Annotated in this window: 49 protein-coding genes (1 of these 49 running past the window's edge); 17 read left to right on the forward strand and 32 right to left on the reverse strand. The window is 65.1% G+C overall.

The window, feature by feature from the left end; translation table 11 throughout:
* The coding region (locus tag VE092_RS00310) for a ketopantoate reductase family protein (RefSeq protein ID WP_324872666.1) at window positions 1-934 on the forward strand (934 nt) is incomplete at its 5' end.
* Window positions 935-945: 11 nt separating this feature from the next.
* On the opposite strand, the gene VE092_RS00315 is transcribed toward VE092_RS00310, so the two are convergent.
* From VE092_RS00315 to VE092_RS00380, 14 genes are all read right to left on the reverse strand, one after another.
* The gene (locus tag VE092_RS00315) at window positions 946-2337 is read right to left on the reverse strand and encodes a serine protease (protein ID WP_324872668.1); all 1392 of its coding nucleotides are present in this window, start codon (window positions 2335-2337) and stop codon (window positions 946-948) included.
* 189 nt (window positions 2338-2526) lie between these two features.
* The gene (locus VE092_RS00320) at window positions 2527-3819 is read right to left on the reverse strand and encodes an MFS transporter (RefSeq protein ID WP_324872670.1); all 1293 of its coding nucleotides are present in this window, start codon (window positions 3817-3819) and stop codon (window positions 2527-2529) included.
* Window positions 3820-3909: 90 nt separating this feature from the next.
* Window positions 3910-4347 carry a MarR family winged helix-turn-helix transcriptional regulator gene (locus VE092_RS00325; protein WP_324872672.1) on the reverse strand — a complete coding sequence of 146 codons (438 nt, stop codon included), beginning with the start codon at window positions 4345-4347 and terminating at the stop codon, window positions 3910-3912.
* A 397-nt stretch (window positions 4348-4744) separates the two neighbouring features.
* Window positions 4745-6127: an amidase gene (locus VE092_RS00330; RefSeq protein ID WP_324872674.1), complete on the reverse strand. Its 1383-nt coding sequence runs from the start codon at window positions 6125-6127 to the stop codon at window positions 4745-4747.
* Between the two features lie 248 nt (window positions 6128-6375).
* Entirely contained in the window at window positions 6376-7383 is a 1008-nt protein-coding gene (locus VE092_RS00335; protein ID WP_237022561.1) for an ABC transporter substrate-binding protein, read from the reverse strand.
* 286 nt (window positions 7384-7669) lie between these two features.
* Complete coding sequence (locus VE092_RS00340; RefSeq protein ID WP_324872678.1) at window positions 7670-9019, reverse strand: MmgE/PrpD family protein; 1350 nt, start codon at window positions 9017-9019, stop codon at window positions 7670-7672.
* 129 nt (window positions 9020-9148) lie between these two features.
* A complete protein-coding gene (locus VE092_RS00345) occupies window positions 9149-9514 on the reverse strand; it encodes a RidA family protein (RefSeq protein ID WP_324872680.1) in 366 nt (121 codons plus the stop codon).
* Complete coding sequence (locus tag VE092_RS00350; RefSeq protein WP_324872682.1) at window positions 9504-10913, reverse strand: FAD-dependent oxidoreductase; 1410 nt, start codon at window positions 10911-10913, stop codon at window positions 9504-9506. The genes VE092_RS00345 and VE092_RS00350 overlap by 11 nt, the downstream gene beginning before the upstream one ends.
* Window positions 10910-11221 carry a (2Fe-2S)-binding protein gene (locus VE092_RS00355; RefSeq protein WP_324872684.1) on the reverse strand — a complete coding sequence of 104 codons (312 nt, stop codon included), beginning with the start codon at window positions 11219-11221 and terminating at the stop codon, window positions 10910-10912. Before VE092_RS00355 ends, VE092_RS00350 begins: the two co-directional genes overlap by 4 nt.
* On the reverse strand, window positions 11214-12323 hold the full coding sequence (locus VE092_RS00360; RefSeq protein ID WP_324872686.1) for an FAD-dependent oxidoreductase: 1110 nt from the start codon (window positions 12321-12323) through the stop codon (window positions 11214-11216). The genes VE092_RS00355 and VE092_RS00360 overlap by 8 nt, the downstream gene beginning before the upstream one ends.
* Window positions 12320-13114 carry an ABC transporter permease gene (locus VE092_RS00365; RefSeq protein WP_324872688.1) on the reverse strand — a complete coding sequence of 265 codons (795 nt, stop codon included), beginning with the start codon at window positions 13112-13114 and terminating at the stop codon, window positions 12320-12322. Before VE092_RS00365 ends, VE092_RS00360 begins: the two co-directional genes overlap by 4 nt.
* On the reverse strand, window positions 13111-13971 hold the full coding sequence (locus VE092_RS00370; RefSeq protein WP_182994068.1) for an ABC transporter permease: 861 nt from the start codon (window positions 13969-13971) through the stop codon (window positions 13111-13113). The genes VE092_RS00365 and VE092_RS00370 overlap by 4 nt, the downstream gene beginning before the upstream one ends.
* Window positions 13968-15020, reverse strand: coding sequence for an ABC transporter ATP-binding protein (locus VE092_RS00375; RefSeq protein WP_324872692.1), 1053 nt, complete (start codon window positions 15018-15020; stop codon window positions 13968-13970). Before VE092_RS00375 ends, VE092_RS00370 begins: the two co-directional genes overlap by 4 nt.
* A gap of 645 nt (window positions 15021-15665) precedes the next feature.
* A complete protein-coding gene (locus VE092_RS00380; RefSeq protein ID WP_324872694.1) occupies window positions 15666-17300 on the reverse strand; it encodes a methyl-accepting chemotaxis protein in 1635 nt (544 codons plus the stop codon).
* Window positions 17301-17630: 330 nt separating this feature from the next.
* Here VE092_RS00380 and VE092_RS00385 point away from each other — a divergent pair, with 330 nt between their 5' ends.
* The gene (locus tag VE092_RS00385) at window positions 17631-18518 is read left to right on the forward strand and encodes a LysR substrate-binding domain-containing protein (RefSeq protein WP_234295700.1); all 888 of its coding nucleotides are present in this window, start codon (window positions 17631-17633) and stop codon (window positions 18516-18518) included.
* 301 nt (window positions 18519-18819) lie between these two features.
* Here the strand turns inward: VE092_RS00385 and VE092_RS00395 are convergent, their stop codons facing one another.
* Window positions 18820-19122, reverse strand: a complete 303-nt coding sequence (locus VE092_RS00395) for a hypothetical protein (protein WP_324872699.1) — start codon at window positions 19120-19122, stop codon at window positions 18820-18822.
* A 48-nt stretch (window positions 19123-19170) separates the two neighbouring features.
* Window positions 19171-19980 (reverse strand): oxidoreductase, encoded by an 810-nt coding sequence (locus VE092_RS00400; RefSeq protein ID WP_324872701.1) that lies wholly within the window; start codon window positions 19978-19980, stop codon window positions 19171-19173.
* A gap of 203 nt (window positions 19981-20183) precedes the next feature.
* On the opposite strand from VE092_RS00400, the gene VE092_RS00405 reads away from it, so the two are divergent.
* From VE092_RS00405 to VE092_RS00420, 4 genes are all read left to right on the forward strand, one after another.
* On the forward strand, window positions 20184-20780 hold the full coding sequence (locus VE092_RS00405) for a TetR/AcrR family transcriptional regulator (RefSeq protein WP_324872703.1): 597 nt from the start codon (window positions 20184-20186) through the stop codon (window positions 20778-20780).
* Between the two features lie 158 nt (window positions 20781-20938).
* Window positions 20939-22036, forward strand: coding sequence for an efflux RND transporter periplasmic adaptor subunit (locus VE092_RS00410; protein ID WP_324872704.1), 1098 nt, complete (start codon window positions 20939-20941; stop codon window positions 22034-22036).
* Window positions 22033-25131 (forward strand): efflux RND transporter permease subunit, encoded by a 3099-nt coding sequence (locus VE092_RS00415; RefSeq protein WP_324872706.1) that lies wholly within the window; start codon window positions 22033-22035, stop codon window positions 25129-25131. Before VE092_RS00410 ends, VE092_RS00415 begins: the two co-directional genes overlap by 4 nt.
* Window positions 25128-26600 (forward strand): efflux transporter outer membrane subunit, encoded by a 1473-nt coding sequence (locus VE092_RS00420; protein WP_324872708.1) that lies wholly within the window; start codon window positions 25128-25130, stop codon window positions 26598-26600. The genes VE092_RS00415 and VE092_RS00420 overlap by 4 nt, the downstream gene beginning before the upstream one ends.
* A 79-nt stretch (window positions 26601-26679) precedes the next feature.
* On the opposite strand, the gene VE092_RS00425 is transcribed toward VE092_RS00420, so the two are convergent.
* The 4 genes from VE092_RS00425 to VE092_RS00440 all read right to left on the reverse strand — a co-directional run bounded on the left by VE092_RS00425 (window position 26680) and on the right by VE092_RS00440 (window position 29939).
* Complete coding sequence (locus tag VE092_RS00425; RefSeq protein WP_324872710.1) at window positions 26680-27297, reverse strand: TetR/AcrR family transcriptional regulator; 618 nt, start codon at window positions 27295-27297, stop codon at window positions 26680-26682.
* 107 nt (window positions 27298-27404) lie between these two features.
* On the reverse strand, window positions 27405-28109 hold the full coding sequence (locus tag VE092_RS00430) for an SDR family oxidoreductase (protein WP_324872712.1): 705 nt from the start codon (window positions 28107-28109) through the stop codon (window positions 27405-27407).
* 178 nt (window positions 28110-28287) lie between these two features.
* Complete coding sequence (locus VE092_RS00435) at window positions 28288-28869, reverse strand: TetR/AcrR family transcriptional regulator (protein ID WP_324872715.1); 582 nt, start codon at window positions 28867-28869, stop codon at window positions 28288-28290.
* Window positions 28870-28970: 101 nt separating this feature from the next.
* Window positions 28971-29939 carry a GlxA family transcriptional regulator gene (locus tag VE092_RS00440; RefSeq protein WP_324872717.1) on the reverse strand — a complete coding sequence of 323 codons (969 nt, stop codon included), beginning with the start codon at window positions 29937-29939 and terminating at the stop codon, window positions 28971-28973.
* Between the two features lie 273 nt (window positions 29940-30212).
* Between VE092_RS00440 and VE092_RS00445 the strand changes: the two genes are divergently transcribed.
* Window positions 30213-30911 (forward strand): M24 family metallopeptidase, encoded by a 699-nt coding sequence (locus tag VE092_RS00445; protein WP_324872719.1) that lies wholly within the window; start codon window positions 30213-30215, stop codon window positions 30909-30911.
* Between the two features lie 115 nt (window positions 30912-31026).
* Here the strand turns inward: VE092_RS00445 and VE092_RS00450 are convergent, their stop codons facing one another.
* A complete protein-coding gene (locus VE092_RS00450; protein ID WP_324872814.1) occupies window positions 31027-31803 on the reverse strand; it encodes a DUF2076 domain-containing protein in 777 nt (258 codons plus the stop codon).
* Window positions 31804-32252: 449 nt separating this feature from the next.
* Between VE092_RS00450 and VE092_RS00455 the strand changes: the two genes are divergently transcribed.
* Entirely contained in the window at window positions 32253-34529 is a 2277-nt protein-coding gene (locus VE092_RS00455; protein WP_324872720.1) for an NADP-dependent malic enzyme, read from the forward strand.
* Window positions 34530-34980: 451 nt separating this feature from the next.
* Entirely contained in the window at window positions 34981-36528 is a 1548-nt protein-coding gene (locus VE092_RS00460; protein WP_324872723.1) for a methyl-accepting chemotaxis protein, read from the forward strand.
* A gap of 10 nt (window positions 36529-36538) precedes the next feature.
* On the opposite strand, the gene VE092_RS00465 is transcribed toward VE092_RS00460, so the two are convergent.
* Window positions 36539-36739, reverse strand: coding sequence for a hypothetical protein (locus tag VE092_RS00465; RefSeq protein ID WP_324872725.1), 201 nt, complete (start codon window positions 36737-36739; stop codon window positions 36539-36541).
* A 90-nt stretch (window positions 36740-36829) separates the two neighbouring features.
* Between VE092_RS00465 and VE092_RS00470 the strand changes: the two genes are divergently transcribed.
* The gene (locus VE092_RS00470; RefSeq protein ID WP_006463781.1) at window positions 36830-37726 is read left to right on the forward strand and encodes a LysR family transcriptional regulator; all 897 of its coding nucleotides are present in this window, start codon (window positions 36830-36832) and stop codon (window positions 37724-37726) included.
* Window positions 37727-37876: 150 nt separating this feature from the next.
* The gene (locus tag VE092_RS00475) at window positions 37877-39007 is read left to right on the forward strand and encodes a DSD1 family PLP-dependent enzyme (protein ID WP_324872728.1); all 1131 of its coding nucleotides are present in this window, start codon (window positions 37877-37879) and stop codon (window positions 39005-39007) included.
* Here the strand turns inward: VE092_RS00475 and VE092_RS00480 are convergent.
* From VE092_RS00480 to VE092_RS00490, 3 genes are read right to left on the reverse strand one after another with little or no spacing between them, the layout of a single operon-like run.
* On the reverse strand, window positions 38994-40205 hold the full coding sequence (locus VE092_RS00480) for a M20 aminoacylase family protein (RefSeq protein WP_324872730.1): 1212 nt from the start codon (window positions 40203-40205) through the stop codon (window positions 38994-38996). The genes VE092_RS00475 and VE092_RS00480 overlap by 14 nt on opposite strands.
* A 33-nt stretch (window positions 40206-40238) precedes the next feature.
* Window positions 40239-41714, reverse strand: a complete 1476-nt coding sequence (locus tag VE092_RS00485) for an aldehyde dehydrogenase family protein (protein WP_324872733.1) — start codon at window positions 41712-41714, stop codon at window positions 40239-40241.
* A 49-nt stretch (window positions 41715-41763) separates the two neighbouring features.
* Window positions 41764-42168 carry a RidA family protein gene (locus tag VE092_RS00490; protein ID WP_324872735.1) on the reverse strand — a complete coding sequence of 135 codons (405 nt, stop codon included), beginning with the start codon at window positions 42166-42168 and terminating at the stop codon, window positions 41764-41766.
* A gap of 134 nt (window positions 42169-42302) precedes the next feature.
* Here VE092_RS00490 and VE092_RS00495 point away from each other — a divergent pair, with 134 nt between their 5' ends.
* The gene (locus VE092_RS00495) at window positions 42303-43241 is read left to right on the forward strand and encodes a LysR family transcriptional regulator (RefSeq protein WP_324872737.1); all 939 of its coding nucleotides are present in this window, start codon (window positions 42303-42305) and stop codon (window positions 43239-43241) included.
* 12 nt (window positions 43242-43253) lie between these two features.
* Here VE092_RS00495 and VE092_RS00500 read toward each other — a convergent pair whose 3' ends face one another.
* The 7 genes from VE092_RS00500 to VE092_RS00530 all read right to left on the reverse strand — a co-directional run bounded on the left by VE092_RS00500 (window position 43254) and on the right by VE092_RS00530 (window position 51748).
* Window positions 43254-44579, reverse strand: a complete 1326-nt coding sequence (locus VE092_RS00500; protein WP_324872739.1) for an FAD-binding oxidoreductase — start codon at window positions 44577-44579, stop codon at window positions 43254-43256.
* A gap of 1 nt (window position 44580) precedes the next feature.
* Window positions 44581-45315, reverse strand: coding sequence for a cupin domain-containing protein (locus VE092_RS00505; RefSeq protein ID WP_324872741.1), 735 nt, complete (start codon window positions 45313-45315; stop codon window positions 44581-44583).
* Window positions 45316-45373: 58 nt separating this feature from the next.
* Window positions 45374-47296 carry an ABC transporter ATP-binding protein gene (locus VE092_RS00510; RefSeq protein ID WP_324872743.1) on the reverse strand — a complete coding sequence of 641 codons (1923 nt, stop codon included), beginning with the start codon at window positions 47294-47296 and terminating at the stop codon, window positions 45374-45376.
* Between the two features lie 4 nt (window positions 47297-47300).
* Window positions 47301-48176 (reverse strand): ABC transporter permease, encoded by an 876-nt coding sequence (locus VE092_RS00515; RefSeq protein WP_324872745.1) that lies wholly within the window; start codon window positions 48174-48176, stop codon window positions 47301-47303.
* A complete protein-coding gene (locus VE092_RS00520) occupies window positions 48173-49129 on the reverse strand; it encodes an ABC transporter permease (RefSeq protein ID WP_324872747.1) in 957 nt (318 codons plus the stop codon). Before VE092_RS00520 ends, VE092_RS00515 begins: the two co-directional genes overlap by 4 nt.
* Before the next feature lie 101 nt (window positions 49130-49230).
* Window positions 49231-50862, reverse strand: coding sequence for an ABC transporter substrate-binding protein (locus tag VE092_RS00525; protein WP_324872749.1), 1632 nt, complete (start codon window positions 50860-50862; stop codon window positions 49231-49233).
* A gap of 217 nt (window positions 50863-51079) precedes the next feature.
* Window positions 51080-51748, reverse strand: a complete 669-nt coding sequence (locus VE092_RS00530; RefSeq protein ID WP_324872751.1) for a haloacid dehalogenase type II — start codon at window positions 51746-51748, stop codon at window positions 51080-51082.
* A 567-nt stretch (window positions 51749-52315) separates the two neighbouring features.
* Here VE092_RS00530 and VE092_RS00535 point away from each other — a divergent pair.
* The 5 genes from VE092_RS00535 to VE092_RS00555 form a co-directional block, all read left to right on the forward strand.
* Window positions 52316-53203: a GNAT family N-acetyltransferase gene (locus VE092_RS00535; RefSeq protein WP_324872753.1), complete on the forward strand. Its 888-nt coding sequence runs from the start codon at window positions 52316-52318 to the stop codon at window positions 53201-53203.
* 19 nt (window positions 53204-53222) lie between these two features.
* Window positions 53223-54149, forward strand: a complete 927-nt coding sequence (locus VE092_RS00540) for a glyoxylate/hydroxypyruvate reductase A (protein WP_324872755.1) — start codon at window positions 53223-53225, stop codon at window positions 54147-54149.
* A gap of 185 nt (window positions 54150-54334) precedes the next feature.
* Entirely contained in the window at window positions 54335-55627 is a 1293-nt protein-coding gene (locus VE092_RS00545; protein WP_324872816.1) for an FAD-binding oxidoreductase, read from the forward strand.
* A gap of 41 nt (window positions 55628-55668) precedes the next feature.
* On the forward strand, window positions 55669-57150 hold the full coding sequence (locus VE092_RS00550) for an NAD-dependent succinate-semialdehyde dehydrogenase (RefSeq protein WP_324872757.1): 1482 nt from the start codon (window positions 55669-55671) through the stop codon (window positions 57148-57150).
* Between the two features lie 33 nt (window positions 57151-57183).
* Window positions 57184-57671, forward strand: partial view of a GNAT family N-acetyltransferase gene (locus VE092_RS00555; RefSeq protein ID WP_324872758.1) — the 5' portion only. It continues 415 nt past the right edge of the window; only the first 488 of its 903 coding nucleotides appear in the window; it begins with the start codon at window positions 57184-57186; the stop codon falls past the right edge of the window.

Consider the following 57671-nt stretch of genomic DNA (forward strand, 5'->3'; position numbering starts at 1 on the left):
GAACATGAAGATACTGGTTCTCGGCGCTGGCGCCATGGGAGGATATTACGGTGCGCGTCTGATTGAAGCGGGCCAGGACGTCAGTTTCCTGGTGCGTGAGCGGCGTGCCCGGCAATTGCAACAGGAGGGACTGGTCATCGACAGCGCGCTGGGCAACTTCGCCGGCCCGGTCAAGACGCTGGCCGCCGGTACCGCCATCGCGGCGGGGTTCGACCTCATTCTGCTGGCCTGCAAAAGCTACGACCTGGACGGTGCCATCGAGACCTTGAAGCCACTGACGGGGCAGAACACGGTCATCCTGCCCATTCTCAATGGACTGTCCACCTACGACAGCCTGGACGCCACGTTCGGTCGGGATCGCATCCTCGGTGGGGTGTCCTATATCGCGACCACGCTGGAGAAGAACGGCCACATCCAGCACCAGGGCAGCAACGACAGCCTGAGCGTAGGCGCCCGTGCCAGCAGCAGCGAGAACATCGCCAGAGCATTCCACGCCGCCATCGCACGCACGCCTGGCCTGCGACAGTTCTCCGACAACATCGATCAGGCGCTGTGGAACAAGTGGGCCATGATCGCGGCCGGCGCCGCCGTGACCTGCCTGATGCGCGGCAACATCGGGCAGATCCTGGCGACGGCCGAGGGTGAGTCACTGGTGCGCCAGGCCATCACGGAGACCACCTCGGTGGCCGCCGCCAGCGGCTATCCCCTGTCCCAGGCGGCGCTGGACCAGATGCACAAGCTGCTGCTGTCACCCGCTTCCACCTGGGAAGCCTCGATGGCGCGCGACATTGCCGCCGGCATGGCGCGGCTGGAAGCCGACGCCATCATTGGCGACATGCTGACCCGGGCCCAGCGGTTAGGCATCGACCTGCCCCTGATGCGGGCGGCCTATTGCCACCTGCAGGTCTATGAACAGCGGCAAGCCCGCAACTGAGCGGCAGGTCGCTAGGGATTGCGACGCCAGGGAGTGGATTGCGGCGCCTGGGAGGATGGGCGCTCCAGCAGCTGCAGGTTGAGCCGCTGCAGCGCGCTGCCCACCGGAATGAAGAAATTCATGCCCGCCAGGCCCTTGGCACCCAGGCCGGCGACGGTGATGCCGATCACCTGCCCCGACCTGTCCAGCAGGGGGCCGCCGCTGCTGCCGGGCAGGATGGCGACGTCACTCTGCAGGAAGTCCAGATCGCGCACGGAGCGCACCCCGCTCAGGATGCCGCGGGTGAGCGTGGTATTGAAGGCATCGCCCAGAGGCGAGCCGAGCGCGTAGACGTCTTCGCCGATACCCGGCTGGCCCATGCGCAGGGGCAGTGGACGTACGCCCGGCGGCTCGGTCTTGAGCAGGGCGATGTCGCGCGCGGCATCGAGCCGCACCACCTCCGCCACCAGTTCGCGCCCGCCGGGCAGGCGCACGCGCACCAGCCCCGCGTCACCGATGACGTGATGATTGGTCAGCAGCCAGCCGGAACTACCGATGTAGAAGCCGGTTCCCGAACCGCGCTCGCTGAGCACCGTGACCACCGCCGTGCGCAGCTCGCCGATCACCTGGGACATCTCGGCGGCCGGCTGATCCGGCAGGCGATTGTCGATCTCCACCGGGGCACCGGCCGCCGGCGGCGTCCCCTGCGGCGGCGCGGCGCTACGCTGGTAGGGCGTCTGCAGCGCCAGTGCAAAGGCAGGATCGCCCAGCAGGTTGCGCAATGCCACCACGAACGCCTCCACCGGAATCTGCGGCAACGCGCCGTTGAAGCTCGTGCCGCCCGAGTGGAACACGCCTTCGGTGCTGCCGCGATAGACCACCTTGCGCTGCTCGGGCGCGAACAGCTGCCATTCGAGCCGGATGTAGGCGTCGCCGCTCCAGAGATGGCCGTCCTTCACGCAGAGATTGGTCAGCAACTGCGCCACCACCACGCCGACCTGCAGATTGGCATCGCTGCTGCGCGCCGCCTCGTTCTGCGCGATGTCCTCTGCCCGCTCGGGGAACAGGATCTCGGTGCGCGCCGCCGGCACCGGATAGCCATGCTGCTCCAGCTCCCGGCGCAGGCGCGCCGACAGCACCTGGGTGGGCAGCAGTACGTCGGCACTCTTGGTATTCCAGACGATATCGTCCTTGCGCGAACAGAAGGCCCCGCCCTGCAGTTCGCCGATGACCTGGCGGCCCTGCTCGAAGCGGCGCAACGCGCGCGCCAGGAAAGCCGGCCGGGCGTGGGCTTCGGGCGGCAGCTGCAGGGCTGCCCGGTTCTGCACCTGGGGGATCATGACCGGTTCGGCACGGGCCGGAGCGACCGGGCAGAGTGTGAGCGCCAGGGCGATCCCCAGGAAGAGGCCGGCACGGGACCACATGGAAGAGTTGCGGTTCTTGTTCATCATCGGGCAAAGGAATGGCCGGCCAGGGCTGCCAGGCCGGCACTGAAGGCAGCTGCAATTCTCGCACGGCGGTCCGCCCCGACACGATTGCCCGATGTGCCCTAAATGAAAAAAAGCCACCCTCCTGCCAGGAAGATGGCTTCGCGCGCAAGTGCCCCGACGGACTCAGGCGGCCGCGGGCATCGGCTGTCCCTGCTTGCCCTTGATGCGCAGTACCAGCACCGCACCGATCAGGCAGGCCACACCCATCATGATGGACGACAGGGTGTAGTTGCCCAGCGTGGCCCGCATGTAGCCGGCGACCGTGGTGGCGGTGGCGGCACCCAGTTGGTGGCCGGCGACGATCCAGCCGAAGACGATGGGCGCGGCCAGGCGACCGAAGACGTCATTGGCCAGGCGCACGGTGGGCGGCACGGTGGCGATCCAGTCCAGGCCATAGAAGATGGCGAAGATGGTCAGGCCGTAATACTGCAGGCCGAAGGCATAGGGCAGGAAGATCAGCGCCAGGCCGCGCAGGCCGTAGTACCAGAACAGCAGCACGCGCGGATTGTAGCGATCCGACAGCCAGCCCGAGAGCGTGGTGCCGACCAGGTCCAGCATGCCCATGGCGGCCAGGATGGAGGCGCCGCTGACTTCGTTGATGCCGTAGTCGTTACACATGGCGATGAACTGCGTACCGATATAGCCATTGGTGGACAGGCCGCAGACGAAGAAGCTCATGAAGAGCAGCCAGAAGTCCGGCATGCGCACCGAGGTGCGCAAGGCGTCCAGGGCGATGGCCAGCGGATTGCGACGCGACAGGCCTTCGTCCTTGATGTCCTCGACCTGGCCGACCATCTTCTGGCCGATGGCCGCCGGGCTCTCCGGCAGCAGCAACCACACCAGCGGGATGGCCAGCAGCGCCACCGCCGACACCAGGAAGGCCACCGAACGCCAGCCATAGCTGCCGACCATGGCCGCCATCAATGGCAGGAACACCATCTGTCCGGTCGCCGCACTGGCGGTCAGCAGGCCCATGGCCAGCCCGCGCCGGGTCTCAAACCAGCGGCTGACGATGGTGGCACCCAGGGTATTGGCGGCCACGCCGGTACCGGCACCCACCAGCAGGCCCCAGGACAGCAGCATGTGCCAGGGCATGTGCATCAGGGTCGACAGTGCCGTGCCGGTAGCCAGCAGCACCAGGGCTGCCAGCACCACCCGGCGGATGCCGAAGCGCTGCATGGCGGCAGCCGAGAACGGGCCGATCAGGCCGTAGAGTGCGATGTTGACCGAGATCACCACCGAGATGGTGGAGCGGTTCCAGCCGAACTCCTGCTCCAGCGGCAGGATCATCACCGAGGGCGTGGCACGGATGCCGGCCGAGCACAGCAGGACCAGGAAGATCACGCCCACCACCACCCAGGCGTAGTGAAAGCGTGGCGTGACGGCGTTGGCGAGCGATTGTGTGAGCTTGTTCATTGCGGTCCTGTGGAGAAAGAGACGCGTAAGGGATTGAAGTTGTGGTGATGGATGAAGCAAAAGCAAAAGCAAAAACGAAAACGGACGCGATCAGGCCTCCTGCAGGCGTGCATAGGCGTCTTCGATGATGTCGTTGAATTCACGTGCCAGGTTGGGGCCGAGGCGACGGTCGATCTCGTCCTGGGCGCGGCGCCAGCGGGGGCGCGCTTCTTCCAGCTTGGCCTGGCCGGTGCGGCTCAGTTGCAGCGCGAAGGAACGCTTGTCCAGCAAGGCTTCCTCCGGCAGGTCCACGGTCTCGACCCAGCCGGCCGCCATCAGCGGCTTGAGGGCGCGACTGAGGGTGCTGCGGTCCATGCCCATGTCCTGCGCCAGCGTGATGTTGGCGATCGGGCCCTTGCGGCCGATGCGGCTGATCAGCGAATACTGGGTGATGCTCAGGTCGCTGTCCTGCAGGTGGTGGTCATAGATGATGGTGATCCTGCGCGTGAGGCGGCGCAGGGGCGCGCAGGTACAAATATCCTTGCTCATGGGCATCCCGGTCGTCAGTAGATACAAACCCGACAACCGGGATGGCCGGCCGTCTGATCGCTACAACTATGCATATGCATCGATGTATGCGCATCATATGGACGGCGCCGCAGTAAGTCAAGCGCCCTGGAATGGGTAGGCTTCCATCTTTGGTATATACATCTGTGAAGTTATGGCGTTGTGTAGCGCCATCAGTACTGCTTTCGTTTTATCTAAAACTGTGGGACCCGAATTTTGTATCGTACAGAATTCAGTCCTTTTGATCCGCTCTTGAGTCGATGACAGTTGCCTATGCCCTTGTCGATTTTCCCAAAAAGCACGATGCCATACGCGGTGCCGTACAGTCGCTTGCCACAATTTGAGATAGGGATTTGCCGCGAAATCGATCGGAAGATCCTCACGTAAGGCCGGCCACGATAGCCGGACGATGATCCCGCAATGCGGCGCTGCGCTCAAACGCCTCGGCAACCTGAAACAGCAAGGATTCTTGGTGCGGCCGAGCGGCAATCTGTACCGCCACAGGCAGGCCACCCTCGCCATAGCCGCTGCACACGCTGATGGCGGGCCATCCAGTCAGATTGAAGGGGTGGTAGAAGCCGGGCCGTTTTAGATCCCCCCACTCAGGAACTTCTTCCATCCTCGGCGCTTCGGAGGCGGCGCCGGCCGTCACCAGCACATCCACCTCGGTCATGGCCTGCAGCGTCTGGAGCTGCAATTGCTCACGCAGTCGCCGCGCCAGCATCAGATCATCCGGCGGCAACAAGGCGCCCAGCGCCAGCCGGCTGCGTAGCAATCGGCCGTACTCGTTGAAGCGCGTGCGCAGATCCGGGGCATGTTGGGCGAATGCCTCGCTGGCCATCATGAGGACGCTGGCCGCCTGATAGTCATGCAGCGAAGGCAGTTCCACTGGCATCACCTGCGCCCCCTGGCTGCGCCATATGTCCAGCGCCAGCTGGATGCCGCCGTGTACCGCAGGCGTGACTTCGTGTTCTTTCTCATGCCAGCGCGAGGCAACCCCTATGCGCAGGCCACGGATGCTCTTGCCGAGCCCCACGCTGTAATCCGGCAAGGGATGGGCAGCGGTATCGGCGTTGACCATGGCCCGTAGCAGCAAGGCACAATCGGCAACACTCCAGGCCATTGGCCCGACGTGGTCCAAAGAAGGCGCCAGCGGCAGGACGCCGCGCTTGCTGCACAGCCCATAGGTCGGCTTGATGCCGGTAATGCCGCACAGCGCCGAGGGCGCGCGGATGGAACCGGCGGTGTCGGTACCGGTGCCGCCCAGCACCAACCCAGCTGCGATGGCCACGGCCGTGCCACTGGAAGAGCCGGAGCTGAAGCGCGCGGTATCCCAGGGGTTGCGCGCCGGGGGCCAGGGTAGATCGAGTGGTGGTCCGCCCCAGGCGAATTCATGGGTGGCCAGCTTGCCGAGCATCGCCGTGCCTGCCTGATCCAACAGGTCCACCACTTCAGCGTCACTGTCCGGGACCCAGTCCTTCAGCAGCCGTGAATGAGCCGTAGTCCGGATGCCGCGCGTAGCAATGACATCCTTGTGGGCGATCGGAATGCCGTCCAGCTTGCCGCGCAAACTGCCTGACATCATGCGTTGCTCAGCTGCACGGGCGTCACTCAATGCGCGCTCGGGCGTGACAGTGATGAAACTGTGCAATGCCCCGTCCAGGCGGGTAATGCGATCCAGGCATTGCTGCACCAGTTCGACAGGAGACAAGCGGCGTGCCGCGATCAGCGCCGCCGCCTGCACAATGGTCGGGATCTGCATCAGCGTTCCATCTCCTGGTCATCCAAGCCCGCCGCACTTGCCCGTAGTCGCGCCAGCATCGGCTGCAGCAATGCCCACCCCTGCCGGATCTGCTCACATTGCTGCGCAGACACAGGCAGTCGAGCCTGCCGCAGGGCGATGGCCACGGCGTCATCGGGTTGCTCGACAGGGCTGGGTGGGGTGGGAAGGCTCATTTCTCTTTACACCGAAGGCGGTAGCCGCCTCGCGGCGGCACAGGGATGCTGGGTTCAGCGCTCTACTTCACGATTCCAGCGCGCCGTCCAGGCGGCGCGGTTCGCATTGATGACCTTGGTATCGGTCTTCACCAGCCGCGCCACGTTGTCCGGTCCGTAGACCACATCGGCCGCCAGGGCCGGTGCCAGCTTGGTTTCCTTGTTGACAGGGCCCAGGCCGGTGGCTTCGGTGAAGATCGCCTGCATCTCCGGGCTCAGCAGATGCTGGATGAAGGCCTGCGCCTGCTGCGGCTGCGGGGCGCCCTTGACCGGACAGACCTCGCTGAGGATCACCAGAGCCCCCTCCTTGGGATAGACGAACTTCACCGGTGCACCTTGGGCTACCAGCGTGCGAACCCGGCCATTGCCCCAGACGCCTACTGCGGCTTCGCCGGTCTGCAGCATTTCAGCCATCTTGCCCGGCGACGGCTCCCAGGACAAGACGCCCGGGGCGATGCGCTTCATGACCGCGAACCCGGGGTCGATATTGTTTTCGCTGCCACCGTTCAGGCGAGCCTCCATGATCAGGGCCAGCAAGCCGAAGCCATTGCTGATGGGCGGGATCACCATCTTGCCGGCATAACGCTTGTCTTCCAGGTCTTTCCAGGAGGTCGGCGGCGCCCAACCATTCTTGGCAAAGACCTGGGTGTTATAGACCAGTCCGGTGGCACCGTAGCCCAGCCCGATAGCCTGCCCACCCGGACGCCGCGCGCTGGGATAGACGTTCTTGGAGTTGCTGCCCTCTTCCAGCTTTTCGCAAAGTCCGGCATCCACCGCCACGCTCATGGGCGCATCATCGATGATGGCCACCGAGATCTCTTGCTTGCCCTTCTGTGCCTGCAGTTTGGCCAAGGTATCGGTGGAATTGCCCGGGACATAGACCACCTTGATTCCAGCCTTGGCTTCGAACGCCGGAATGATCTTGTCGCGGAAGGCAGCTTCCACGGAACCACCGAAGCCGGCAACGTACATGGTATCGGCCGCGTGGGCGGTGATCGAGGCGAGCATCGCCAGAGAGCTCATGACAACAACATGTTTGCGCATCTGCATTCCCCATTTTGAGATTCGTGTAAAGGTGCCCTGGCAACGCTGCATTGGAGCCCGGACTGAAAAAAGTATAGGGACAGTGCCAGACCAGGAATATTCAAATTTTCTGGGCACCTTATGCTGCAATGTTATATGCGAACGGAAATCGTGCAAACCACCACTGTGCGCACTCACCAGGTGCGCAGCGTAGCACCATCCAGAGGCATGAATGCAAAAACCCGGCATGCGCGAGCATGCCGGGTTATGCAAGACGACGTGGTGCTCAGTCCAGCCTGGCCGCCCTGCCCAGGGCCTCTCGCAAGGGCTGCAGATGTCCCTCGCGCAAGGCTTCGACGCCAGTGATGACCGCCAGCTGGTGCTGGTGGTCCAGGGTTGCCGCGCTGGCGGTCAGGAACTTCTCGCGCAGCTGCGCCCAGTCAAGCGGGTCGGCGGGATCTCCGCGCGGATCGGTCAGCGGTGAGCACAGTGGTTCCCCTTGTCTGAGCCGCACCCTCACCCAGGACGGCGACCGTTGCGGGAAGAGCGGCTCGATGCTGGCATCGTGATGCACGCTCACGCGCTGGGCCATGGCGTGGACGGCTGCATCGGCCAGGTGCTGCCGATGCAAAGGCAGCAGCGCGGTGCTGCCGTGACATGCCAGCACGGCCAGGCAATGCGGCACGCTGTATTGCGCGTCCACCAGATCATTGGGCCGGGCGCGATTGGCCAGATTGAAGGTGGCGCGATAGGTGTGGACCTCGATGACGTCGATATCCTCGGGTCTCAAGGCATGTTCCCGCTGCAGAAGCGCGAAGGCATCGAGTGCGCCATGGATATGGCGGCAGCAGCCGTAAGGCTTGAAATACGTACCTTCGATGAGCGGTCTGTCGCCCAGGCCGTCGACGATACGGGCGCCAGCAAACAGCGCGGGGTCGTCCAGTACCGGCGCCGGCCCGGTAAATCCTGCAGCCGCCAACTGCAAGGCAGTGTAGCCTGCCACGACACCCGCCGCGATCCCCTCCTTGACGTCCGACCCCGCCATCCCGGCCAGGGCCGGTAAAGCGGGGGCGGTCTGGGCGGCAATGCCGAAGGCCTGCGCCATCGCATGCGCATCGCAAGATTGCAGGCGCCCTATCGTGGCGATCACTGCATAGGGCGACCATGCACCGGAAGGCGCATAGGCATGGCGCCCCATGCTCATGCGCACACCTGCTTCGTAACCGGCGACAATGGCCAGCATCAGCTGCTCGGCCGTCACGCCAGGCCACGACAACATCGCCAGTGCCGCCGGGATGACAGCCGCTCCCGGATGCCCGCGGGCAGGGCGATAGCCATCGTCGAGGTCCAGCGCCGCAGCGGCATTGCTATTGGCCAGCAAGGCGGCGCAGGTATTTGCCGTGGTACCGCTGAACCAGATCGGGCAATCGCCTGCGCCATACAACGACGGAGCGACGGCGCGCGCGGCGGCGACGCCCGGGTGCCGCAAGGCTGCTGCCGCCGCTCCAAGCAGGTCAAGCAGGCAGCACAGCACGATGTCGCGCGTATGGGGCGACAGATCAGTGGATTCGAGGTGCAACACGTGTTCGGCCAGCAGATTGGCCACACCGGTGGAAGCAGAAATTTTCGATACCATGGACAGCTCTGGAGAAGGACGGCCCATCCGTCAACACGACGATAGCAGAGGCCCGACCAGGAAGATGGAAGAACTCGCGCCCGGATGCGCCTGGCGTCACGCCAGCCGTTACCCGGGCACGCGCGGGAATCAAGCCAGTGCCGCGATCACCGTGAACTCCACCCGCAGGCCGGGAGAGGCCAAGGCGGCCGCGACCGTGGTGCGGGCCGGGGCGGTACCCGGTTGCAGCCAGGATTCCCACACCGAGTTCATGGCGGCAAAGTCGCTTATGTCGCGCAGGTGCACGATTGCCGAGAGGATGCGCGAGCGCTCAGAGCCGGCTTCGGCCAGCAAGGCGTCGACCCGGCTGAGCGCCTCCTTGGTCTGCGCGGTTACGTCTGCGCTGGCGCTGGCACTGCCTACCGCGGTCTGGCCACACAGATAGACCAGCCCATTGTGCCGTACGATCTTGCTCATCCGTGCATTGGTATGTTGCCGCTCGATGTCAGTGCCCATGGTTTGCTTCCTCTTCGTCGTAGTTGGCCAGTGTCGCCAGCGAACCCAGCGGCACCGGTTTGAGGGGGGACCGGATGTGATAGGACCCGGTCTGCTCGGGTGTCTTGTCCAGCGCGCGGGCCAGTATCTGCGTCACCGTCAGGCCGCACATGCGACCTTGGCAGGGTCCCATGCCGCAGCGGCTGAAGAACTTGGTCTGATTGGGCCCCTGGCATCCCAGGCGCGCCATCTCGCGGATCTTGCCTGCGGTGACCTCTTCACAACGGCAAACGATGGCTTCGTCCACAGGCTCGGCGAGCCATTGCGGCGGTCGGTACAGCGCGTCCAGAAAGGGTCGGATGCGCAGTTGCCTGGCCAGCGCGCGACGCACCGGTCGGGCACGTTCATCGCGTGCATCAGCACTGATGCGTCCCAGTGCCTGTGCTGCGCCCAGGGCCGCCAGCACGCCCGACGGCTCGGCCGCCAATGCACCGGCGATGCCGGCTCCGTCGCCGACGATACGTAGACCCGGCAGCGAACTCTGGCCCCAGGCGTCCAGCCGGGGACGCCAAGCCAGTTGCGCCTCATCCCAGACATGGTCGATACGCAACAGGCGTCCCAACTGGGTATTGGGCACCACGCCGTGATGCAGCAGCACGACGTCGGCCGGCAAGCGATGCACTACCCCCCCCACCTGGAACACCAATGCCTGGACGCGCTCACTACCCTCCACCCGCAAGCCTTCGGCTGCGGCGTACATGGGTACCCCGTGACGTCGCAAGCGCCACAGCATGCGCAAACCCTTGGCCAGATAAGCCGGAGCCCCCAAGGCCGCCGGCAAATGACGCAAGGCCCGCGCGAAATTATCTGCTGGCGCGGTCTGCACGATGGCTTGCAGCGCGACACCGGCATCGAGCAACTGACAGGCCACCAGCAACAGCAGCGGACCAGCACCGGCCAGCACGACCTGCCCGGAAGGCACTGTCGCCGCGCTTTTCAGCGCGATCTGCGCCGCACCCGCATTGAGTACACCCGGCAAAGTCCAGCCCGGAATGGGAGTGGAGCGCTCCATGGCGCCGGTGGCAGCGATGATCTGAGGCGCACGCACCGCAAAGGAGCGACCATCGCGTTGTGCCGTCACGGTCAGGTCAGGGGCAACATCCCAGACCAGGGTCCCGAATGCGCTCTCCACCCCGGAATCGGCCAGGCCCGATGCCAAGGTGGCACCGTGCTGATAATCCGGTCCCAGCAGGGCTGCCACGGATGGGCGCACCGCGGTGACATTGCGATAGATCTGTCCGCCCGGGCGCGGCTGCTCATCCAGCAGCAGGGTCTTCAAGCCTTCGGCCGCGCCGGTCATGGCCGCAGACATCCCGGCGGGGCCGGCCCCGATGACGATCAGGTCATGGGTATGATTCATTTGGGTTCCTCCACTCGGCGCGCCCCTGCGGGTAAGCTCACCCGCATGCCATCACGCACCTGCACCATGCATGACTGCGTGTTCTGCACACCATCCACCTCCACCAGGCAATCGAAGCAGACTCCCATCAGGCACAAGGGCAGACGCCCCTGCCCCGAAACCGCCGTGCGGCGAAACGGCACCACCTCGGCATTGAGCAATGTGGCCGCCAGGGTATCGCCTTCAAGCGCCGCAACGCGCTTGCCATCCAGCAGAATTTCAATGGCCCGGCCGCGCTCCTGGGCCGGCAGTGTCATGGTTCTAAACATCGAAGCGCTCCGCTTTGAAGGTAAAGATATCGACGGGCTCGGGGCCGCCGCGCATCCAGGCCACCAGCGCGCTGGCATGCATCGATGCCAGGGTGATGCCGCTGTGGCAGGTCACTACGAAAGCCCCCGGGCATTCGCGCGAGGCCTGGTAGATGGGGTAGCCGTCCGGCGTCATCACGCGCAGGGCTCCCCAGCTGCGCACGACATTGACGTTTTCCAGGATGGGGAAGTAGCGCCTGGCGCGATCGGCGATGCGTGCCAGCTGATTCACGGTGGTACCCTCGTCGAGTCCGACATCCTCATGCGAATCACCGATCTGCACCACGCCCTCACCGGTTTGCCTGACATGCTGCGAGGCATGACGCAGGAAAGGTTCAACCCGCTCGGTGACCAGGATCTGCCCGCGATTGGGCTGCACGGGCGCTTTCAGACCCACCATCGGGGCCAGCGTGCGGTTGCCCAGCCCGGCCGCCAGTACCACACGCGCGGCCACATGTTCTACGCCTGCCGCCCAGGCATGGAAACCGTCTGCACGATGCTCGATGCGCTCGCAACTGGCGCCGCTGACCAACTGCCCGCCCAGGCCCTGGAAGCCACGCACCAGGGCCTGCAACAGGCGCAAGGGACTGGCGTGACCGCTGAAGGGACAGAACAGGCCGCCGACCACCTGCGGGCCGGCATACGGCGACAATTCCCGCACGGCCTTGGCGTCCAGCACGCTGTAGCGATAGTGATTGCCGACCGACTGGCGCAGACTCTCCAGGTTCTCCACGCGGCGCTGGATCTCTTCTTCGTCCAGGCAGATGGTCAGTCCACCGGCCTGGGACAATTCGACATCAACCCCGGTCAGCTCCTGCAGCTCCTGCGCAAACTCCGGCCAACTCGCCGCTGCCGCCATGCTCCAGCGGGCATAGTCGGGATTGCTGACCCCCTTTCCCTGCACCCAGACCAGCCCGAAGTTGCCGCGCGCAGCCCGGTAGGCATCGTCGCCCTCATCCAGCAGCCGCACCCGCTCGCCGGCCTTGGCCAAACCGTAGGCAAGTGCCATCCCCACCACCCCGCCGCCGACGACCAGGGTGTCGATATCTCGTTTGTCGTTCATGATTTTCCGGCCAGTACCTTGTCGAGGCCATAGCAGCGATCCAGTATCAGCATCAATGCCAGCGTGATCAGGATGAGCACGGTGGAGATCGAGGCCAGCAAGGGATCGATGGTGTTGGCGATATGGTTGTACATCTTGACTGGCAATGTCTGGGTCCCCGGCGAGGAGACGAAGATCGACATGGTCAGTTCATCGAAGCTGTTGATGAAGGCGATCAGCCAGCCACCGGCTACACCGGGCAGAATCAGCGGCAGTTCGATGCGGCGAAAGACCGTCCAGCCACTGGCGCCGAGGGACTGCGCCGCCTGCACCACGGAGCGATCAAAGCCGGTGGCCGCAGCCACCACCAGGCGCAGCACATAGGGCAGCACCAGAACGGTGTGCGCCGCCGCCAGCCCCCACAGGGTGCCGGAGGAACCGATCTGGGTCAGCAGGCGCAGCAGCGCAATGCCCAGCACCACATTGGGCACCATCAACGGCGAAAGCAGTACACCGAGGATCAGCTCGCGACCGGCGAAGCGATGCCAGGCGATGGCCATGCCGGCCGGGATCGCCAGCAGGGTGGCCAGGGTGGCTGCCACCGCACCCAAGCCCAGGCTGCGATAGAAGGCATCGATGAAATCGTCGTTCTGGAGAATGGCTGCATACCAGCGCCAGGAGGCGGCGTCGAACGGCATGGAAATATAGCCCTTGTCGGTCACCGAGACCAACGCCACCATCAATAACGGCGCCAGCATGAAGGCCAGAAACAGCCAATGGAAAACCACCAGCAATGGAGAAGTGGATTTCATTGGAACACCTGCCTGTAACGACGTTCGATGAGCCGGTTCATGCCAATGGAGACCGCCAGCACGATGACCAGCAGCACCACGGCCAGCGCTGCCCCGAGCGGCCAGTTGAGATTGCCCAGGAATTCGTCATAGATGGTGGTCGATACCACCTTCAGACGTCGGCCACCGATGATGGCAGGCGTGGCAAATGCACTTGCCGCCAGGGCGAAGACGATCAGCCCACCCGACAACACCCCCGGAATCACCTGGGGAAAGACGATGCGTCGCATGATCGTCCAGAGGCCCGCACCCAGGGACTGCGCGGCCTGCTCGGTTGCGGCATCGAACTTCTGCAGCGTCGCCCACACGGCCAGCACCATGAACGGCACCAGCACATGCACCAGCGCGACGATGACGCCGGTGAGGGTGAACATCATCTTCACCGGTTGCGACACAAGGCCACTGGCCAGCAGCATTTTGTTGATCACACCTTCGTTGCCCAGCAGGATGGCCCAACCCAGGGTACGCACCACCACCGAGATGAGCATCGGTCCGAGCACGATCACGATGGATACGGCCCGCCAGCGCTCGGAAAGCTTGCTCAGGACATAGGCTTCGGGCACGCCGATCAGGATGCAGACGAGCGTGACGACCAAGGCCATGCCAAAGGTACGCAGGAAGATGAGCGGATAGTAGTCATCGCTGACCATCTCGGCGTAGTTGGCCACCGTGAGGTGGTCACCCACGGCGCCACCCGGCTCGAAGGGAAAGATGCTCAGCGACAGCGTGATCACCAGTGGCAGGGCCACGAAGGCCAGCATCACCAGCACACTGGGCGCCGAGAGCCAGTACGGCAAGGTATTGCGCCGGGCGTTCATGCCACACCTCCGGCGCGCGAAACCAGACGCGCATGTTGGGCCGACCAGCGCAAGCCGACCTGGTCGCCTTCGGCCACCGGCGGCACACCGGTATTGGCCTGGGTCAGCTGCATGGGCCCGAGGGCGGTATCGACCTGGAACAGCCAATGATTGCCGAGGAAAACGCGGGCGCTGATACGCCCCCTGACCAGGCTATCGCCGTCGCTGGCGAACTGCAGCTTTTCCGGCCGCACGATGTATTCCAACGCACCGGTGCTGTGCTCATCCGTGGTCGGCAGGCGATGGCCGGCCAGCTCCACACAGGGGCCGGCACTGGGACGCATCACTTCGAAGACATTGGCCTTGCCCAGGAAAGTGGAGGAGAAGCGGCCATTGGGATTTTCGTACATCTCGACCGGTCGACCGACCTGCTCGATACGTCCCTTGTTCATCAACACCACGCGATCGGCCAGGGTCATGGCCTCCGCCTGGTCGTGCGTGACCATGATCGTGGTCACGCCGACGCGATGCTGCAGGGCGCGCAGCTCGATCTGCATCTCGTCGCGCAGCTTGGCATCCAATGCCCCCATCGGTTCATCCAGCAGCAATACTGGCGGCTGGATCGCCAGCGCGCGCGCAAGCGCCACACGCTGACGCTGGCCGCCCGACAACTCGCGTGGATAGCGCGCCGCCATCGGCCCCAGATGAACCAGCTCAAGCGTGCTGGCGACGCGCTTCTTGCGCTCGGTCGCGTCCACTCTTTGCATCTCCAGGCCGAAGGCGACGTTTTCCGCCACCGTCATGTGCGGGAACAATGCATAACTCTGAAACACGATTCCCAGTCCGCGCTTGCTGGGACGCATATCGGTCACATCCTTGCCGTCAAGGAGGATGCTGCCGCTGCTCGGCGTCACGAAACCAGCCACCATCTGCAGCGTCGTGGTCTTGCCGCAGCCGGATGGTCCCAGCAGGCAGATGAACTCCCCACGCTCCACCGTGAGATCGCAGGCAGCTACAGCGACAAAGTCGTCGTAGCGTTTGGAAAGGCCCTTCAATTCCAGAAAACTCATTGGTATGTCTCTTCCTCGCTCTTGCATCTATGGTTCTGCACGTCCGACGGCAGGCTGACCTTGGTTCAGGCTTGGGTCTGACAAAGGGGCTAGCCCCCCTGTCACCCGCCAATAGCAATTCCCCTCCTAAGGCTGAAAGCGATTTTAGTCAGCCGTATTTTTGTCGAATAGGTAAATTATGAGCGCTGTATATGCCAAAATGTTATATATCAAAACATGGCGCCAATTTGGTGCAACGCAGCGATACGGAACATCGCTCCAAACCCAGTCTGCAAAAGGGCCGCGTGAAGATTGCAGTGTTCCTCGAAACCGCACTGAAAGCCCCATCTCCACACCGAAGGCAAGCCGTTCATCAGGCTCGAATGCGCGGCTACGTGCGGCAATGATATGGATGACGGGAGGACCGAAAGGTCGTAAAGGAAGATGCATGACACCGCGGCGCCGGCCGGGTGAGCGGTGCCGAGGCACGCCAGCCGAATGGGCAACTGCACCAGGGGATAGCACAGAGATTCCGCTTTGGTGCAACACACCATGTCGCAGGATGGCGACAAGGGATACCGTGAAATGGTCATTGAGGTGCAAGGCAGAGACGCTGCCCGCGTTGATGGCACCACGGCGGCGGCGCCGACGTCGCGCATGGGGAGATCAGGCCAGCGGCAGGTCCATCACATCGAGGTTGCGCAGCTTCGGCAAACCCGGCAGTCCAGTGCTGACATCCAGCTTGAACGTGGCCACTACCATCGTCAGGCGTTGCGCCTGGTCGCGCAAGAGCTCAGCCGCCGCGGCCGATTGTTCAACCAGAGCGGCATTCTGCTGGGTCATTTCGTCCAGCTCCCCTGCAGCATGGCTGACCTTGGCCAGGCCATGGCTCTGCGAAGCCACCGCGCTGCCGATTTCGCCCACCGTCTCGGCCACCCGGCGAGCATGCTCGACCACGGTATCCATGGCGCTGCGAGCCTTGGCTGCACGATGCGCGCCGGCGGCAATCTGCTGCGCGCTGCCGCCGATGAGATCGTCAATCTCCTTGGCCGCCGTGGCACTTCGGTTGGCCAGATTGCGCACCTCGCTGGCCACGACCGAAAATCCTCGCCCATGCTCACCGACCCGGGCCGCTTCCACCGCGGCGTTGAGCGCCAGCAGCCGAGTCTGCATGGCAATGGCATTGATCACACCGGTAATCTCGGCAATGCGCGTGCTACTGAGCTGGATCTCTTCCATGGTTGAGCTCACCAGTGCCACCAGTTGCCCACTCTCCTCGGCCATCTTTGCCGCGCCGCTGGCCATCAGGCTGGCCGTCCTGGCGTAATCAGCCGAATGCGAAATCTCGCCCGTGATCTCGCTCAGCGAGCTCGTGGTGACCTGCAAGCTCCCGGCTGCGCTCTCGGTACGCGCCGAGAGGTCCTGGTTGCCGGCAGCAACCTCGGTGCTGGCTGTCTGTATCGAATCGGCACATTGACGAATTTCCTCCACCAGGGCGCTCAGTTGCTTCTGCATCGATATCACCGCCTGCAACAGCCGTCCGACTTCATCGTGGCGTACGACCTCCACGGCGGTAGCCAGGTCACCTGCGGCGATGCGCTCTGCCACCGCGATGACACGGCCAATGGGCTGGGTAACGCTACGCGCGATAAGCCTGGTCAGTACGGCGCCAGCCAGCAATGCCAGGCATACGATAGCCGAGACAATCAGCAGGGCGCGCCGGCCGGCCTCGCGCGCCTGCGCCACGGCTTGCGCATTCTGGTCGGTCTTGAGGGCGATCAGCGACTGCACGTTGCTCCTCCAGGTCTGCTCGACCGGCGCCGCGCGCATGGACAAGGTCTTGCTGGCATCGACCACGCTGCCTTCAGCGGCCTGCTCTACGGCTTTCTTGAGCCATGGCTGCGATTTGCTGGCACCAGCGGCGACGGCGGACCACAGTCGCGTCTCTTCCCCCGCCTCGATACCCAATGCCTCCAGCGCCTGCAAAGCGGCAACGTAGCGCTCAGATGCCACCTGCATGGCGCTCACCTCCTGACTGATGCTTTCCTTGTCGGTCAGCGATGCGACCGACAGCAAGGCGACCGAACGCGCACGGATGGCCATGTCGTTGATGGCATTGAGCATTTCCTGACTGCGCAGGATCTTGGCATCGTTGACCTCCACGATACGGCTCATGCGTCGGCCCAGGGCATCGTATTCCATCATGCACCAGCCAGCGACCAGGACGATAAGCAACATCAACAGGCCGTGGCTGAACAGCAGCCGATGACCGATGCTGAGTCGGGACAGATTCTTGAACATGGTTTGCATCTCGGGAGGTGGAAAGCAAGACGGCGGGAGGGCCGGCCACGGGTAGCGGTAAAAAATTCTATGCAGACATCGAAGCACTGAATATGAATATATTGATGTCAGCTTATGCCGTGGAGTTAATGGTCAGATCTGTGACGTTCCATCGATATGCGCTACAGATGCGCCTGGCCAAGCTTTGCCACTACCCGCTGAGCCCGTACATACAATGCGTGTGCATGCCGCGAACTCGACAGAGCGTGACGAAGAGTCGAAATGATACAAAACCGATGAATAGATAGTCCTGCTCATGCCATACTGTTATGCATGAAACCGCAAATTAACATGCGCCAGATCGAAGTGTTCCAGTGCGTCATGCTCTCAGGGAGCGTGGTCGGGGCGGCGCGCCTGCTCAATGTGACACAGCCTGGAGTCAGCAGGACTCTGGGCTTGTTGGAGATGCGGCTCGGCTATGCACTCTTCGAACGGCATGGGCGACGCTTGATCCCCACCGCCGAGGCAGAAGCCTTGTATCGCGAGGTGGCTCAGGTCTACGCGGGCATAGACCGCATTGCCCAGGTGGCCGAAGACATACGCTATAAACGCGCAGGCGAGTTGCGCATTGCCACTCTGCCTGCATTTGCGCAATGGCTGGTTCCCCGCGCAACGGCGAAGTTCCTGGAGGAGCGTCCCAAGGTAAAGGTGTTCGTGCAGAGCCTGCCATCGCGACAAATTGCCGAACTGGTCTCTATCCGGCAATTTGATATCGGCGTGGTGGAATTGCCGCTATCGCGCCAGAATATACAGATGGCACCATTGCAGTCTGTCAGGACAGTCGCCGTCATGCCCTCGGATCATCGACTAGCAAAGCGAACTCAACTATCGATCAAAGATCTCGATGGGGAACGTATGGTGCTGCCCTCGCCGCACAGCTATATCCGTTACGTGATCGACGATGCCTTTTCCGCGTGCGGCGCGGTAGCCGATGTCACTATCGAGAGTCCCTCCTCGACCATTGCATGCGCCCTGGCGCAAGCCTGTGGCTTGGTTACATTGGTGTCCTACTGGACCGCGCTCCCATTTACCAAAGAAGGCATGGTGATGGTACCTATCGAAGAAGCCATGTCCTCTCGCTATGGACTGATCTATCCCGAGGGCCACTCGAACATGTTCCTGGCGACCGCGTTCGCAGAGGAGCTCCAATCTCTACTGGGACAACAGTTGGACTTCTAGCACACCATAATTTTAATGGTGAGACCACCGCGGGATGTCCTTATGTTTAGTGGCATTCGCCTGGATCTCTTGATGCGTTTTCTCCCAAGTTCTCCGCTTGGCTGAGCGCTGAATCCATTAAATCACGCAAACAACGAAAGACCCTGAAACAGATGTTCCTGGATCGGAAAGAACTGGGATATCTGGGGTCGTACGACCGTGTAGCCGCCTTTGATAGACGGTGGAAGGTGGCTCAAATGGAGAAGGGCAAGTCCGCGAGCAAATCAACATCTACGCGGACTACAGAAAACAGCCGCATTTTCTACTTTTCTTGCATGTCGTCACGGAATGCCTGACGGTGTTCGAGCAGGAAGGTTTCCAGCGTCTGCGGCGCCTGGCCGGTCACTTGTTCGATGACATGATTGGTGCCGGCGAAGATGCCGTTCTGGTAATCGACCGCCACCTCGCAGAAGTGCTGGATCGTAAACTCCCCGAGGGGGTAGCCCTGCAGATGCTGGCGATATTCTTCCAGGCTCTGCGGCACGTAACGCACCGGACGGTCCAGCACCTTGCCGACCTCGGCAGCGATGGCATGCTGATCCAGTTCCACCGGCCCCTGCAGCATGTCGGATTGGATGAGGAAGCCGACTGCACCGGCCCGTTGCAGCCCATTTCATCTCAGGTTGAGGTCCTTGCGGATGGCCGCATCCACCGGGCCGGCCGGCATGAAGCGGCGCAGCTTGCTCAGCAGCGAGGCCTGTCCCTTGGGCGTGCGGCGCATGCGCCACTTCGGGTCGAGGGCGGCCGCCACGATGGTCTGGGCCACCGTATCGGGCAGGGGCGCATGGTTGACGTGATGCGCTACCGCCGCCCCCGCGGCCTGCCGCTGGGCGTCGTAGGCGGGAATGCGGTGATGGACCTTGGGTGCGTTCAGATCCAGGCTGGTGCGGGTATAGGCCGGTTCGATCAGCAGCACGCGCACGCCGAACAGGCGGGTTTCATGGTCCATGCTTTCCGAGAGCCCTTCCACAGCGTGCTTGGAGGCGGCATACAGCCCCATGTAAGGCGCCGGCAGGAAGCCCAGCACCGAACTCAGGTTGACGATGCGCCCGGCACCCTGCTTGCGCATCTGCGGCAGCACCGCCTGACTGGTGCGCAACAGGCCCAGCACGTTGACCTCGAACAGGGCCTGGGCCTCTGCCGCCGAGGTCTCTTCCACCGCCCCCACCAGCGACATGCCGGCGTTGTTGACCAGGATGTCGATGGCCTGCTCGCGCTGCACCACCTGCCGCATGGCGGCCTCGATGGAAGCGGCATCGCGCACGTCCATCTCGACCAGGGTCACGCCGGCGATGCCGGCCGCACCCTCCAGCTTGCGTACGGTGCCGTACACCTTGTGGCCGCGTTCGGCAAAGCGTTGCGCCGTTGCGCGGCCAATACCGGACGACACGCCGGTCACTACCACTACCTTGATGGGGGACATGTTGCTACTCCTCGTATGGGTTGATTCGGGTCAATGGAAAAGACTTTCTTCGTACCGGGTGGTGATCTGCTGCACCACCCGCCGCGCGCCGCGCCCGTTTCCCTTGAAAGAATTCGAAACAATTTAGCGTTCTGTAAACATCTAAAAATAGATTATATTAGAACTCTAAATCGCGCAAGCAGATTTGAAAAGGAGTTCAAGCCATGAAGAAGTCCAAGCAGGAAACACTGGATACACGCAAGCGCATCCTGTCCACAGCCACCCGCATGTTCCTCGCCGACGGCCTGGCCGAGACCGGCATCGCCAGCATCATGAGCGCGGCCGGCCTGACCCAGGGCGGCTTCTACCGTCACTTCCGGTCCAAGGAGCAGCTCATCGTCGAAGCCAACCTGGCCGCCAACGACCGCATGTTCGATGTCTTCAGCCAGGCGCTGGCCGGCCTGCCGCCACGCCAGGCGCTGGCCACCGCCGTGGACATGTACCTGAGCCAGCTCGATGGGGCGGAGTGCGGCGGCATGTGTCCCCTGCCCAACCTGGGCAGCGAACTGCGCCGTGCCGACCGCCTGGTGCGAGGCGCTGCCATGGCCGGCTACCAGCGGCTGGTGCAGTTCTTCCAGGTGCTGGCGACCCGGGCCGGTGCGCCCGATCCCGCCCGTCTGGCCGAAGCGGTGGTCACCACCATGGTGGGGGCGGTCATGCTGGCGCGGGTGGCGATCAACGACGACAGCCAGCAGGCCATCCTCGCCAATTGCCGCAAGACCCTGCACGCCATGCTGCCGCCGGTCGCGGTGGCGGACTGAGCTTTCCGGGCAGCATCATTGTGGTATCCGGACCCCGCCCGGAAGAAAAACCTTGAACAATTTAGAGTTCGTTGATAATCTATATTTAGTGGTTAGATGTACTCTAATGTTCGCTGGCCAGCGCCAGTACCGCACCATCCCTTTCTTCCGAGGCCCTCATGAAAACCCTGCTCCCCCGTTTGCCGCGGCGTACCCTCCTCAGCGCCACGCTGCTGCTCTCCCTGGCCGCCTGCGACCATCCGCCTCCACCTGCCGAGAGCGTCGCCAAGGTGGCCTGGACCACCGTGCAGCCGGCCACCACCGAGCGGGTCAGCTTTACCGGCGTGGTGCATGCGCGCACCGAGAGCAAACTGGGATTCCGGGTGGCCGGCAAGATCGTGGAGCGCCTGGTGGACCCAGGCCAGACCGTGCGCCGTGGCCAGGCCCTGATGCGCATCGATGCCGAGGACTATGACCTGGCCCTGGCCGCCGCCCGTGCCGCCGTGGAAGCCGCCCAGGCGCGCCAGGTGCAGGCGGTGGCCGAGGAAGCGCGGCTGCGCAAGCTGCTGGAACATGGCGCCACCTCCAGCCAGGCCTATGAATTGGCCAAGGCAGCGGCCGACGCCGCCGTGGCCCAGACCCGCGCCGAAGCCGCCAAGGCCCGCGAGACCGAACATCAACGTGACTATGCCGTCCTGAAAGCCGACATGGATGGCGTGGTCCTGGCCGTGCCCAGCGATGTCGGCCAGGTGGTGGCCGCTGGCCAGAACGTGGTGACCCTGGCCCGCGATGGCGCCCGCGAAGCCCTGGTCTATCTGCCCGAGCAGGAACTGGGCATGGCCAGGCGCAGTGCCACCGCCTCGCTGTTCAGCGATCCCGACAAGCAGGCTCCGGCCACCCTGCGCGAACTGGCTGCCGTGGCCGATCCGCAGACCCGTACCTACCTGGCGCGCTACGCCCTGGGTGGCACTGCCGCCCACGCCGCCCTGGGCGCCACCGTCACCATCCATGTCGCCACCCCGGCCGCCACCGGCGTCACCCTGCCCATCAGCGCGCTGGTCGATCAGGGCAAGGGCAGCGGTGTGTGGGTCATCGATGCCAAGACCAATACCGTCAGCCTGCAAGCGGTGAAGGTGGAGCAACTGGGGGCCGAGCAGGTCCGCATCTCCGACGGCCTGGTCACCGGCCAGCGGGTGGTGGCCATGGGTGGACACCTGCTCAAGGCCGGGCAGAAGGTAGCCCTGCTGACAGAAACCCGCATGGGGAGCGGAACATGAGCGGCTTCAATCTCTCCGCCTTCGGCGTGCGCCAGCGCGCCATCACGCTGTTTTTGATCATCGCCATCAGCGTGGCCGGCATCTTCGCCTTCTTCAGCCTGGGCCGTGCCGAAGACCCCAGCTTCGTGGTGAAGGTCATGACCATCGCCGCCTCCTGGCCCGGCGCCACCGCCCAGGAAATGCAGCAACAGGTGGGCGACCGCCTGGAAAAGCGCCTGCAGGAACTGGAAGCCTATGACCGCGTGGAAACCGCCGCCCGCCCCGGACTGGTGACCATGAAGCTCTACCTCAAGGACGACACCGACGCCAAGACCGTGGAGGAACAGTTCTACCAGGTACGCAAGAAGCTGGGCGACGAAGCCGCCAACCTGCCGCACGGGGTCTATGGTCCCTTCATCAACGACGAATACTCGGACGTCTATTTCTCGCTCTTCTCACTGGAAGCCAAGAAGCTGCCGCATCGCCAGCTGGTCCTGCAGGCCGAGGACCTGCGCCAGCGCCTGCTGCATGTACCGGGCGTGCAGAAGGTCAATATCCTGGGCGAGCAGCAGCAGCGCATCTTCGTCGATATCTCCTACCAGCGCCTGGCCACGCTGGGCATCAAGGCCCAGGCCATCATCGATGCGCTGGGCAAGCAGAACAACGTGACCTCGGCCGGCTTCGTCGAAACCACCGGCCCGCGCGTGCAGTTGCGCCTGGATGGTGCCATCGACAGCGTCGAGACGGTCAAGGCCATCCCCATCGTGGGTGCCGATCGGACCGTCAAGCTGGGCGACATCGCCGAGGTGCGCCGCGGCTATGAAGACCCGGCCAGTTTCGTCATCCGCACCCAGGGAGAGTCCGCGCTGGTGCTGGGGGTGATCATGAAAAAGGGCTACAACGGCCTGCAACTGGGCGAAGACCTTGGCAGCTTCCAGCACAAGATGCAGGATGAGCTGCCCACCGGCATCGCCCTGGAGCAGATCGCCGACCAGTCCAAGGCCATCAAGGCCGCCATCAATGAATTCATGATCAAGTTCTTCATGGCCCTGGCCGTGGTGATCGTGGTCAGCCTGGCGACGCTGGGCTGGCGCGTCGGTGTGGTGGTCGCGGCCGCCGTGCCGCTGACGCTGGGCGCAGTGTTCGTCATCATGCTCATGACCGGGCGGGTGTTCGACCGCATCACGCTGGGCGCGCTGATCCTCTCGCTGGGCCTGCTGGTGGACGATGCCATCATTGCCATCGAGATGATCGTGGTGAAGATGGAAGAAGGCCTGGACCGCGTGGCGGCGGCCACCTATGCCTGGACCGCCACGGCCGCCCCGATGCTCTCGGGGACGCTCCTGACCATCATCGGCTTCCTGCCGGTGGGCTTCGCACGCTCCACGGCGGGCGAATACGCCGGCAACATCTTCTGGGTGGTGGCCTTCGCGCTCATCACCTCGTGGGTGGTGGCGGTGCTGTTCATTCCCTACATGGGCGTGAAGATGTTGCCCAACATCGCTGTCAAGGCCGGTGGCCACGACGAGATCTACAGCACGCCCAACTACGTGCGCCTGCGCAATCTGGTGCGCTGGTGCGTGGACCACAAGTGGCTGACCGCCGCCGTGACCGTGGGCCTGTTCCTGCTGGCCGGCGTGGGCATGGGGTCGGTGCAGAAGCAGTTCTTCCCCAACTCCGAACGTCCTGAACTGACGCTGGAAATCAACCTCCCGCCAGGCAGCGCCTTTGCCGCCACCGACGCCGTGGTCAAGCAGATCGAAGCCAATCTGCGCCAGGAACCGGAAGCCGAGATCGTCTCCAGCTACATCGGTCAGGGCACACCGCGCTTCTTCCTTTCGATCAATCCCGAGCTGCCCAACCCGGCCTTTGCACAGATGATCGTGCTCACCGCCGGCCCTGCCGAGCGCGATGTGCTCAAGGAAAAGATCCGCAAGATGATCGCCGAAGGCCGCTTCCCGCAGGCACGGGTGCGGGTGAGCCAGTTCGTGTTCGGCCCGCCGGTTCCCTTCCCGGTACTGTTCCGCGTGGTCGGTCCGGACCTGGACAAGGTGCGCGACATCGCCGAGCAGGTGCGCGTGGTGATGCTGCAGAATCCCGACATGCGTGATGTACACATGGACTGGGGCAACCGCACGCCGACCGTACACCTGAGCCTGGACCAGGAACGTCTGCGCCAGCTGGGCGTGTCGCCGCGCGACGCCGCCAACCAGTTGCAGGCCATGCTCAACGGCATCCCCGCCACCCAGGTCAGGGAAGGCCTGCGTACCGTCGACGTACTCATCCGCAGCCCCCATGCCGAGCGCAACAACCTGGCCGACCTGCGCAATCTGGTGCTGACCACCGACACCGGCGCCAGCGTGCCGCTGGCCCAGGTGGCGCGACTGGAAACGCGGATGGAAGATGCCGTCCTCAAGCGCTATGACCGCGAGACCTACATCGCCGTGCAAGGCGACATCCGCGACGGTACCCAGCCGCCCGACGTGACCTACGCCATCCTGCCCAAGCTGGAGCAGCTCAAGGCCAGCCTGCCGCCCGGCTACCACATCGACACCGGTGGCTCGGTGGAAGAAAGCACCAAGGCCGACAAGGCGCTGGCCAAGCTGTTCCCGCTGATGATCGTGCTGATGTTGACCGTCATCATGCTGCAGGTACGTTCCTTCGCCACCATGTGGATGGTGTTTGCCACCGCCCCGCTGGGCCTGGTGGGTGCCGTTCCCACGCTGCTGGTATTCCATCAGGCGTTCGGCTTCAACGCCATCCTGGGCCTGATCGGCCTGGCCGGCATCCTGATGCGCAACACGCTGATCCTGGTGGACCAGATCCGCCATGACCTCGACGCCGGCCTGTCGGCCTACGAGGCGGTGATCGAATCGACCGTGCGCCGTGCGCGTCCGGTGATCCTGACCGCCGTGGCGGCGATGCTGGCCTTCATCCCGCTGACCCACTCCAGCTTCTGGGGCCCGCTGGCCTATGTGCTCATCGGCGGTGTCGGCGTGGGTACCCTGCTGACCCTGCTGTTCCTGCCGGCGCTGTATTCGCTGTGGTTCAAGGTGCGCAAGCCCTCGGCCAACGCCCCTCTGGTCAAGCATTCCGATTCCAAGGAGTTCGCATGAACGTCATCAAACACCTGGGCGCCGCGTCTGTGCTGGCGACCCTGCTGGCCGGTTGCTCGCTGGCCCCCACCTATGAACGCCCGGCCCTGCCGGTGCAGACCCAGTGGCCGGCCGACCTGGCCGCCACCGCCAACGCCGGTGGCAGCGAGGCGCCGTCGGCGGCCAGCCTGCCCTGGCAGCAGTTCTTCCGCGATCCATCGCTGCGCCAGCTCATCAGCCTGGCCCTGGATCACAATCGCGACCTGCGCGTGGCCGCCCTGAACATCGAGCGGGCGCGCTCCCTCTACCAGGTGCAGTCGGCCGACCGCCTGCCGACGCTGAACCTGGGCGTCTCCGGCGCCCGCCAGGAAACCCCCAATGCGGTGGCTCCGGCCGGCAAGGGGGGCCTGACCACCGCCTACAACGTGGGCCTGGGCGTAACCGCCTTCGAGCTGGATCTGTTCGGCCGGGTGCGCAACCTGGGCGGCGCGGCACTGGAACGCTTCAACGCCACCGAGCAGGCCCGCAAGACCACGCAGATCAGCGTGGTGGCACAAGTGGCCTACACCTATGAAGCGCTGGTGGCAGACGAACGCCTGCTGGCGCTGGCGCGCCAGACGCTGGACAGCCGCACGGCCTCGCATCAGCGCCAGGTCAGCCTGCGCGAGATGGGGGCCAGCTCCGACTACGACCTGCGCCAGTCCGATTCGCTGCTGGAAGCCGCCCGCATCGCTCTGCTGCAGGCCCAGCGCCAGCGCGCCCTGGACCAGAATGCACTGGCCCTGCTGATCGGCCAGCCGGTCCCGGCCGGCCTGCTGCCGGCAGCCGACACCGACTGGAACGGCAGCGTCATCGCCGAGTTGCCCGCCGGTCTGCCTTCGGACCTGCTCACGGGCCGCCCCGACATCGCCCAGCAGGAAGCCCTGCTGCGTGCCGCCAATGCCAACATCGGCGCGGCCCGGGCGGCCTTCTTCCCGCGCATCAGCCTGACCGGCAGCTTCGGTTCGGCCAGTGATGCCTTGAATGGCCTGTTCGAATCCGGCAGCCGGGCCTGGAGCTTCCTGCCTTCGATCACCCTGCCGATCTTTGATGGTGGCCGTAATCGCGCCAATCTCGGCGTGGCCCAGGCCGACCACGATATCGCCGTGGCGCAGTACGAAAAGACGATCCAGGTGGCCTTCCGCGAAGTGGCCGACGCCCTGGCCGGACAGGCAACCCTAGGCGCCGAACTGCGTGCGGTGCAGGCCCAGGAGCGTGCGGAACAGCAGCGCCATGACCTGGCCAGGCTGCGCTATGACAGCGGCGAAGCCAGCTATCTCGACTACCTCGATGCGCAGCGGGCCTGGTTTGCCAGCCAGCAGCAGACCATCCGTACCGGCCTGGCCGAAGTGCAGAACCGCATCGCGCTGTACAAGTCGTTGGGCGGAGGCTGGCAGGAACAGAGCAGTGGCAGTGGCAGCGCCACCGACAGGCTGGCCCGCAAGGACTGAGCACCATCCCCGTGGAGCGTCGCTGTCCGCCAAGGGGCGGCGACTTTATCCCGACAGGAGCAGTCCTGCCGGGATTTTTTTATGGGCGGGCGGTGACTAGGTCGGTCTGGGTGGCAGCGCTCTGCATGAGCAGCTTGACGGTGTTTTCGGCGTTGCCGACGATGGTATCGACCAGGGCCTGGTCATCGGCCATGCGGGCCAGCGAGACCGCGCCGACGATGACCGAGACGATGGATTCGGCCAGGCCGATGTAGTCCTGGTAGTCCAGCCGCATCAGGTGGGCGGCGAACAGCTTGACGAAGCGCGAATAGCCGGCCGTGACCACTGCCTTGACCTGCTGGTCGGCGTGACCCAGCTCGGTGGACAGATTGGCCAGCGGGCAGAGCATGCGGGGATCCTCGCCCATGTGCTGGCGCAGGTAGTGGAAGACGATCTGCTGCACCGCCTCGCGGGGCGACATGCCACGTGTGGCCTCGTCGAGGTTGGCAACGATGAAGTCGAAGGCCACCGCGTTGGCGTCGGCCACGAGGTGTTCCTTGGAGGTGAAGTGACGATAGAAGCCGCCCTGCGTCAGTCCGGCTGCGGACATGACGTCGGAAATGGCGGTGGCGGCGATGCCATTCTTGAGAAACAGCCCGGAGGCGATGGCGAGGATGCGCTTCCTGGTTTCGGCGGTTTCGGCGTTGGATTTGCGCATGGCGCTCTCCTGTCGATCAACTTCGAAAATAGATGATCATTGTACGCCAAAAGTTCCGCCTCCAGGCGGGCCCGCCGCGTGGGCGGGCCGAGGCATGACGCCGCAACTCAGCGGGCCAGCGCGTCCTGCAGGTAAACCGAGGACGACAGGGCCTGATGCACCTGGCGGCTGACCTCATCGACGAAGACCTCCAGCGCACCGGCTTCCAGCGCATCCAGGGTCTGGCGCACCACGTCTTCGGGACGCGACTTGGGGGCGTCGAAGCCACGGGTCAGGTCGGTATCGATGAAACCGGCGTGCACGCCCATCACCTGCGTCCCCTGCTCACGCAGTTCCTGGCGCAGGCCATTGGTCAGCGACCAGGCGGCTGCCTTGGAGACCCCGTAGGCCGCCAGCATCGGCGAATTGACCATGCTGATCACCGACAGCACGTTGACCAGCGCGCCGCCACCCTGGCGGGCCAGCACGGGGGCGAAGGCCTGGCTCAGGTTGAGCATGCCGAACAGGTTGGTGTTCAAGTGATCCTGCAGTTGTTCCTGCGCACCGGCGTGCAGCAGGCCGCCTACGCGGGCGATGCCGGCGTTGTTGATCAGCACGCTCAGGTCGCCGATGCGTTCCACGGCGGCCTTGACCTGCTCGGACTTGGTCACGTCGAGCTCGATCGGCTCCACGCCGGCCAGCTTGACCGAGGCGATATCACGCGCACCGGCGTAGACACGACGGGCGCCGCGCTCCAGGGCTTGTTTGGCAAATTCCAGGCCCAGGCCACGGTTGGCCCCGGTCACCAGGACGACAGCGTTTTCGAGTTTCATGATCTTTCCTTTCAATGGAGTTCTGTGGGTTCAGTGAAGCCGGTCTGTCCGGCCTCGATCCGGGTTGGCAATCAAGCGTCTTGTGATCGGGTCATATCAAAATATGATGATCATCATATTTATGGGTAAAAAAACAGGGCGCCACCCGATCCCGGGCACCCTGGCTCAGGTTTCCTGTTCAGTCTGCGTAGCGCGCCAGCAATTCGGCCCGGGTGGATGCCAGCAAGGCGCGTCCCTGCGGGGTGTTGCCCATCACCCGTGCCATCTGCAGCGCGCCGCTGAGGGTGGCGGCCACCATCCAGCTCGCCTGCTCGTCATGATGGGCTGGCAAGACCTCGCGTACCAGTTGCTGCAGACTGTGGATGGCCTCGCGCGAGGACGCCATCACCTCCGGCGCCTGGCCGCGCATCTCGCTGCACAGCGCCGCCACCGGACAACCGTTTTCGCAGGCCTCGATCTGGGTGTCGGACAGATAGGCATTGATGTAGGCCCGGAAGCGCTCGCCTCCGGCACCCGCCTGCTGGCCGATGTGGTTCATGATCAGCGTCGCGCTGTCGCGGCTGGCATGGCTGAGCGCTTCGGCCAGCAAGGCATCCCGCGAGGCAAAGTGGGCGTAGAAGCCACCATGGGTCAGCCCGGCCTCCTTCATGACCTCGGCCACGCTGACGCCCTTGAAGCCGCTGCGACGCATCGCCCGCGCGGCGGCGGCCACGATGCGCTGGTGGGACTGCTCCTTCTTGCTGGGTGCGGTGGAATTCATGGGAGCACAATAGCATAAATATGATGATCATCATATTTTTTATGGATTCCTGGATTGGGTTGTACCTCCCGCGCCACACAGCAGACTTGAGTCTGGTCGTGTCAGGCGCCGAGGTCCTGGCCGAAGGACTCCCGATAACGCTGCGGACTCACCCCCAACACCCGCACGAAGGCATTGCGCATGCGGCCGGCGTCGCCAAAGCCGCAGGCGTAGGCAATCGCCTTGATCGGCGCGGTGCCATGCTCCAGCTGGGCGCGTGCTGCATCAATGCGGGCGCGCTGCACGAACTCGGCCGGCGCCATGCCCGCCTCGCGTGAAAAACTGCGGGAGAAACTGCGCAGGCTCATGCGCGCCACGGCGGCCAGTTCGGCCACCGACAGCGGCTGCGTGAGATTGGCCAACACATGGCGCTGCACCTCGGCGATGGGAGAATCGGGCGGCGCCAGATGATCGAGATACGGGCTGAACTGGGACTGGCCGCCGCTGCGCTGCATCACCACCACCAGCCGCTTGGCCACGTTCAGGGCCAGCTCGGCGCCATGATCCTGACGCAGCAGGTAGAGCGCCAGGTCGATGCCGGCGGTAACGCCCGCCGAGGTGTACAGGTCCTCGTCCTGCACGTAGATGCGATCGGCCTGAACCCGCGCCAGCGGACACAGCGCGGCCAACGCGGCGGCATCATTCCAGTGGGTAGTCACGGTGCGGTGATCCAGCAGCCCGGCCCGCCCCAGCATGAACGCGCCATTGCAGATCGAGCCGAACTTGCCGGCACGGGCGCAGGCCTGGCGCAACCACACATGGATGGCGGGATCGAAGCGACGCTCCACCAGCGTCGGGCCACCCGCCACCAGCAAGAGGTCATCCTCGCCGTCGGCGTCGCGCCAGCTCAGGCCGGCGTTCAAGCCCAGGCCGTTGGAACAAGTCACTGCCGCGCCATCCACGCTGACGGTCTGCAGGCGATAGCGGTCAGCCGGCAGCAAAAACCGGTTGGCCTCGGAGAACACGTCCAGCGGGCCGGACACATCCAGCGATTGCACGCCATCGAAAATCACGACTATCACTGTCTTCATGGGAGGGATCGCACCAGGGGTCGGAAGAACGGCATGCGGGCCTGACTGCATGCCGTCGGCAGAGCGCAATTGTGGCATGCGCATGGGCCGGCCGCTGCGGCAGCGCCATTGACCCTCGGCCAGACGACACCCGAATCCGGCCAGCCCCGGTGCTGGCCGGATTCCCCCTCAGACTGGCCGAAAGCCCAGGCCGAATGCGCATCCCGGCTTGCGGTGGCGCCGCGATAATCCTCGCTCCCGCCGCACCGCCGGCATGACCACCAGGAGTTTTGCATGTCTTCCCCTACCCCCTCCGTTTCCCTGCCGGCCGAACGCGTCGGCCCCGCCTTCTCCGTGGACGGCATGCTGCTGGCGCGGCGCAAGACCCGCGAAGCCATCGCCCGCATCGCCGAGCGCGTCGTGCCGGGCATGGTGGAAGAAGACGCGGTGGCCATGGCCAAGCAGGAGATGGCCGGGATGGGCCTGGCCCTGAGCTGGCACCCCACCCGCGTGCGTTTCGGGCGCAATACCATCAAGCCCATGAAACTGGCCTCCGAGCCCGGCGTGGTGCTGGGGGAGAACGATATCTTCTTCCTCGACATCGCCCCCCGCGTGGAGGCCTGGGAAGGCGATGGCGGCAAGACCTTCACGGTCGGACAACATGCCGACTACGCCCGCTGCGCCCGCGATGCCGAGGAACTCTTCCACCAGGCACGCCAGGCCTGGGACCGGCAGCAACTGAGCGGACGCCAGCTCTATGACTTCGCCGACAAGACGGCACGCGCCATGGGCTGGGAGCTCAATTTCGACCTGCCGGGCCACCGCGTGTCCGATTTCCCGCATGCGGCCATCCACACCGGTGCACTGGCCGAGTTCGAACAGGCGCCGGCGACCATGCGCTGGATCCTGGAAATCCACCTGCGCGATCCGCAGCATCGCTTTGGCGCCTTCTTCGAAGACATGCTGCTGGAAGATGAGCACTATCCTCTTTGAACCATGACAGCCTGAGCGAAAACAAGAAAGCCAGCTCCGCGGAGCTGGCTTTTGTTCTTCCATCAGACAATCAGGCAATCATGTAATCACGCCAAATGCTCATGATCGCATTCGCTCATACCAGCGAATCGTCGTAACCGCCGCTGTCGTCCAGATCGAAGTTGCTCAGGTCTGCCAGATCGCTGCTGGAGCCGAAGTCACTGCTGTCATTACTGCTGTCACTAGCGCTGGCATTGCTGGCCAGGTCTGATTTGCGCTCGCCATCGCTGCCGTAGTAATTGTTGACCGTGGTGTTCTCGATATTTTCCACAGGAGCGCTCAGGCCATTCTGGCGCGCCAGGCCAGCCCCGCTATTGCCATTGAACATGTGCTCGATGCCCTGGTACAGGAAAGCACCACCGGCCACGCCGGCCGCCGTGGCGGCGACACTGCCCAGCACGCTGCCCATGCCGCCCCCGAAGAAGCCTGAAGACGGCGCCGGTGCCGGCGCTGCCTGATAGGCCGGCGCTGGCGCAGGTGAAACATAAGCCGGTGCCGGTGCGGGCGCCGCTGCATAAGCCGGTGGATAAGCCGATGCAGACGCCGGTGCCGCCTGCGGGCGGGCGCCAGACGGTGCATGCCCCCAGGCATTGCCATCCAGAAAGCCCGGTTCGCGGGCGCCACCGGCCTGCAGTGCCTGTACCTGGGCCTGCAACGCACTGACCTGGGCCTTGCTGGCATTGAGCGCCTGCTCAATCAGCAGCGCCCGCTGCACCAGTAGATAGGCCGCATCCGGCTGTTGCGCGACCGCCTGGGCGATCATCGCATCGGCCTGGGCATCCTTGGTGATGCCCCGTACCTGGGTCAATTGTTGGAGAAAATCCTGAAGGGCTTGGGTTTCTTGCGGATTCATCATGGCGGGCTCCTGCCGTAACGGTAATGACGACAAATGTAGACACAGCGACCCACATTCAACCCATGGACGAACGGGATCACCGACAAATGGATTATGCGCGCCTTCATCTCGAAGAGATGTGTCGACAATCAACGAGATGGAAACAGCTTGTAACAGACAGCCGACAAGACTTCGCTCAAAGCCGACGTACGCACAAAAAACCCGAATGTTGAAATTTTAGGTAATATCCCCCTCCCCGCACCCGTTCCGGCGGCCACAAGCCCGGGGCGGGCGGAGGCAGGCGCGCGAGCCGATGACCAGCTCCCGCACCCATTATCCGAGCCGACGAGAACGCAGCACCCTGCGCGATCGGCCCGCCGCATTCAGACCAGGAAACCAGAACAGCGAACGCGAGCCGCCTGCATCCGGCCCTCGCTTCCTCAAGACCGTTAACCCTCATCGAGATCATGACCCAACAAATTTCCGCCGCCGAGCAACTCCTGCGTGACGCCGCCCGCGAATACCATCGCACCCCGTCGCGCGGCAAGATCGAAGTCCGCCCCACCAAGCCGCTGTCCAACCAGCGCGACCTGTCGCTGGCCTATTCGCCGGGCGTGGCCTATCCCTGCCTGGATATCGAAGCCGATCCGCTGAAGGCCTTCGACTACACCTCGCGCGGCAACCTGGTGGCCGTGGTCTCCAATGGTACCGCCGTGCTGGGCCTGGGCAACATCGGTCCGCTGGCATCCAAGCCTGTGATGGAAGGCAAGGGTTGCCTGTTCAAGAAATTTGCCGGCGTGGACGTGTTCGACATCGAACTGGCCGAGACCGACCCGGACAAGCTGGTCGAGATCATCGCCTCGCTGGAGCCGACCCTGGGCGGCATCAACCTGGAAGACATCAAGGCCCCCGAGTGCTTCTACATCGAGCAGAAGCTGTCGGCCCGCATGAACATCCCGGTCTTCCACGATGACCAGCACGGCACCGCCATCATCTCCTCGGCCGCCCTGCTGAACGGCCTGGAACTGGTCAGCAAGGACATCGGCGCCGTCAAGATCGCCGTCTCCGGCGCCGGTGCAGCCGCGATTGCCTGCGTGGAAGTGATGATCGGCCTGGGTGTGAAGCGCGAGAACGTCTTCATGGTCGACAGCAAGGGCGTCATCTATGAAGGCCGCCCCGGTGGCCTGGACGCATCCAAGCAACGCTACGCCATCAAGACCGAGGCGCGCACCCTGGCCGACGTGGTCAATGGCGCCGACGTCTTCCTGGGCTGCTCGGCACCAGGCGTGCTGACCGCCGAGATGGTCAAGACCATGGCCGACAAGCCCATCATCCTGGCCCTGGCCAACCCGGAACCGGAAATCCGCCCCGAACTGGCCAAGGCTGTGCGCCCGGACTGCATCATCGCCACCGGTCGTTCGGACTATCCGAACCAGGTCAACAACGTGCTGTGCTTCCCCTACATCTTCCGTGGCGCGCTGGACTGCGGCGCCACCAAGATCACCGAAGCCATGAAGCTGGCCTGCGTGCGCGAGATCGCCGACCTGGCCAAGGCCGAGACCAGCGCCGAAGTCAGCGCCGCCTATCCCGGCAAGGAACTGGTGTTCGGTGCCGACTACCTGATCCCGACCCCCTTCGATTCGCGCCTGATCCTCAAGATCGCTCCGGCCGTGGCCAAGGCTGCCGCCGAGTCCGGCGTGGCGACCCGTCCCATCAAGGACTACGCCGCCTACCGCGAAGAGCTGACCCGCTTCATCTACCAGACCGGCATGTTCATGCAGCCCGTCTTCAACACCGCCAAGGTGGCCGCGCAGCGCGTGGTCTATGCCGACGGTGAAGACGAGCGCGTCCTGCGCGCAGTGCAGTTCGTGGCCGACGAAGGCCTGGCCGCGCCCATCCTGGTGGGCCGCCCGGACGCCATCGAAGCCGGCATCAAGAAGGCTGGCCTGCGCCTGAAGATCGGCCAGAACGTACAAGTCATCAACCCCGCCAGCGATGCCCGCGTGACCGCCTACGCCGCGCAATACCAGGGCGGCAGCGAAGCCGACGTACGTGCCAGCGGCAGCCTGCTGGCCGCGCTGATGGTCAAGGCCGGCGACGCCGATGCCATGCTGTGCGGCCTGGATGGCAACTACGACGGCCACCTGGCGCATGTGGAAAAGGTCATCGGCCTGAAGGATGGCGCCCAGGAATTCGCGGCATTGAACGCCGTGCTGCTGCCGGACCAGACCCTCTTCATCACCGATACCTACGTCAACGACACCCCGGACGCCGAGCAACTGGCGCGCATCGCCAAGGCCGCCGCCGAGGAAGTGGCGCGCTTCGGCGTGCCGCCCAAGGTCGCCTTCCTGTCGCACTCCAACCATGGCAGCTCCTCGCGCCCGTCGGCGCGCAAGATGGCGCAGGCACATGAAGCCTTCAGGAAGCTGGCCCCGGAAGTGGAATCGGCCGGTGAACTGCACGGCGACGCCGCCCTGTCGGAAAAGGTCCGCAACAACGTCGGCCTGGCCGACAGCGGTCTGACCGGCGCGGCCAACGTGCTGGTCTGCCCCAACCTGGATGCCGCCAACATCCTCTTCAACGTGTTGAAGACCAGCAGCGGCCAGGGCACCACCATCGGCCCCATCCTGCTGGGTGCGGCCGCACCGGTGCATGTGCTGACCCCGTCGAGCACCGTGCGTCGCGTCATCAACATGACCGCGCTGGCGGCGGCCAAGGCACAGGACGGCAAGTCCAAGGCTTGAGCCAGGCACTAGGCCAACAGCCAGAAAAGACCGGGTTCGCCCGGTCTTTTTTTCGTCCCTCGCCAGCCAATGCCGCGATCGACGGGAACGGGCTGCAGATCGATATCAAATCGCGCATTGCCCGAAAGAATAATTTCATTGGATGGAAGTCTTGCCGCTGATTACTATCGTTGGCGATTCAGCCATGCGACCATCGAACAAGCAAACGCCGGCAGCACAGGGAGGCCGGCGGCAAGAAGAGAGACAGGATGGGCAGGAAGCAGACGCTTCGTGACGGCATGACAGCATGACATCACCAGCACTTCATTGCTCGCCGCGACCGCCCATCCAGGCCGGCCGCAGCTCCTGACTTCTCGCGCCCGCACGCCCGCACGCCAGACGGGCGGCTCCACTTCGATCGCATCGCCTGGGTCCGATACCAACAACGATAGCAATCGAACGCGAGGAAGACATGATCTGGTTCTACAACCTCAACATCGCCAGGAAGCTGGCCCTGTCCTTTGCCGTGGTGATCGCACTGACCCTGCTGCAGGGCCTGTTCGCCATCAAGGAGCTCAAGCAGGTCAACAACGCTTCCGGCGAGATCGTCACCAAGTGGATGCCGACCATGGATGCCGCGCGCGAGCTGCAGGGTTCGTTGCCGCCGCTGCGCCTGACCGAACTGGAACTGGTCACCGCCGTCACCCCGCAGGAGCGCGCCGCCGCCAACCAGGCCATCAAGACGCGCCTGGAGGCGCTGGCCAAGCAACGCGCCGTCTTCGAACAACGCATGTCCGAGCCGCAGGAAAAGGAGCAGTACGCCCAGTTCGGCAAGAACCTGGCTGCCTACATCAAGGTCGATGAGCAACTGGCCGAGATGGCGGCCAACCAGCAATACGACGAGACCCGCGCACTCTTCAAGGGTGAATCGGCGCGCCTGTACGGCGCCATGGTGGCCAATCTGGATGCCATCGTGAAGATCAACACCAGCGGCAGCGCCCGGGCCGATGAAGAAGCCTCGGGCGTGTTCCGTGGCGCCCAGCGCTGGATCGGCGGGCTGTTGCTGGCGACCATGGCGATCGGTTCGCTGCTGGCCTTCGTGGTGGCCGCCAATGTGGCGCGTCCGCTCAAGGAAGCGGTGGAGATCGCCCAGCGCGTGGCGCGCGGCGACCTGACGCTGCGCATCCGCCCGGCCGGGCGTGACGAGACCGGCCGCCTGATGGAGGCCCTGCGCGCCATGAATGAAAGCCTGCGCGACATCGTCAACGAGGTGCGCCATGGCACCGACACCATCGCCACCGCCTCCAACGAAATCGCCCGTGGCAACCTGGACCTGTCCAACCGCACCGAGCAGCAGGCAGGTTCCCTGGAGGAGACCGCCTCGGCCATGGAGCAGCTCACCTCCACCGTGACCCAGAACGCCGACAACGCCCGTCAGGCCAACCAGCTGGCGGCCACCGCCTCGGACATCGCCAGCCAGGGTGGCGAGGTGGTGGGCCAGGTGGTGCAGACCATGGAAGGCATCACCGAAAGCTCGCGCCGCATCGCCGACATCATCAGCGTGATCGACGGCATCGCCTTCCAGACCAACATCCTGGCCCTGAATGCGGCGGTGGAAGCGGCCCGTGCCGGCGAACAGGGCCGTGGCTTCGCGGTGGTGGCCTCGGAAGTGCGCTCGCTGGCCCAGCGTTCGGCCGGTGCGGCCAAGGAGATCAAGGAACTGATCGACGATTCGGTGCAGAAGGTCAGCGCTGGCAGCGCCCTGGTGGAACGCGCCGGCAGCACCATGAACGAGGTGGTCGCCAGCGTGCGGCGCGTGACCGACGTGGTGGCCGAGATCAGCGCCGCCACCCAGGAGCAGAGCGGCGGCATCAATGAAGTGAACCTGGCCATCACCCAGATGGACGAGACCACCCAGCAGAACGCCGCCCTGGTGGAACAGGCGGCAGCCGCCGCCGACTCACTCAAGGGCCAGGCCGGCAACCTCGCTGCGGTGGTGGGCAAATTCAAGCTGGACTAACGCTTCATCCCTACGGCAGATGGACGGGAAGCAGGCGGGAGCCAGCCTCCCGGCGGCCATCCCTGAGCACGTAATCGACTTCGCTGGCGCCGATGCCCAGGTCATTGAGTTCGCGGGCATCCATGCCCCGGATCTCAACGACTGCGGCGCCGCGTGATCTGCTGTAGTCCCCGAGTACGCGGGCAAGGACCTGGCTGACGATAGGCCACATGGTCTTCTCCTTGGTTGAATGCGCACATGATCAGGCAATCCAGGCTATTGGTAAAATTGAGTTTGATGACATCTACTATCAGGAAATCTGATGCGAGAACTCAGCCTGGACCAGTTGCGCACACTGGTCACCATCGTCGACCTGGGGACCTTTTCGGCCGCTGCCAATGCGCTGCACCTGGCCCAGCCCACCATCAGCCTGCATGTCAGCGATCTGGAGGCGCGCCTGGGCGGTGCCCTGCTCATGCGTGGCAGTCGCCGGGTACAGGCCACGGCGCTGGGCGCACTGGTGATCGAACGGGCCAGGCGCCTGTTGCGCGATGCCGACGATCTGCTGGAGGTGGCCAGAAAACACGTGGAAGGCAAGGTCGGCCGGGTGCGACTGGGGACGTCGACGGGGGTGGTGGTCAACCTGCTGCCGCGCGTATTGCGCAAGCTGGAAAGCAGCTTTCCCGGCATCGATGTGGAGGTCAACATCCTGGGCTCGAACGAGACCATGGCGCGCCTGCAGGAAGGCACGCTCGACATCGGCCTGGTGGCCACCCCGATCCAGTCTTCCAAGGACATCCTGATCACGCACTGGCGCAGTGACCGCATGATGGCCTTCCTGCCGGCCACGTGGAAATCACCGGCGGCGATCAAGCCGGGCTGGCTGGTGGACAAGCCGATGATCTTCAACGACGCGACCACGCAGATGTATCGCCTGACCATGGCCTGGTTTGCCGAAGCCGGGGAAAACCCGCGCGCGCGTATCGAACTCAACTACAACGAAGCCATGAAGAGCCTGGTCTCGGCCGGCTACGGCGCTGCCGTCCTGCCGCTGGAACAGCCGCTGGCCGCCGAGCTGGAGCGCCACAAGGATATCCGCATCGTTCCCCTCTCCCCGGTACTCAAGCGCCACATCGGCGTGGCGCATCGCGCCCTGCCCGGCCTGGACAAGGCGACGGCCAACGTGCTGGAGACGATACGGCAGTTCGAGCAGGCCTGAACCTCAGTCTCCCCTGCCTGCCCGTCTTCCGGAGACATATACAAGATCATTAACGACCGTTTAATGCTGAATTCAATAAGCATTAAACACAGCCCCGGGTGCATCTCCTATAGTCAGCACTCCTTCACGTGCAATCTTCAGGAGTTCCCCATGAGCCTGGCATCCCTGCCCACGCCCGCCGCCTTGATCGACATCACCCGCATGGAGCGCAACATCGCCCGCATGCAGCAGCGCATGGATGCGCTGGGCGTGCGCTTCCGCCCCCACGTCAAGACCACCAAGTGCCAGCAGGTCGTGCAGGCGCAATTGCAGGCCGGGGCGAGCGGCATCACCGTCTCCACCCTGAAGGAGGCCGAGCAGTTCTTTGCCGCCGGCATCGGCGACATCGTCTATGCCGTAGGCATGGCGCCCACCAAGCTGGAGCAGGCGCTGGCCCTGCGTCGCCAGGGCTGCGATCTCAAGATCGTGGCCGACAGCGTGGCCTGTGCCGAGGCCATCGTGGCCTTTGGCCGCTCGCATGAGGAATCTTTTGAAGTCTGGATCGAAATCGACGTCGATGGCCATCGCTCCGGCATCGCCCCGGACGATGACGTCCTGCTGGCCGTGGGCTCGATACTGCACACAGGCGGCATGCGCCTGGGCGGGGTATTGGCCCACGCCGGCTCCAGCTACGACCATGACAATGATGCCGCCCTTGTCGCCGTGGCCGAACAGGAACGCGCCGGCTGCGTACGCGCCGCCGAACGCCTGCGCGCCGCCGGCCTGCCGTGCGAGGTGGTCAGCATCGGCTCCACCCCGACCGCCCTGCGTGCCGAACACCTGCGTGGTGTCACCGAGGTGCGGGCCGGGGTCTATGCCATGTTCGATCTGGTGATGTACAACGTGGGCGTCAATACACTTGACGACATTGCGCTGAGCGTGCTGACCACCGTGATCGGCCACCAGCCCGAAAAAGGCTGGGCCATTGTCGATGCCGGATGGATGGCCATGAGCCGCGACCGGGGTACCCAGGGGCGCCGCGAGGATTTCGGCTATGGCCAGGTCTGCACCGAGGATGGTCAGGTGCTGCAAGGTTACTTGATGAGCGGCGCCAACCAGGAGCACGGCATCCTCTCGCGCCAGGGCAGCCCGGATAGCCAGATCGCACAGCACCTGCCCATCGGCACCCGCCTGCGCATCCTGCCCAACCACGCCTGCGCCACCGGTGCGCAGTACCCGCACTATCAGGCCATCGCCGCCGACGGCAGCGTGACGACCTGGCCGCGCTTCAACGGCTGGTAGGCGCCGCGCCGTTCAGGCCGCTGTCGAAATAGGACTGCGCCAGCGCCACCCAGTAGCGCACGCCCTCTTCGATGATGTCATCGTTGAAGTCGTAGTGCGGGTGGTGCAGCGAATGGGAGCTGCGGTCCTGCGGCGCATTGCCGATCAGGACATAGGTCCCCGGCCGCTCCTCCAGCATGAAACCGAAATCCTCCGAGGTCATGTTGGCGGGGATGCCGGTGCGGATACGCGCATCACCGAAGGTCGTGCGGATCACCCGTTCACAGAAGTCAGTCTCGGCCGGTGTATTGATGGTAGCCGGGTAGTACTGGAAGAATTCCACCTCGACCTGCGCCCCGTAGGCTTCAGCCAGGGCATGGCACATGCGGCGGATGTCTTCCTGCAACTTCTGCTGCAGGGTCGATGAGAGCGTGCGGATGGTCCCGCGCAGCTCGGCGCGGTCGGGAATCACGTTGTCGGTATCGCCCGCATGGAACATGCACACCGAGATCACGGCCGGATCGACCGGGTCCTTGTGACGGGCAGCGATGGTCTGGCACTGCAAGACCATGGAGCAGGCCAGCGGAATCGGGTCCAGCCCGAGATGCGGCTGGGCCGCGTGCGCCCCCTTGCCGGTGATGGTGATCTTCAGGCGCGAGCCGGCCGCCATGATGGGACCGGTACGCAGACCGAACTGCCCTGCCGGCAGGCCCGGCCAGTTGTGCATGCCGAACACGGCCTCGGTCGGGAACTGTTCGAAGAGGCCGTCATCGATCATCTTGCGCGCCCCCGCTCCCCCCTCTTCTCCCGGCTGGAACACGAAGTGCACACTACCCGCCAAGGTCGGCATCTGCCTCAGCACGCGGGCCGCACCCAGCAGCATGACGGTATGCCCGTCATGGCCGCAGGCATGCATGACGCCATGCGAGCAGGAGGCATGGGCGAAGTCATTGGCCTCGGTGATAGGCAGGGCGTCCAGGTCGGCACGTAGCACGATGCCGCGCTGCGGGTCGCTGCCCGGGAGACTGGCCACTACGCCGGTGCCACCCAGGCCACGGGTGACGGCATAGCCCAGTGACTCCAGTTCCCGCACCACCACGTCGGCGGTGCGATGTTCCTCGAAACGCAATTCGGGATGCGCATGCAGGTCGCGGCGCAGGCCGGCCCAGTGGGCCAGATACGGGTGCAGGCTGTCGTGCTGATGAGGGGTGTGTTCCATGATTGCGGGTGTAGTCTCCGATTCGACAGGCGATCAGGCGTAGTAGCCCAGGATCGATTTCACTTCCATGTACTCTTCCATACCCTCGACGCCGTACTCGCGGCCGTTGCCGGACTGCTTGTAGCCGCCGAAGGGCGCCTGCGGGTCCCAGGCCGGGTAGTTCAGGTGGACCTGGCCGGACTGAATGCGGGCCGCCACGGCGCGCACCTGGTCCTTGTCGGTCCCCTGCACATGAGCCCCCAGGCCATAGACGCTGTCATTGGCGATGGCGATGGCTTCTTCCACGCTGTCGTAGGGCAGGATGGCCAGAACCGGGCCGAAGATTTCCTCCTGCGCGATCACCATGTCGGTATGCACGTCCGAGAAGATCGTGGGTCGCGCATAGTAGCCCTGATCCAGCCCCTGCGGGCGTCCGGGACCGCCGGCCAGCAGCCGCGCGCCATCCTGCAGGCCGGCCTCGATCATCTGCTGCACCCGCAGGAACTGGGCGCGATTGGCCAGCGGGCCATGGGTGGTGGACTCCTGCCACGGATCGCCCACCTGCATCTGCGCCAGCGCTGCCAGCGCCAGGGCATGCACGCGATCCAGCGCCACGCGGGGCACGATCAGCCGTGTGGGCGCGCTGCAGGACTGGCCCATGTTGCGCAGGGCGGCCGCCACCCCGGGTGGGATGGCGCGCTCCAGATCGGCGTCCGGCAGCACCAGGTTGGGCGATTTTCCACCCAGCTCCTGGGCTACGCGCTTGACGGTGGTCGCCGCCGCCTGCGCCACCAGCACGCCGGCACGAGTGGAACCGGTGATGGAAATCATGTCCACCTGCGGATGCACGGACAGGGCCGCGCCGACTTCGGCGCCGGTGCCATTGACCAGATTGAAGACCCCGGCCGGCACCCCGGCCTCGTGCACGATCTCGGCGAACAGCAGCGCCGACAGCGGCGACAGTTCGCTGGGCTTGAGCACTACCGTGCAGCCGGCCGCCAGGGCCGGGCCGACCTTGGCGGTGATCTGGTAGATCGGCCAGTTCCAGGGCGTGATCAGGGCGCATACGCCGATGGGCTCGCGCACGATGGCAGTGGTGCCGCGTGGGCGGATGAAGGGATAGTCGGCCAGGTTGTCGCGGGCAACGCGCAGGTGCTCGGCCGCCAGCGGCACGTGGGCGTTGCGGGCGTAGCTGATGGGCGCGCCCATTTCCAGCGTGAGCGCCTGGGCGAACAGTTCGCTGCGTTCCAGCAGCAAGGCATGTACGCGGCCCAGCAAGACGGCGCGTTCGGCCGGCGAAGTCGCGGCCCAGGCCGGGAAGGCCCGTCGTGCGGCCTGCACCGCACGGTCCACATCGGCGGCATTGCCCAGCGCGATCTCGCCGACCGCCGCTTCGGTGGCCGGGGCGATGACGCTGGCGCATTCGCTACCCTGAGGGCGCACCCAGGCACCATCGATATAGAAATGCGCCAGCCGGGCGGTGCGGCCCAGGTGGTCCAGCGGAAGTGAGGCAGAGGCGTGAAGGGTCATGTCGGGATGTCCTTGGGTTGGGGTCGGTCCAGGTCGCGCAACGGTGTGTTCACAACAGTGCGGTCGCCTCGACCTCGATCTGCAGGCCGAAATGCAGGGCCGGTACCGGTACGACCGCGCGCGCCGGACGGGCAGCCCCGGCCCAGGCTGCATAGATCTGGTTGAACAGGGGCCAGTGCGCCACGTCGGTGAGGTAGATACGCACCTGCAGAAGCTTGCCGATCTCGCTGCCGCCACCGATGAGGGCGGTCTCGACATTGGCCAGCACCTGCCGCGCCTGGACCTCGAAGGACGCCTCGGTGAGCTTGTGGCCACTGGCGTCGATGGGCAGCTGGCCGGAGATGAACAGCATGCCGTTGCCGCTGGCGACATGGCTGTAGTGACCGCCCGGCGTGGCCAGGCCGACCGGGTTGATGGTCACGGGGTAATGGTGGGAGTCGCTATCGTGAGTCATGAAATGGGCTGATCGAAAAGAAGAAGGTTTGCAAGAGATCGGCCATGCCGCCGAAGATTTCCTGAGATGGACTGTAGCCAGACGGGGATCATCCATGTTTAATATCCGTTCAATCCACCATTAAGAGGTCTTTAATGCTGCAACTCGATGACATGCAACTGCTGCGGGCGCTGGGCGCCAGCGCTTCGCTGGCCGCGGCCGCGCGCCTGCTGGACCTGACCCCACCGGCGGTCACCGTGCGCCTGCAGCGCATCGAGGAACGCATCGGCGTGCGCGTGGCCAACCGCGCCACCCGCGGCTTTGCGCTGACCGACGAGGGGCAGCGCCTGGTGCAGGAATCCGTGGACATCCTGGAGCGCATCGAATCGCTCACGGCGCGGGTCTCGCGCGAGGCCGACCGTGGCGGGCTCGGTTCCGGCGTGAGCGGTTCGCTGCGGGTGGTGGCGCCATTCGGCTTCGGGCGCCGCTACGTGGCGCCGCTGGTGCGCGACCTGCAGCGCAGCCACCCGCAGTTGGCGATTTCGCTGCTGCTGGCCGAAAGTCCGCTGGCCGCCGCCACCGGCGCCGATGCGGTGATCTCCATCGGGCGCGTCAAGGGCTCCTCGTGGATCGGCCATTTCCTGGCGCCCAACGAGCGCTTCCTGTGCGCCGCACCGGCATTGGCACGACGCATGCAGCGCCTGAAGCATCCGTCCGAACTGGTCGACTACCCCTATGTCTGCCTGCGCGAGAACGACGACGACGTCAGCCGCCTGCGCTTTACACCGGTGGACGGCGCCGGGCGTCGCACCGGCAAGGCACTCACGGTGCGGCTGCACGGCATGCTGTCCTCCAACGATGGCACCGTCACGCGCGACTGGGCGCTCGACGGCGAAGGCTTCGTGGCCCGTTCCGAATGGGATTGCGCCCATCTGCTGGGCGACGGCCATCTCAAGCGCGTACTGCCGGGCTGGCAGCTGGACCCGGCGCCGATCATGGCGCTGTTGCCCAGTCGCCAGGGCCTGACCACCCGCCAGCGTCTGTTTCTGGAGGCCGCCCGGCGCGCCTTCGCGCCACTGCCCTGGCGCCGCTGAAGGCCGTCCGCCTCAGAAGTCGGCGACCTTGCCCCAGGACGAATCGTTGAAGCGATTCGGGTGATAGGGGCGCGGATCGACGATGGGCGTGACGCCACTGGCCAGGTCGGCGATCAGGTGCCCGGCACCCGGTCCGATACCGAAACCGTGGCCGGAGAAGCCGGCCGCCAGGATCAGCCCCGGCGTCTGCGGCAATTCGCCGATGCCTGGCACGCCGTCGGGCGTGCTGTCCACATAGCCGGCCCAGGTATGGGTGACGCGGGCCTCTGCCAGCTCGGGCAACAGTTCGATGGCGCGGCGATGGGTGGCACGGATGGACACCGGATCGGCCGGCGCATCCAGGATGCGCATGTGTTCCATCGGCGTGGGGGCATCCAGGCGCCAGCGCGACAGGCTCTCGTGACCACTGCGCCAGGCCTGCAGGCCACCCGGCGACAGGTTGCGCCAGCGCTTGGCGAACATCGGCAGGAATTGCGGCGAAAAGCGCAGGAACTGCAAGGTCGGATCGACCCGCGCCCGACCACTGATGGCCAGTGCATAGGAGCCGTCGCTGCGCCGCGTGACCGCCACACCCGAGGTGTAGAGTGCGCCCGGCAGGGGCTCGTTGGTCGGCGCCACACTCATGATGGACTGCCGCACCGAGGCCTGCGGAAAGCGGATGCCCAGCTGGTGGCAGAACGATGACGCCCAGGCGCCGCCGGCCAGGATGGCGGTGCGGGTCTTGATGACGCCGGCTTCGGTGATCACACCGGAAACGCGGCCTCCTTCGGTTTCGATACCACGCGCCGCGCATTGCTGGATCACGTGACCGCCCAGCTTCATCACCGCGCGCGCCACCGCCGGTGCCGCCTTGCCCGGATCGGCAGTGCCGTCGGTGGGCGAGAACACCCCGCCCTTCCAGGGACGCCGGGTGGCGTGACCACGTTCGGCGGCCTGTTTGCTGTCCAGCATATAGGTAGTCACGCCGGCACTCTTGGCGAACTTGCCCCAGGTGGCCCAGCGATTGATTTCCTCGTCATCGTTGGACAGGTAGAGCAGGCCGCAGCGGGTGAAACCGGTATCCTCGCCGCTCTCGGCGGAGAACTGCTCCCACAGGTCGATACTCTTGGTCGCCATGGGCAGCTCGCGGGCATCGCGGTTCTGCTGGCGGCACCAGCCCCAGTTGCGGCTGGACTGCTCGGCGCCAATGCGACCCTTTTCGACCACGGCCACCGAGATGCCGCGCTTGGCCAGGTAGTAGGCGGTGAAGATGCCGATGATGCCGCCACCGATGATGACCACGTCGGCCGCGGCAGGCGGCGTGGTCGGACTCTGGACTTGGACGAGTGGGGGCGACATCTTACTTTCCCTCCCCGGCCGGCACGGTCTGGACCACATAGAACTTGGCCACACGCTCGCTGCTCTCCCAGCCGATGGAAGCGCCCTGCGGCACGAACACGGCATCGCCCCGCTCCACCGCCACCACGCTGCCATCGGGCTCGGCGAAGCGCACCCCGCCATCGAGGATGTGCATGAATTCATTGACCGGATGGGCGCGCACGATACGGTGGTAAGGGGTGGAGTCCCAGGTGCCGATCTTGGCGTGGATGGAAGTCTCATCGACCACGTTGTCGCTGCGGCATTGCGGGACCGGCCCCAGCAGGATCTCCTTGGGCAGAGAATTGGCCGAGGGCTTGAAGTCGGCCTCGGCCACCAGCGGGAACACGCCCGGCTGCACCGGTTGCGGGCAATCAGCCGCGCAGAACACCACCAGCGTCGGCACCGGAGCCGATACACGCAGCGCGGCGCCGGTGGTGAGCACCACACCGCTGTCGGGCTTGAGCACCAGCGGCGCGGCGCCCTCGGTCTCGACATGCAGTTCGCCCTGCACCACCACCAGGGTCTCCTGGTGCGGGAAACGGGCGATCTCGAATGCGCCTTCCAGGCGCAACCGGCCCGCGCTCATACCGCCGCTGCCCTGCCAGGCGATTTCTCGCGAAGCGGCAAAGGGATCAGCCTGGCCCAGCGCGGCCGGGCGGAACGGGGTGGACAAGGGCGCGCCAGAGGCACGGTACAACACCAACGCTGCAGACATTTCTTCTCCTATGGGTTGGCCAATCGACTTGGCCTGAATTCGAATACCGGTGCCGGGATCAGACCGTCACGCCTTCCACCGGCAGCAGCGGCGCCTGTGCCTGCTGCAGGTCGGCGTCGGAGCGATGGCACAGGATCTCGCCGCCATGTTCCATGTTGCGGCGACGCGGCGGCACCACGTTGCAGACGCCATCCACCCGCAGCGAACAGCGCGGCAGGAAGGCGCAGATCTCAGGCGACGGGTCGGCCGCGCCGATGGGCGGCAGCTTGTGCTGACCGGCCCCGGCCACCTGTTCCAGCCAGCCCTGCTGCATGGCCGGGACCGACGACAGCAAGAGGTGCGAATACGGGTGGTAAGGCGGCGCCATCATCGCCTCGCGCGGGCGGTTGGCGACCATGCGACCGGCATACAGCACCACGATGTCATCACAGATGGCGCGCACCGTGCTGATGTCGTGGCTGATGAACATATAGGACACCTGCAGCTCGCGCCGCAGCTCGGCCAGCAGTTCCAGGATGGCGGCAGCCACCACCGTATCCAGGGCTGAGGTCACCTCGTCGCACAGGATCAGGTCGGGCTTGGCGGCCAGGGCGCGGGCCAGGTTCACGCGCTGCTTCTGGCCGCCGGAGAGTTCGGCCGGCAGGCGGTCGATCACGCTGGAGGGAAGCTTGACCAGGTCCAGCAGTTCGGCCGTGCGACGCCGCATGGCATCGCCCTTGAGGCCGTGATAGAAGGCCAGCGGGCGGTTCAGGATGCGGCCGATGCTGTGGGCCGGGTTGAGCGCGGTATCGGCGTTCTGGAACACGATCTGCACCCGTCGGAACTGTTCGCGGCTGCGTCCCTCCAGGGTCGGCGAGAGGTTCTGGCCATCGAGCTGGATGCTGCCGCGCGCCGGGGCGATCATGCCGGCCACCGCGCGTGCCAGGGTGGTCTTGCCGGAGCCGGATTCGCCGATGATGCCCACCGTGCTGCCGCGCTGGATGGTGAGGTTGATGTCATCCAGGATGCGTACACCGGGCAGGCCCAGCCGGTCCGGGGCGCCGTAGCCGGCCACCAGGCCGCTGATGCGCAAGAGCGGCGCCCTGGCGTCGGCCGGCAGGCTGGCCGGCAGCACTTCACGTAGCTGCGCCACCCGCGTGGCCGGAGAAGCGGCCGCAATCAGACTCTGGGTATAGCTGTCGGCGGGTTCATGCAGCACCTGTCCGGTGCTGCCCATCTCACGCACGGCGCCGTCGCGCAGCACGATGATGCGGTCGGCCATCTGCGCCACCACGGCCAGGTCGTGGGAAACATAGACGGCGGTGGTGCCGAGTTCCTTGACCACCTTCTTGAAGGCGCGCAGCACCTCGATCTGGGTAGTCACGTCCAGGGCCGTGGTGGGTTCGTCCAGGATCACCAGTTCCGGATCGGTGATCAGGGCCATGGCCGCCATCACGCGTTGCAGCTGACCACCCGAGACCTGGTGCGGATAACGGTCGCCGATGCTCTCGGGTTTCGGCAGCGCCAGTGCGCGGAACAGCTCGACCGCCTTGGCGCGGGCGCTGGCCTTGTCCATCACGCGATGTTGCAGGGCACTCTCGATGACCTGATCCATCAAGGTGCGCGCCGGGTTGAAGGCTGCCGCCGCACTCTGGGCGATATAGGCCACATGATGGCCGCGCATGGCCAGCAGCGCCTTCTCATCCATCTGGTCGATCTGGCGCTGGCCGATGCGGACCTGGCCGCCGGCAATGTGGCAACCTTTACGGGCATAGCCCAGCAGCGACAACGCGATGGTGGTCTTGCCGGAGCCGGATTCGCCGATCAGGGCCAGCACCTCGCCGGGCGCGGCGGTGAAATTGACGTCCTTGACGATCTCCACCGCGGAGCCATCGTCCTTGCGCACGCTCACCCGCAGCCCCTGCACCTCGACCAGGGGCTGGCCGGTCGGGGAGGCGGGCGTGCTGCCCTTCTTGCCGAGGAAAGTATCGAACTGCTTCACAGGCTTACTCCTTGGCAGCGCGCTTGCCGCGCAGGTTGTCGATCAGCAGGTTCACGCCGATGGTGAGCGAGGCAATGGCCAGCGCCGGCATGATCACCGCCAGGGCACCCTCGCCCAGGCCGGAAATGTTTTCCCGCACCAGCGAGCCCCAGTCGGCATCCGGCGGCTGTACGCCCAGCGAGAGGAAGCTCAGGCCCGACAGCAGCAGCACCACGTAGACGAAGCGCAGACCGAAGTCGGCCAGCACCGGGCGGATCATGTTGGGCAGCATTTCGGTGGTCATGATGTACCACACGCCCTCGCCACGGGCACGCGCAGCCTGCACGTATTCCATGGCCTGCACATTGACCGCCAGCGAACGGGCGATGCGGTAGGCGCCTGGCATGTAGGTGATGGCGGCGGTGACCACCAGCAGCAGCATGGAAGAACCGAAGGTGGCCACCATCATCAGCGCGAACATCTTGCTGGGAATCGAGATCAGGGCGTCCAGGGCGCGGCTGATGACGGCATCGCGCCAGCCGCCGGAGAAGGCCGCAAACAGCGCCACGGCGGTGCCGGTGGCGCTGGCCAGTACGGTCGCCGCCAGCGCCAGGCCAATAGTGGCGCGGGTGCCGAAGAGGATGCGGCTCAACATGTCACGCCCCAGGTAGTCGCTGCCCAGCAGGAACTTGTGACTCATGCCGGAAAACACGTCGGTATCGACGATGGCGGTGGCGTCGTAGGGCGAGATGCTGGGGCCGAGGATGGCCATGAGCACCCAGAAGCCGACGATGGCCATGCCGATCCAGGCCATGTTCGAGTGGCGGCGCGCGCGCTTCGCAGGAGCGGGAGCAGCCGGGGCGGCAACTTCCCCGCCGGTGGAGTCGTGGAGGGCTTTCATCGGGTCTTCAACCTTGGATTGGAAACAATGGCCAGCACATCGGCCGTCAGCACCAGCAGCAGGTAGCCGGCACAGAAGATCATCGAGCAGGCCTGTACCAGCGGCATGTCGCGGGTGGTCACGGCGTCGATCATCAGGGTGGCAATGCCGGGATAGTTGAAGATGCTCTCCACGATGATCACCCCGCCCAGCAGATAGGACAGGCTCAGCGCGACCGCATTGGCGATCGGACCGATGGCATTGGGCAGCGCATGGCGCAGCACGATGCGGGTGCGGCTGACGCCCTTGAGCAGGGCCATCTCGGCGTAGGAAGAACGCAGCTGGTCGATCACGGCGGCACGGGTCATGCGCGTCATCTGGGCCACGATCACGCAGCACAGCGTCAGCACCGGCATGGCATAGGCCTTGACGAAGGCACCCAGGGTGGCGGCCTCGGTGGCTTGCGACAGCGCCGACAGCCAGCGCAGCTTGACGGCGAAGATCATCACCGCCACGGTGGCCACCAGGAACTCCGGCACCGAGACCATCGACACCGCGCTGACATTGACGGCACGGTCGAAGAAGGAGCCACGGTGCATGGCCGAGAAGATGCCCAGGAACAGCGCCAGCGGCACCGAGACCAGGGCGGTGACGGCGGCCAGCATCAGCGAGGCCGGCAGGCGCCCACCTATCATCTGCGCCACCGGCACATTGTTGACCAGCGACATGCCCGGATTGCCCGAAACCAGGTTGCCCAGCCAGTGGGCATAACGCAGCGGGGCCGGCAGGTCCAGTCCGTACTGCAGGCGCAGCGCGGCCACCGTCTCGGGCGTGGCCGCCTGACCCAGCGCGGTCTGGGCGGCATCGCCCGGCAACAGGTTGGTGATGAAGAACACGCCGGCCGACACCAGCAACAGCGTCAACACCGCCTGCAGCAGGCGGCGCACGATCAGACGCAGGACCATTCCATTCATAGCTATCCTCGGTAACCAGTGCCGGGACCGGCCGACTGTGCCGACCGGTCCCATGCGACTTGCACTGCCTTCATTGCATCAGGCGTGAGACTTTCCCGTTCTCACGCATCCAGCCAGACGTACTCGGCACAGGTGTAGTTCATGAAGGCACCCAGCGGCACCGGATCGATGCCCTTGACCTTGGTGCTCATGCCTTCCAGGTTGATGATGAAGACCGGGATACCGATGCCGCACTTCTCGTGGATCATGGTCTGCAGGTCGGCATACATCGCCTTGCGCTTGGTGAAGTCGGTCTCGCCGCGCGCGGCTACCACCAGCTGGTCGAACTGGGCATTCTTCCAGCCCGATTCGTTCCACTGGGCATCCGACTTGAAGAACTGGGTCAGCAGGATGTCGGCACTGGGGCGCGGATTGATGTTGCCGAAGCCGACCGGCACCTTCATCCACTGGTTGGACCAGTAGCCATCGGCCGGGACCCGCTTGACATCAAGCTTCAGGCCGATCTTGGCAGCGCTCTGCTGCATCAGCACGGCCATGTCCACCGAGCCGGTGGCGGCCACCGAGGCCACGATGGGAATGGTGCTGCCCATGACACCGGCCTTCTCCAGGTGGAACTTGGCCTTGTCGGGATCGAAGGCGCGCTGCGGCAGGCCGGCGAAGTAGAAGCGGTTGGTCGGGTCGATCGGCTGGTCGTTGGCGGTGACGGCGTAGCCACGGAAGGCGGCCATCTTGATCTGTTCGCGGTCCAGCAGGTACTTCATGCCCAGGGTGAAATCCATGCTGCTGCCGGGTGCCACATCCTGGCGCATGATCAGGTCGGTGTACTGGCCCGACTTGGTTTCCATGACGGTATAGCCGGCGGTGCCCTTGACGCGGCCGGTGGAGCGGGCGTTGACGTCGTTGATCCAGTGCACGTCGCCGGAGAGCAGCGCATTGACGCGGGCAGCCTCGTCGGGGATGCCGAACAGTTCGACCTCGTCCAGGTAGGGCAGGCCGCTCTTCCAGTAGTTTTCGTTGCGTACGCCGATGGTGCGCACGCCGGGGGTGAATTCCTTGAGCTTGAAGGCACCGGTGCCGTTGGCGCTGCTGAAGTTGGTGGTGCCGTCGCGCACGATCAGGAACTGCGCGGTCGCCAGGATCACCGGCAGGTCGGCATTGGCGCTGGTGAGCTTGATCTGCACTTCATTGGGACCGCTGGCCTTGACCGATTCGATCTGGTCGGCCAGCACCTTGACCTTGGAGGCGGTGGCCGGGTCCTTGTGGCGCATGAGCGAGAAGACCACGTCGGCCGGGGTGAGCGGCTTGCCGTCGTGGAAGCTGATACCCTTCTTCAGCTTGACGGTCCAGGTGATGGCGTCGTTGGTGAGCATCTCCTCGGCCAGCACCATCTGCGGCCCCAGCTTGCCGTCCAGCTTGGTCAGGCCGTTGTAGAACATGTGCACCCGGGTGTAGTCGGTGGAGTGCGCGGTCTTGGCCGGGTCCAGGGTGTCGGCGGTGGAGCTGGTCTGGGTGGCGATGCGCATCTTGCCACCGCGCTTGCCGGTCTGTGCCGCCTGCGCCATGGCGCTGCCGCTGGCCGTGAGCAGGCCCGTGCCGCCCACCGTCATGAGACTGCCGGCCAGCAGGGTGCGCATCATGTCGCGGCGGGTGAAGCCGCCCTGCACGTGGTCCGGCGATGCGCCGGTGATGATGGAGCCCTCTGCGGGGAGTCGTCCGTTTTCCTGCTTGCTCATGAAAAGCCTCACGATAAAAGTTCAACCACGAAGACCACCGGCCTGCCCTGGCGTCTGCTGTCGCAGATCCCTCCGCACAGAGCGTGCCACCTGATGGTAGCCGGTCGCATGGATCGCAAGCCTGATGCCAGGCCGGCGACGACCGGAACACTGCTGTTGCCGGGAGTGCCCGCTCACGTGCTGCACGCGGGCGGCTCCCTTCCTGCTCCAGCCCGGCTTACAGACCGAGCACGCCGGGCAGACCGGAGATGTCCTTGATCTCGGTATAGCCGTAGTACGGCGTCGAGGGCTCATGACCGCGACTGACGAAGACCTTGTTCTTGATCCCCATGTCGGAGGCCGGCATGAGGTCGTAGCGCAGGCTGGAAGAGACGTGCAGCACGTCTTCCGGATTGCAGTTGAGGTTGTCGAGCATGTATTCGAAGGCGCTCAGGCGCGGTTTGTAGGCTTGTGCCTGCTGGGCGGTGAAGACCTTGTGGAAGGGCGCACCCAGTTGTTCGACGTTATGCATGATCTGGCTGTCGTCGGCGTTGGAGAAGATCACCAACGGGAATTCCTTGGCCACCTTGGACAGGCCGGCCGGCACGTCGGCATGCGGGCCCCAGGTCGGCACGGCCTTGTAGAAGGCGCCGGTTTCCTCGTCGGTGGTCTTGATGCCCCAGCGCGCGCAGGTACGGGTGATGGCGTTCTTGCAGACCTGTTCGTAGGGCTTCCACTGATCCAGCACTTCATCGAAGCGATAGGCAGCGAACTGGCGCAGGAAGAAAGGCATGTCCTCGGCCGATACACGGTCGGCGTAGATCTTCTGCGCGGTTTCCGACATCTGGAAACGGGTCAGCGTGCCGTAGCAGTCGAAGGTGATGAATTTGGGCTTGAAAGTGCTCATGGAAAATCGTCCTGTCAAAAAAATGATCCTGCAAAGGGATGCGGCGAATTCTCTTGCCTGAGGTTCAATGCATGAGAAGGATTACAACATGGCGACACTTGCGGTTTATTCCTTTTTGACGGGGCCGCGAAACAGAAATATGTGTTTTCGACGGCCCAATCAGCATAGCTTGCCGAGCAGTGCAGCAATGCGAGCCGGACGCGCTGCTTTGGGGCATTTTCACCAAGCTGGTGCAGTTGCCGTCGGCAGGCTGGCGATCCGGATGCAGGCAGGGTGTGGGCGCAGATGAACACTGCCTGGGCAATCGCTTGCACCACACATGCGTAAATCATTTACCAGTGAGCCATGCGGGGCAGCACCATGCTAATGCCGACGCCGCCCAATTTTGTGCCGAGATAGGGGTGCAGATCGCCATAAGATTGCGAATTCGCGGCATCGAAACCATCCGCCGCGCGCCGCCGATGGCGCATCATCGCTGAGGTGTGCCGACTGCCGGGCCGGTTCGCAGGCAGCGCTCATAGAGAACGCGATCACATGGATCGACACGTATTGATAAGGACAAGCTTCATGCACACTGAAAGCACGCTCGACACCACCCAGGCCGACCGCACCACGCTGCGCCCCATGCGCGCCACGGATCTGCCGGCCTGCCATGCCATGAGCCTCCATCTGCACTGGCCGCACCGCTTGGCGGACTGGCAGTTCCACCATCAGGTCAGCAGCAGCTGGGCGGTCGAACAGGAACAGCCTGATGGCACCCTCAATGTGGCCGGCAGCGGCATGCTGTGCCGGCTGGACGATGACTATGCGTCGCTGGGTCTGGTGATCATCGCTGATGCCCTGCAGGGACGCGGCCTGGGGCGCGCCATGATGCAGCGCCTGCTGGCCGATGCCGGCTCCCGCAACGTCATCCTCAATGCCACCGAGGCCGGGCGCCCGCTGTATGAAAAACTGGGTTTCGTGGTCACCGATACCCTCAGCCAGCACCAGAGCACCACGGCCAGCGCGCCCGCCACGCTGCCGGCGGGCACGCACATCCGCCCGCTGCGCCCGGATGAAGTGCCAGCCCTGCTGGCACTGGATCACCAGGCCAGCGGTATCGACCGCAGCGCCCTGCTGCAGGCCTTGTTGAAACTGGCCGAGGTGGTCGTGCTGGAGCGGCAGGGACAGGTGGCGGGCGTGGCCTTCCAGCGCGAATTCGGCCGCGGGCGCGTGATCGGGCCGGTCATCGCCAGCGGCGTGGAAGACGCCAAGGCGCTGATCGCCTATTGGGTCAACGCCTACCCGGGTGCCTACATGCGCATCGACGTGCCCGGCCGCACCGGCCTCAAACCCTGGCTGCAGGAGATCGGCCTGACCTGCGTGGACGACGTGGTCAGCATGTGCCGGGGCACGCCGCCCACAGCCGATCCGACCTGGCGTACCTATTCCATGATCAACCAGGCGCTGGGCTGAACGGCCGGCGCGACTCACCATGACCTTTCTCTACAAAGCCGATCCCGTGCGGGGCGCCGAATGGGCCGAGCTGTTCGCGCAAAAGGCACCGGAGCAGCCCTTCCAGATCTGGCCGCACCAGGGCGATGACGCCAGCGTGCGCTACCTGGCGGCCTGGACGCCGCCGGACGATATCGCCCAGCGCTTCCCCAACCTGGAAATCCTGTTTTCGGTCGGTGCCGGCATCGACCAGTTCGACATGTCCACCCTGCCGCCTGAGCTGCCGGTGGTGCGCATGACCGAACCCGGGATTGCCGCCGGCATGGTGCAATACGTGACCCACGCGGTGCTGGGCCTGCATCGCGACAGCCGCCTCTATGCCCGACAGCAGCGCGAACAGGTGTGGCGGGCGCATCGCGTACGGCCGGCCACGGCCTGCCGGGTCGGGGTACTGGGTCTGGGCATGCTGGGCCAGGCGGTGCTGCAGCAGTTGCATGGACTGGGTTTTCCCTGCGCCGGCTGGAGCCGTTCGGCGCACCAGCTGGAGGGCATCGACTGCTACAGCGGCAGCGCGGGCCTGAGGGATTTCCTGGCGCGCACCGATGTGCTGGTGTGCCTGGTGCCGCTGACCGGGGACACGCGTGGCATGCTCAATGCCGCCCTGTTTGCGCAACTGCCCCGTGGCGCGGCGCTGGTCAACGTCGGCCGTGGTGGCCACCTGGTCGAGGACGACCTGCTGGCCGCCCTGGCGGACGGCCAGCTGGCTGCGGCGGTGCTGGACGTGTGCGAGGTCGAACCCTTGCCGCCGGGCCACCCCTTCTGGACCCATCCGGACATCGTGCTCACGCCCCATATCGCCAGCATGACCCAGCCCGATGGCGCCGTGGAAGCAGTGCTGGAGAACCTGCGCCGCCATCGCGCCGGCCTGCCGCTGCTGGGGCTGGTCGATCGCCAGCGCGGTTACTGAGTCGGGAGGCGATGCCGCATGGCAAACAAAATGCCGATTGCCCACGCCAGAACGGCATGCCATGCCGCCGGCGCGCTGCAGTTCGCGCCACATCGCTTGCCCGCACGCCCTATCCTTGATGACATGGCGTGCTGCGTCAGCAGACGCGCCGCCCTGCCCCCATTTACCTGCCCGACATCCCGACCATGAAGCTGGAATCCTACTGGACCGATTCTGCCCCGCTGTATATCTCCCCCTCGCGCGAGCTGCCTGCGCAGGTCGACGTGGCCATCGTCGGCGGCGGCTTCACCGGCCTGTCGGCGGCGCTGGCACTGGCCCGGCGCGGAGCCTCGGTGCTCGTGCTGGAAGCCGGTCCGCATGTGGCGGCCGAAGCCTCGGGCCGCAACGGCGGCCACGTCAACAACGGCCTGGCGGTGGATTATGCGGAGGTGGCGGCGAGGGTCGGCGTCGAACGCGCCCGCGCCTGGTACCACGCCTATGACGATGCAGTCGATACGGTGGCACGGCTGGTGCAGGAGGAAGGCATCAACTGCGATTTCCTGCGCCACGGCAAGCTCAAGATGGCGACCCGGCCGCAACACATGGAGGCCTTGCAGCGCAGCGCCGAACGGCTGGTGGCCGACGGCGTGGACCGCGATGTCGAAATCCTGGATGCCGCCCGGGTGCGCGCCGAGGTGCAGAGCGAGCGCTTCCACGGCGGCCTGCTCTACAAGCGCAGCGCCCAGATGCACATGGGGCGATTCGCCTACGGCCTAGCCATGGCGGCCGAGCGCCACGGCGCGACCATTCACACCGGCACCGAGGTACGACGGCTGGAACGCATCGGCGACAGCCACGGGCATCGGGTCCACACCACGCGCGGCAGCGTGCTGGCACGGCAGGTGCTGCTGGCCACGGGCGCCAGCCGGCATGGGGCCTACCGCAGTTTCGGCTGGCTACGCCGGCGCATCGTGCCGGTGGGCAGCTTCATCGTGGTGACCGAGCCGCTGGGGACCGAACGCGCCGCCAGCCTGCTGAGCCAACAGCGCACCTACACCACGGTAGCCAATATCCACCACTATTTCCGGATGACGCCCGATACCCGGCTGGTCTTCGGCGGTCGGGCGCGCTTTGCGATTTCCAGCCCGCAGTCCGATGCCGCCAGTGGCGAGATCCTGCGCCAGGGCCTGCAGCAGACCTTCCCGCAGCTGGGTCCGGTCCGACTGGACTACTGCTGGGGCGGCCTGGTCGACATCACGCGCGACCGGCTGCCGCAGGCCGGCGAGCGCGATGGCCTGTTCTATTCCATGGGCTATAGCGGCCACGGTACGCAGATGTCGGTGCACATGGGCCAGTGCATGGCGCAGGTGATGGCCGGCGATGCCCTGGCCAATCCCTGGCGTGACCGCGAATGGCCGGCCATCCCCGGTCATTTCGGAGCGCCCTGGTTCCTGCCGGTGGTGGGCATGTACTACCGGCTCAAGGATAAGCTGGCGTGAATACTCTTTCGAATCGTCTTTACTTTTACTGAATGCCTGCCATGACTACACTCGAACTGCAACGCCAGGACCTGCTGCCCGGCGCCCACCTTATCGGCGCCGAATGGCGCGCAGCGGCCGACGGTCGCGAGCTTGCGGTCAGCGATCCGGCCACCGGCCAGGTGTTTGCCAGCGTCCCCGACGGCAATGCCGCCGATGCCCGTGCCGCGGTGGATGCCGCTGCTGCAGCATTCCCGGCCTGGCGTGCCACGCCTGCCAAGCAGCGCGCGACCATCATCAAGCGCTGGAACGACTTGCTGCTGGCGCACCAGGAAGACTTGGCTCGTCTGATCTCGCGCGAGCAGGGCAAACCGCTGGCCGAGGGTCGTGGTGAAGTGGCCTATGCGGCCAGCTATGTCGAATGGTTCGGCGAAGAAGCCACGCGCGCCAATGGCGACATCATCCCGGCCCCGGTCACCGGCCGCCGCATGCTGGCGCTGAAGGAACCGGTGGGCGTGGTGGCCGCCATCACGCCGTGGAACTTCCCGGCCGCGATGATCGCCCGCAAGATCGCACCGGCCCTGGCCGCCGGTTGCACCGTGGTATGCAAGCCGGCCGAGGATACCCCGCTGACCTCGCTGGCGCTGGTGCGGCTGGCGCAGGAAGCGGGCGTACCGGCCGGAGTCATCAATATCGTCACGGCCTCGCGCGAGCGCACGCCGGAAGTGGTCGATGTCTGGCTGGCCGACAGCCGGGTGCGCAAGATCAGCTTTACCGGCTCCACCGCCGTGGGCAAACACCTGGCACGCCATTCGGCCGATACCCTCAAGAAGCTCTCGCTGGAACTGGGCGGCAATGCGCCCTTCATCGTCTTCGACGATGCCGACCTGGAGGCCGCCATCGACGGCGTGATGGCAGCCAAGTTCCGCAATGGCGGCCAGACCTGCGTGAGCCCCAACCGCATCTACGTGCAGGAAAAGGTCTATGAAGCCTTCGTGGCCCGCCTGGGCGCACGGGTAGCGGCGCTGAAGGTCGGCCCGGCCTGCGATCCGGCCTCGCAGATCGGTCCGATGATCAATGCCCGTGCCATCGCCAAGATCGACCAGCACGTGCGCGACGCCATCGCCCGCGGCGCCCACGTGATCACCGGCGGCCAGCGCCTGCAGGGGCCCGGCTACGAGAGCGACAACTACTACGCGCCCACCGTGCTGGCCAATGTGACCGCGGCCATGCAATGCAGCTGCGAAGAGACCTTCGGCCCGGTGGCGCCGGTGACGCGCTTCACCACCGAGGAGGAGGTGATCGCGGCGGCCAACGGTACGCCCTTCGGCCTGGCCGCGTATTTCTATTCGACCGACGTGCGGCGCATCCACCGCGTCACCGATGCGCTGGAGAGCGGCATCGTCGGCGTCAACGAGGGTGCGCTGGCGGCCGAGGCGGCGCCCTTCGGCGGCGTCAAGGAATCGGGCTACGGCCGCGAAGGCTCGGTGCATGGGCTGGACGATTACCTGCACACCAAGTACGTGTGTCAGGGCCAGCTCTAAGCCCTTCCCCGACTGAACCGACCAGGAGCCACCATGCCCGCGCTGTCCACCCCCGCTTCCGCCCACGCCCTGCCGCCCCTGCCGGAGCTGCGCCTGCGCGCCATCGCACCGGATGACCTGGGCAATTGCCACCGGCTGTCGCTGCGCTTCAAGTGGCCGCACCGGCTGGAGGACTGGAAATTCCTGCTGCAGATGGGACAAGGTTATCTGCTGGAACACACTGCGGCCGACGCTGCGCTGCCGGTGGTCGGTTCGGTGGTGTGCACCTGCTACGGCGAGCAGCACGCGGTCATCGGCATGCTGCTGGTGCAGGCCGAACTGCAGCGGCGCGGCCTGGGTCGGCGACTGATGCAGCATGCCGCCAGCCAGGTCAATGGCCGCAGCCTGCTGGTCAATGCCACCGCCGCCGGTATGCCGCTGTACCGGCAGCTGGGTTTCGTGCAGCAGGATGTGCTGCACCAGTTCCAGGGATCGTCGGCACAGCCGGTGCTGGTCTCGCTGCCGCCCGGCGAGCGTGTGCG

The organism is Herbaspirillum sp., assembly GCF_035644555.1.
Classification (GTDB): Bacteria; Pseudomonadota; Gammaproteobacteria; order Burkholderiales; family Burkholderiaceae_D; genus Herbaspirillum.

Excerpts from the sequence above, each read along its gene's own strand:
- VE092_RS00315 (WP_324872668.1), bottom strand. The coding sequence starts at position 2,337 with ATGTGGTCCCGTGCCGGCCTCTTCCTGGGGATCGCCCTGGCGCTCACA.
- VE092_RS00320 (WP_324872670.1), bottom strand. The coding sequence starts at position 3,819 with ATGAACAAGCTCACACAATCGCTCGCCAACGCCGTCACGCCACGCTTT.
- VE092_RS00325 (WP_324872672.1), bottom strand. The coding sequence starts at position 4,347 with ATGAGCAAGGATATTTGTACCTGCGCGCCCCTGCGCCGCCTCACGCGC.
- VE092_RS00330 (WP_324872674.1), bottom strand. The coding sequence starts at position 6,127 with ATGCAGATCCCGACCATTGTGCAGGCGGCGGCGCTGATCGCGGCACGC.
- VE092_RS00335 (WP_237022561.1), bottom strand. The coding sequence starts at position 7,383 with ATGAGCTCTCTGGCGATGCTCGCCTCGATCACCGCCCACGCGGCCGAT.
- VE092_RS00340 (WP_324872678.1), bottom strand. The coding sequence starts at position 9,019 with ATGGTATCGAAAATTTCTGCTTCCACCGGTGTGGCCAATCTGCTGGCC.
- VE092_RS00345 (WP_324872680.1), bottom strand. The coding sequence starts at position 9,514 with ATGGGCACTGACATCGAGCGGCAACATACCAATGCACGGATGAGCAAG.
- VE092_RS00350 (WP_324872682.1), bottom strand. The coding sequence starts at position 10,913 with ATGAATCATACCCATGACCTGATCGTCATCGGGGCCGGCCCCGCCGGG.
- VE092_RS00355 (WP_324872684.1), bottom strand. The coding sequence starts at position 11,221 with ATGTTTAGAACCATGACACTGCCGGCCCAGGAGCGCGGCCGGGCCATT.
- VE092_RS00360 (WP_324872686.1), bottom strand. The coding sequence starts at position 12,323 with ATGAACGACAAACGAGATATCGACACCCTGGTCGTCGGCGGCGGGGTG.
- VE092_RS00365 (WP_324872688.1), bottom strand. The coding sequence starts at position 13,114 with ATGAAATCCACTTCTCCATTGCTGGTGGTTTTCCATTGGCTGTTTCTG.
- VE092_RS00370 (WP_182994068.1), bottom strand. The coding sequence starts at position 13,971 with ATGAACGCCCGGCGCAATACCTTGCCGTACTGGCTCTCGGCGCCCAGT.
- VE092_RS00375 (WP_324872692.1), bottom strand. The coding sequence starts at position 15,020 with ATGAGTTTTCTGGAATTGAAGGGCCTTTCCAAACGCTACGACGACTTT.
- VE092_RS00380 (WP_324872694.1), bottom strand. The coding sequence starts at position 17,300 with ATGTTCAAGAATCTGTCCCGACTCAGCATCGGTCATCGGCTGCTGTTC.
- VE092_RS00385 (WP_234295700.1), top strand. The coding sequence starts at position 17,631 with ATGCGCCAGATCGAAGTGTTCCAGTGCGTCATGCTCTCAGGGAGCGTG.
- VE092_RS00395 (WP_324872699.1), bottom strand. The coding sequence starts at position 19,122 with ATGCTGCAGGGGCCGGTGGAACTGGATCAGCATGCCATCGCTGCCGAG.
- VE092_RS00400 (WP_324872701.1), bottom strand. The coding sequence starts at position 19,980 with ATGTCCCCCATCAAGGTAGTGGTAGTGACCGGCGTGTCGTCCGGTATT.
- VE092_RS00405 (WP_324872703.1), top strand. The coding sequence starts at position 20,184 with ATGAAGAAGTCCAAGCAGGAAACACTGGATACACGCAAGCGCATCCTG.
- VE092_RS00410 (WP_324872704.1), top strand. The coding sequence starts at position 20,939 with ATGAAAACCCTGCTCCCCCGTTTGCCGCGGCGTACCCTCCTCAGCGCC.
- VE092_RS00415 (WP_324872706.1), top strand. The coding sequence starts at position 22,033 with ATGAGCGGCTTCAATCTCTCCGCCTTCGGCGTGCGCCAGCGCGCCATC.
- VE092_RS00420 (WP_324872708.1), top strand. The coding sequence starts at position 25,128 with ATGAACGTCATCAAACACCTGGGCGCCGCGTCTGTGCTGGCGACCCTG.
- VE092_RS00425 (WP_324872710.1), bottom strand. The coding sequence starts at position 27,297 with ATGCGCAAATCCAACGCCGAAACCGCCGAAACCAGGAAGCGCATCCTC.
- VE092_RS00430 (WP_324872712.1), bottom strand. The coding sequence starts at position 28,109 with ATGAAACTCGAAAACGCTGTCGTCCTGGTGACCGGGGCCAACCGTGGC.
- VE092_RS00435 (WP_324872715.1), bottom strand. The coding sequence starts at position 28,869 with ATGAATTCCACCGCACCCAGCAAGAAGGAGCAGTCCCACCAGCGCATC.
- VE092_RS00440 (WP_324872717.1), bottom strand. The coding sequence starts at position 29,939 with ATGAAGACAGTGATAGTCGTGATTTTCGATGGCGTGCAATCGCTGGAT.
- VE092_RS00445 (WP_324872719.1), top strand. The coding sequence starts at position 30,213 with ATGTCTTCCCCTACCCCCTCCGTTTCCCTGCCGGCCGAACGCGTCGGC.
- VE092_RS00450 (WP_324872814.1), bottom strand. The coding sequence starts at position 31,803 with ATGAATCCGCAAGAAACCCAAGCCCTTCAGGATTTTCTCCAACAATTG.
- VE092_RS00455 (WP_324872720.1), top strand. The coding sequence starts at position 32,253 with ATGACCCAACAAATTTCCGCCGCCGAGCAACTCCTGCGTGACGCCGCC.
- VE092_RS00460 (WP_324872723.1), top strand. The coding sequence starts at position 34,981 with ATGATCTGGTTCTACAACCTCAACATCGCCAGGAAGCTGGCCCTGTCC.
- VE092_RS00465 (WP_324872725.1), bottom strand. The coding sequence starts at position 36,739 with ATGTGGCCTATCGTCAGCCAGGTCCTTGCCCGCGTACTCGGGGACTAC.
- VE092_RS00470 (WP_006463781.1), top strand. The coding sequence starts at position 36,830 with ATGCGAGAACTCAGCCTGGACCAGTTGCGCACACTGGTCACCATCGTC.
- VE092_RS00475 (WP_324872728.1), top strand. The coding sequence starts at position 37,877 with ATGAGCCTGGCATCCCTGCCCACGCCCGCCGCCTTGATCGACATCACC.
- VE092_RS00480 (WP_324872730.1), bottom strand. The coding sequence starts at position 40,205 with ATGGAACACACCCCTCATCAGCACGACAGCCTGCACCCGTATCTGGCC.
- VE092_RS00485 (WP_324872733.1), bottom strand. The coding sequence starts at position 41,714 with ATGACCCTTCACGCCTCTGCCTCACTTCCGCTGGACCACCTGGGCCGC.
- VE092_RS00490 (WP_324872735.1), bottom strand. The coding sequence starts at position 42,168 with ATGACTCACGATAGCGACTCCCACCATTACCCCGTGACCATCAACCCG.
- VE092_RS00495 (WP_324872737.1), top strand. The coding sequence starts at position 42,303 with ATGCTGCAACTCGATGACATGCAACTGCTGCGGGCGCTGGGCGCCAGC.
- VE092_RS00500 (WP_324872739.1), bottom strand. The coding sequence starts at position 44,579 with ATGTCGCCCCCACTCGTCCAAGTCCAGAGTCCGACCACGCCGCCTGCC.
- VE092_RS00505 (WP_324872741.1), bottom strand. The coding sequence starts at position 45,315 with ATGTCTGCAGCGTTGGTGTTGTACCGTGCCTCTGGCGCGCCCTTGTCC.
- VE092_RS00515 (WP_324872745.1), bottom strand. The coding sequence starts at position 48,176 with ATGAAAGCCCTCCACGACTCCACCGGCGGGGAAGTTGCCGCCCCGGCT.
- VE092_RS00520 (WP_324872747.1), bottom strand. The coding sequence starts at position 49,129 with ATGAATGGAATGGTCCTGCGTCTGATCGTGCGCCGCCTGCTGCAGGCG.
- VE092_RS00525 (WP_324872749.1), bottom strand. The coding sequence starts at position 50,862 with ATGAGCAAGCAGGAAAACGGACGACTCCCCGCAGAGGGCTCCATCATC.
- VE092_RS00530 (WP_324872751.1), bottom strand. The coding sequence starts at position 51,748 with ATGAGCACTTTCAAGCCCAAATTCATCACCTTCGACTGCTACGGCACG.
- VE092_RS00535 (WP_324872753.1), top strand. The coding sequence starts at position 52,316 with ATGCACACTGAAAGCACGCTCGACACCACCCAGGCCGACCGCACCACG.
- VE092_RS00540 (WP_324872755.1), top strand. The coding sequence starts at position 53,223 with ATGACCTTTCTCTACAAAGCCGATCCCGTGCGGGGCGCCGAATGGGCC.
- VE092_RS00545 (WP_324872816.1), top strand. The coding sequence starts at position 54,335 with ATGAAGCTGGAATCCTACTGGACCGATTCTGCCCCGCTGTATATCTCC.
- VE092_RS00550 (WP_324872757.1), top strand. The coding sequence starts at position 55,669 with ATGACTACACTCGAACTGCAACGCCAGGACCTGCTGCCCGGCGCCCAC.